We start from the raw sequence: 56042 nt of genomic DNA, 5'->3' as shown, positions 1-56042 counted from the left end.
GACATGGTGTATCTGAAGTAGCGCCTTAAGGCTACAAATCAAGAAGTAGCCTTTTCAGGCTACTGGGCGGCGATCAACTTTAATGCATTCATGACGAGCAGCCCTGTTCCTATGCTCAAGGTAAAGCTGAGTAGGGTGCCTAATAATACGTATTCGCTGATGGACCGTACTTTGGCATTCTGGATTTCATTGAAGCGAAGGATGCTTTTTGCGGTGAGAAGAAGGGAAAAAACTGCGAAATAGATACCTAGCATGATCAGGTTGCAGGCGATTTGTCGGGTACGGCTGGCGGAGGTTTTTGATGTGAAATAACCGGATATCCAGAAGTCCAGAAGCACATGCGCGAATAACAGGATTACCAGCAATCTTGACGCTTCAATCACTGCCCAGCTCCTTGATCCACCGGCTGGTGCTTGCCAGGTATTTGTCCAGTAAACGCGCTTGGGCGCGCTGCAGAGCTTTGTTGATGGTGACCCGGGACTTGCCTAGGCTGTGGGCGATGGTTTGTTGGTTGGTTTCCTCTATCAGGTGCAGCGCATAGGTCTGGGCTTCGACCACTGTCCATTCCTCCAGTACGGCTGCAACGAACTCTGTTACCAATCCTGCGCGCTCTTGGAATTCCTGGTGATTGCAGAACACGGCCAGCGTATTTTTTTTCATGCTATCGAGCCCTTGGCCGGAAAGGACGAAAGCTTCACCATAGGTTTGCGATTTGCGTGCCGAGCCAATGCCCACGGCGATGCGCGCATCCCAACGCTCGCCTTCGGGGCTGGCCTCGATCAAGGCGGCTCGCAAGGCGATGGCACAGTGGAAAGCTTGTTCGGGCTGGCTCATCAAAAGTTGAAAACCGTCACCTCTAAAAATGTCCGCTTTCGCTTGGTAGCGTTTTTCCTGCTGTCCCAACACCTTTTCCAGGCGTGCGATGTACGCAAGGGTATTCCCTGCGCTCTGCGAGTGAATCAGGTCACCGGTCAATACCGCTTCTGGCTTCATTGATTGAATGTGCTCAGTCGTTAGAATCTAAAAAGTAGCCTTTAAAAGCTACTTCTACAATAGTAGCCTTAAAAGGCAAATTTCTCTATCCGACGGGCCTCGCCCAGTACTCCAGGGCAAACTCGACAAAACTGCGCAGCTTCGGCAAACGGTAGCGATCCTGGGCGTACATCAGGCTCATCGGGCGATGAGGCAGTTGATAGTCCTGGAGCAGCGCCACCAGATGCCCTTCCTGCAGATCCTTTGCCACCAGCGCGTCGGGCAGCATTACCACACCCATGCCGGCGAGCGCGGCACGGTGCAGGCCCGAAGAGCTATTGATCAGCATCGGGCCGGTCACCGGGATTTTGACTTCGCCTTCCGGGCCGTTGATTGGCCAGTGCTCCTGGGCGAAGCGCCATTCATCGCCGGCGGAATAGGCAAACGACAGGCAATCATGGTGTCGCAAATCGTCGGGCTTGCGCGGTGTGCCTCGCCGAGCGAGGTAAACGGGAGACGCGCAGATGGTCAGGGTGTAGTCCACCAAGGGGCGGGCGATCAGCTTCGGATCGGGGAGCCCCAGTCGGATGGCGACATCGAAGCCATGGTCGAGCAGGTCGAGGCGCTGGTTGGTCAGTACCACATCGAGCTTGACCTGTGGGTAGCGCTGGCTGAACTCGGCCAGTGCTGGCGCCAGGCGCTCCGTGCCGAAGGTCAGCGGCGCGGTGATGCGCAAGGTGCCGGTGGGGTCGCCTTGGGTCTGTTCCGCCAGGCGCTCTGAGTCGGCGACCAGCCCGAGCACCTCCAGGCAACGTTGGTAATAGGCTGAGCCGAATTCCGTCAAGCGTTGACGACGAGTCGTACGATTGATCAGGCGCACGCCGAGGCGTTGTTCCAGCGCACGAAGATGATTGCCTACCATGGTGGTGGACATTTCGCACGCCAGGGCTGCCGCTGTCAGGCTGCCCGTCTCCACGACTTTTACGTAAACAGTCATTGCCTGGAACAAGTCCATTATCAAGCTCGGCTTATAAATGATTGAAGTGAAGCAGCGTTTATCCATCGAGGGTGGCTAACCATACTGGAAAAAACCACCCGATGGAGCTAGATGTCATGACCGCCGCTTGCCTGATGAGCACTTACCAACCTCTGGCACTGAGTTTCACCCATGGCCTGGGGACCCGCCTGTGGGACCAGGACGGCCGCGAGTACCTCGATGCGGTGGCGGGTGTGGCGGTGACCAACGTCGGGCACTCCCATCCCCGGCTGGTGGCGGCCATCAGTGAGCAGGCCGGCCTGTTGCTGCACACCTCCAACCTGTACAGCATCGACTGGCAACAACGGTTGGCCGGCAAACTCACGCAGTTGTCGGGAATGGACCGGGCATTTTTCAACAACTCCGGAGCCGAGGCCAACGAAACCGCACTGAAACTGGCGCGTCTGCACGGCTGGCACAAAGGCGTCGAGCAGCCGCTGGTGGTGGTCATGGACAACGCCTTCCATGGGCGCACGCTGGGCACGCTGTCCGCCAGCGACGGCCCATCGGTGCGGCTGGGATTCAATCGGTTGCCGGGGGATTTCATCAAGGTGCCGTTTGGCGATCTCGCGGCGTTGGAAAAAATCCAGCAGACCCATGGCGAGCGTATCGTCGCGATTCTGGTGGAGCCGATCCAAGGGGAAAGTGGCGTGCAAGTCGCGCCGCCGGGTTACCTGCGGGCGCTGCGGGACCTGTGCAGCCGGCGCGCCTGGTTGCTGATGCTCGACGAGATCCAGACCGGCATCGGCCGCACCGGCCAATGGTTTGCGTTCCAGCACGAAGGCATCGTGCCGGACGTCATGACTCTTGCCAAAGGCTTGGGCAATGGCGTCCCCATCGGTGCCTGCCTGGCCCGGGGCAAAGCCGCCGAGCTGTTCACCCCCGGCAGTCATGGGAGTACGTTTGGCGGCAATCCCCTGGCCTGCCGTGTGGGTTGCACGGTGCTGGACATCATCGAGGAGCAAGGCCTGGTGGTGAACGCCGGGCGTCAGGGCGCCCAGTTGCTCAGCCGGCTGCGGGCTGAGTTGGCGGATAACCCGAACGTGTTGGAGGTCCGAGGCCAAGGGTTGATGATCGGCATCGAACTCAAGCAACCGGTCCGTGACCTGACCCTTCGTGCTGCCCGGGACCATGGCCTGCTGATCAACGTCACCCGGGGCAAGACCATCCGCCTGTTGCCGCCGCTGACGATTGACGGGCGGGAAGTGGAGATGATCGCCAGGGGTGTGAGCCGCAGCCTTGCGCAGGAGTGAATGCCCAAGGTCTGGCGATGGCGGGTGTTGTTCAGTCAGGGCGAAACGCAGCGCAACGGGACGGAATTTTTAACGATTGCCGCGTTCCAACGCCCGCCAGAGTCGATTGCCTACACTTTGGCAACCAGACTGAAAATCCCAGGAGCATCTTCATGTTCACCTCGCGTCGCTTGATCGTTGTCGCTACCGCCGTGGCCCTGTTGTCCGGCTGTGCGTCGCCCAACCCCTATGACAATCAGGGCCAGGCCTCTACCGACTCGTCGGGCATGAGCAAAACCGCCAAGTACGGTGGCCTCGGTGCGCTGGCCGGGGCACTGGCCGGTGCGGCCATCGGTCACGATAACCGGGGCAAGGGTGCGTTGATCGGCGCTGCGGTGGTTGGCGCCTCGGCGGCCGGCTACGGCTACTACGCCGACCAGCAGGAAAAGAAGCTGCGTGCGAGCATGGCCAATACCGGCGTTGAGGTGCAGCGCCAGGGCGACCAGATCAAGCTGATCATGCCGGGCAACATCACCTTCGCCACCGACTCGGCGAACATCGCCTCCAGTTTCTACCAGCCGCTGAACAACCTGGCCAACTCCCTCAAGGAATTCAACCAGAACCAGATCGAAATCGTCGGCTACACCGACAGTACTGGCAGCCGTCAGCACAACATGGACCTGTCCCAGCGCCGTGCCCAGAGCGTGGCGACCTACCTGACGTCCCAGGGCGTGAGCGGTGCCAACCTCTCGGCCCGTGGCGCCGGCCCGGACAACCCGGTGGCGAGCAACAGCGACGTCAACGGCCGTGCGCAGAACCGTCGCGTCGAGGTCAACCTCAAGGCCATTCCGGGGCAGCAGTACCAGGCGCCGGAGCAGCAGGGGCAGACTTACCAGCAGTATCCTTGATCGCTGGGCTGTAAACGAAAGGGGGACCCCGAAAATGGGGTCCCTCTTTTTTTGCGACTGGCGTTTGGGCTTTTGTGGCGAGGGAGCTTGCTCCCTCGCCACGGAGGTGTTCACTTGAGTAATTAGGGGTCAGTTCGCCTCTTTCACCGCACTCAAGAACGCACACGTACGCTCCTGCTGCGGGTTTTCGAAAATCTGCGCCGGGGTGCCCTGTTCGTGAATCTGGCCCTTGTAGAAGAAGCACACCCGGTCTGCGAACTCCCGGGCAAAGCCCATCTGGTGAGTCACCATCAGCATCGTCAGGTTGTGTTCGGCGCCGAGTTTGCGGATAACGTTCAAGACTTCGCCGCACAGCTCCGGATCCAGCGCAGAGGTCACTTCGTCAAACAGCATCACCTTGGGCCGCATCGCCAGCGCCCGGGCAATCGCTACCCGCTGTTGCTGGCCGCCAGACAGCTGCGACGGGTAATGGTCTAGCTTGTTGCCCAGGCCCACCAGCTCCAGCAGGTCGGCGGCACGCTCGCGGGCTTCTTTCGGGTTCATGCCCAGCACTTGCACGGGCGCCTCGATGACGTTCTGCAGCGCGGTCATGTGGGGAAACAGGTTGAAGCTCTGGAATACCATGCCGATCTTGCCGCGCACCCGGCGGATGTGTCGGTCGTTAGCGGGCACCAGCACACCGTTGCGGTTGGGCATGTGGGTCAGCGAATCATCCTCGATGCGGATCTGGCCCTGGTCGATACCCTCCAGGGTCATCAACACCCGCAACAGCGTCGATTTGCCGGAACCACTGGGGCCGATGATCGCGACTTTTTCACCGGGCGCGACATCCAGGTTCAAATGGTCGAGCACTGTGAAGCTGCCGTAGCTTTTGGTCACGTCCTGGAAACTCACAATTGGCCGGGACGGTGTCGGGACGTTCATGGCCGGGGCCTCCTGCTGCGATGCCAGCGTGCTGCGCCGGGACAGATCGGTGGGCGTGGACAGAGGTAAAGTCATTAGCGTAGCTCCATGCGCGTTTCAAGGCGCCGTACCAGATAAGCCAAGGCGAGGCTCAGGGCGAGGAAGAACAGGCCGACCAGGGTGATCGGTTCCAGGTAGCGGAAGTGCTCGGAGCCGATATTCTTGGCCTGCTGCATGATTTCCACCACGGTGATCGCCGACAGCACCGGCGTGTCCTTGAGCATTGCCACCAGGTAGTTGCCCAGCGGCGGCACGATGGGGCGCAATGCCTGGGGCAGGATGATGTTGCGGTACGCGTCGTATGGCGCGATGTTCAATGCTGTCACCGCTTCCCATTGCGCCCGAGGCACCGCGTCGAGGCCGCTGCGATAGACCTCGGCAATGTAGCAGGCGTAGTGCAGGCCGATGCCCACGATGCCAACCTGCATGGCCGTCAGGCTCAGGCCGTAGTTGGGCAGCACGTAGTAGAGGAAGTACACCTGGATCAGCAACGGCGTGCTGCGGATGAATTCGATCACCGCCGTGGCCGGCCACGACAGCCAGAATCGGCGGCTGCGCCGGCCAATCGCAAGGAACAGCCCCAGCACGATTGCAATCACAAAGCCGATCAAGGTGATGCCCACTGTGTTGAGGGAGGCGCGCAGCAGGTCCGGGAGGATTTGCGCGGCGTAAGACCAGTCGAACAGTGTCATGACAGACCTCCACGCATCCGGCCCCGGCTCAGCCGCCGCTCGATGTTGCGCATGCCGAAGTTGATGGCCTGGGCGAGGATGAAATACATCACCAGCGCCAGGCTGAAGATCTCCAGGGTCTGGAACGTTGCCTGATCCAACTGGCGCGCCCGGAAACTCAGGTCCGACAAGGTGATCAGCGATACCAGCGACGTGTTCTTCAGCAACTCGATCAACAAATTGGTGCCGGGTGGAATGGCCGCCAGCAACGCCTGGGGCAGGATGATTCGCTTGAAGCGCGTGAAACCGCTGAAGTTCAGCGCCGTGCAGGCCTCGTATTGGCCCTTGGCGACTGAGCTGATGGCGCCGCGCATCACCTCGGCCCCGTACGCGCCAATGTGCAGGCCCAGGCCGACAATCGCCACGGCGTAGGGGCTCAGCTCGATGTTGAACGGCGGCAGCGGCAGCACGAAGAACAGCCAGAACAATTGCACCAGCAGCGACGTGCCTCGGAACACTTCGATGTAGGTGATGGAAAACCAGCGCAACGCGCGCCACGGCGACAGCCGTCCGAGGGCTGCGAGTACCGCCGCGACAATCGCCAGCAGCGAGCCGAAGAAAGTCACCTGGAGTGTGACCCAGGCCCCTTGAATCAATAACGGAAGTAATTCGCCCATGGTTCAACCCGATGTCCGATGAAGCAGGGAACAGGCATCACGCACCGCGCGTCATGCCCGTTTCGGCGTGCCATTAGGGCTGAGCGCAGAGCTCGGCCGCGGTCTTGCTGGTGACGTTGGATTTGTCGAAACCGAACGGCGCGACGGCCTTGAGGTGTTCTTCCGACCCGAGCCATTTTTTCAGCTCGGCGTTGACCGCGTCGCGCAGGTCCTTGTCTTCGGGACGGAAGGCCAGGGCGCCATAGCCGATGTGGGACGGGTCGTCCTTGAATTCAGTCATCGCCTCGACCTTGTCACCGCCCTTGGCGGCCAGGCCTTTCATGGTCAGTTGGGTGCCGACAGCGGCGTCGGCGCGACCGGCGCGCACGGCTTGCAATTGCGCGGTGGTGTCGGGCACCTGGAGAATCTGTTCATCCTTGACCCCGGAATCACGAGCGTACGCCAGGTTCACCGTGCCGGCCATGATTGCCAGCTTCACATCCGGTTGCTTGGCGATGTCTTCATAACTGTGAAGTTTTTTCGGGTTGCCCTTGGCCACCAGCAAGGCATCGGGCAGCTGGTATTGCGGATCGGTGAACAACACTTGCTTGCAGCGTGCCGGGGTGATGTACATGCCGGCGGCAATCACATCGAAGCGACCCGCGCGCAGCCCAGGGATCAGTGAGCCCCATTCGGTGAGCACGCCGTTGACCTGTTTGATGCCCATTTTGGCGAAGATGATCTTGGCAATCTCCGGCGATTCACCCGTGACGGTGCCGTCGGTTTCGGTGAAGGCAAACGGGGTTTCGTTGGCGTAGCCGATGCGGATGCTGCTGTCGCTTTTGATGGTGTCCAGCGTGGCGGCCTGGACGCTGCCGGCCAGGCCCAGTGCGGCACAGGTCAACAACATCCGACGCAAGGGGGCGCAGGTGCCGGGAAGAAAATTGCTCATCGATAAAATCTCCTGTTTCTTGTGGATCCGTCAGCGGACGGTTCTGTGTTAGGAGGCAGTGTGACAAGAGCAAAGCGTACGGCGGCGGATCCGGGCGAGGCCTGGAATCGGTAGCGGCGCCGGTACAGGTCGATCCGGCTTTTTGTCGGGGTAATGAACCCGCCTGGACGATGACCTTGGACCGAGCATACAAAAGCCCCGGCGCGGATTGTATTGCACTAGGACAATTGCTTTGGCGCGATGGCCGCGCAATGCTGTGCGCACCCGTCCTCACGCCGGTTGCAGCCGTTATGGATAAATGGAAGTCAGCCCTGGACCTCGCCCGCAGTGGTGAATCCAAATACAAGATCCTGGTGCAGGCGATCGCCGATGACATCGAACAGGGCGCCTTGGCCAACGACCAGCGCCTGCCGCCGCAACGGCAGGTAGCCGACGCCATGGGCATCAGCGTGCAGACCGTCACCAATGCCTACAAAGAATTGGAGCGCCAAGGGCTGGTACGTTGCGAAGTAGGGCGCGGCAGTTTCGTCTCGCGGCGCATGAGCGACCGGGTCGCCACTTACATACTCGACAGCCCCGAGCGGGCGCTGGTGGATTTCTCCATCACGCGCATTCTCCACACCCGCGAGCACGACCAGTTCTGGCGCGACACCTGCGCCGAGCTGAGCACCGAAGAAGACCAGCCCTGGATTCATGCGTTTCGTCCGATAGCCGGTTTTGAATCCCATCGCGAAGCGGCGGTGCAATGGATCGGGCGCCAAGGCCTGAAGGTCGATCGCAACGATGTGCTGATCACCAATGGCGCCGCCCATGGCATTTTTCTCGCCCTGGCATCCCTCGCCGGGCCCGACGATGTGGTGCTCTGCGAAGGGCTGACCGACCACGGCGTGATCGGCAACTCCCAGGTGCTGGGCTTTACCCTCAAGGGTCTGGACACTGACCGCCATGGCATCGATCCCGAACACTTCGAGGACATGTGCAGCAACGAGCGCATCACCGCCCTGGTGTGCACGCCAAACTTGAACAACCCCACCACCAGCCTGATGCCCGACGCCCGCCGCCGGGAAATCGCCGAGATCGCCCGACGGTTTGGCGTGCATATCATCGAAGACGATGTGTACGGTCCGCTGCTGGACGAACGCCGCGCGCCGCCCATCAGCCACTACCTGCCGGAGCTGTCGTTCTATTGCACGAGCATGACCAAGTCCGTGCTCACGGGGTTGCGGATCGGTTATCTGGTGGTGCCCAAGCGCCTGGCGCTGCGCACCGAAAGCATTCTGCGCGTCAACAGTTGGATGGCCACGCCGATGGTCTCGGAAATCGCCGCCCGCTGGATCCGCGACGGCCGCGCCGATTCGCTGCTGCATCTTCAACGGCGCCTGTTGGCCGGACGCCAGGCGATGGTCACCGAATACATGGGTGAGCATGTATTGGCCCAGCATCCTCATGCCTTGAATGCCTGGATCGGCATCCCGCCGCACTGGGAAGTGGACAGCCTGGTGCGGGCGTTGCGCCACAAGCACATCGCCGTCACGTCCCCCGATCCGTTCACCGTACGCGGCACCCCCAGGCCGCGCGCGGTGCGGGTGTGCGTCGGCGCCGAATGCAGCGATGAAGAAATGCGCCATGCGTTGATCGGCATGCGGGAGATCTTCAATCAATATCCGCAGATTCATGATTTTTGATGGGCAAGCGGTGGGCTTACCCCAAAGTTGCAGGTGCCTTTGTGGCGAGGGAGCTTGCTCCCGCTCGGCTGCGAAGCAGTCGTAAAAACAGTTAAACGTCTGCAGGTGCGTCTGGTTGAAAGGAGTTGGGTCTGCTGCGCAGACCAGCGGGAGCAAGCTCCCTCGCCACAGGGAGCGAGGTGTTCTTTGAGGATTGTGGTCATCTCTTTTGGTCGATAGTGAATGCAAACTAAATTGCCCTAGTACATTCATCACCACAATCCTGCCCTCTTAGACTGCGCCCAACACATCTGCTCGGGACGCGGTCATGACAGGGTTGCAGCTTCAGGACATTTACCTCGCTCGCCAGCGCATCGAGTCGCAGGTCAGGCGCACGCCCATGGAGCATTCCCCTAGCCTGTCGCGACTAATGGGCGTGCCCGTATACCTCAAGCTGGAATCCCTGCAGATCACCGGCAGCTTCAAGCTGCGTGGCGCGAGCAATGCGGTGGCGCAGCTCAGCGTCGAGCAGAAGGCGCGCGGCGTGGTCACGGCGTCGACTGGCAATCACGGCCGGGCGCTGGCGCACGCCGCGTCGCAACAAGGCGTGCGGGCGATTATCTGCCTGTCTCACCTGGTGCCATCCAACAAGGTGCAAGCGATCCGTGACCTCGGCGCCGAGGTCTGCATCGTCGGCCAGTCCCAGGACGATGCCCAGCGCGAAGCCGAGGGCATCGCGAACGAGCAGGGCGCGACCTTCCTGCCGCCCTTCGATCACCCGGCGATCATCGCCGGCCAAGGCACCCTCGGCCTGGAAATCCTGGAACAGCAACCGGACGTGGCCCAGGTCCTCGTTCCGTTGTCCGGCGGCGGTCTGTTCGCCGGCGTTGCCCTGGCCCTCAAAAGCGCCAATCCAGCGATTCAGATCCACGGCATCAGCATGGCCCGAGGCGCGGCGATGCACGCCAGCCTTGCCGCTGGGCAGCCCGTGGATGTCGAAGAACTGTCGACCCTGGCCGATTCCCTCGGCGGCGGTATCGGGCTGGACAACCGCTACACCTTCGCCATGACCCGGCAGTTGATCGATGACCTGCACCTGCTCTCGGAAGCGTCCATCGCCCATGCCATCCGCCACGCCTATCACCATGAACGCCTGGTGCTCGAAGGCGCCGCGGTGGTGGGCATCGCGGCGCTGCTCGACGGCCTGGTCGAGCCGCGTGGACCCATTGTCCTGGTGGTCAGCGGGCGCAACGTCGACACCGAACAACATGCCCGCGTCATCGCTGGCGCCAACGCCTGATCCCCTTTAACGGAGCCTGCCATGAGTGAAGTCACCCTATTGAGCGAAGCTGACCTGCGCAGCTGCGTGGCCCTCGACCTGGCCAGCGTCGACGCCGTCGAGCAGGCTTTTGTGCTGCTGGCCACCGCCGCCGTGGCGATGCCGCCGATCCTGCGGCTGGACATTCCCGAGCACAACGGCGAGGTGGATGTGAAGACCGCTTACCTGCCAGGCCTTGAACGCTTCGCCATCAAGGTCAGCCCGGGCTTTTTCGACAACCCCAAGCTCGGCCTGCCCAGCCTGAACGGCATGATGATGCTGCTTTCGGCGCGCACCGGCCTGCTGGAAGCGCTGCTGTTGGACAACGGTTACCTCACCGCCGTCCGTACGGCGGCGGCTGGGGCGGTGGCGGCGCGTTGTCTGTCCCGCGAGGACAGCCGCAGCGTGGCGCTGATCGGTGCGGGTGAACAGGCGGCATTGCAGCTTCAGGCGTTGCGGCTGGTGAGGCCCATCGACGAGGTGCGGATCTGGGCGCGTGATGCACAAAAAGCCCAGGCATTCGGCCTTGCGCTGGCGCGGGACACGGGGCTTGCCGTCACGCCGTGCGACGCCATTGACGCCGCCCTGGAAGGCGTGGACATCGCCATCACCTGCACCCCCAGTCGCGAGCCGTTGATCGAAGCCCGTCATTTGCATCCCGGCCTGCACATCACAGCGATGGGCTCGGACGCCGAACACAAAAACGAAATCTCGCCGCAAGCGTTGGCGGCCGTCGATTGCTATGTCGCCGATCGCCTGAGCCAGACCCGCGTGCTCGGCGAGCTGCACCACGCCTTGGCCGCCGGCACCGTTCGCGATGAGCTGGCGTTGACAGAGCTGGGACAAGTGCTGGCGGGGCAACGGCTGGGGCGCTCCGATGCCGCGCAAGTGACGCTGTGCGATCTCACCGGCACCGGCGCCCAGGACACCGCCATCGCCAACCTGGCGTTCGAGCGGGCGCGGGTGGCGGGCAAGGGCTTTGCGTTCGGTCGCTAGATCATTTTGTTCATGAGTCATTCAACAGAGGGCAGGTGGATGTCAGAGATAGTCGTCAATCTTCCGTTCCAGCGGGAGGAATACGCCCAGCGCCTGGCAAAGGTTCGCGCGGCCATGCAGGCCCAAGGTCTGGAGCTGTTGCTGGTCACCGATCCGTCGAACATGGCCTGGCTCACCGGCTATGACGGTTGGTCGTTCTATGTGCATCAGTGCGTGCTGCTGGCGCTGGACGGCGAGCCCGTGTGGTTCGGTCGCGGCCAGGATGCCAACGGTGCCAGGCGCACGGTGTTCATGCAGGCCGACAACATCGTCGGCTACCCGGACATCTACGTGCAGTCCCGCGAGCGCCACCCCATGGACTATCTGTCCCGCGAGGTGATCATCGCCCGTGGCTGGGGCGCCCTGAACATCGGCGTGGAGATGGACAACTACTACTTCAGCGCCGCCGCCTACCTGTCCCTGCAAAAGAATCTGCCCGACGCGACGCTGGTGGATGCGGCGGGGTTGGTGAACTGGCAGCGCGCCGTCAAGTCGCCCCAGGAAATCGCCTACATGCGCATCGCCGCGCGCATCGTCGAGAACATGCACGGGCGGATCCTGGAACGGATCGAGCCGGGCATGCGCAAGAACGAACTGGTGGCCGAGATCTACAGCAGCGGCATCCTCGGTGCCGACGGCCATGGCGGCGACTACCCGGCCATCGTGCCGCTGCTGCCCACCGGCGCCGACGCCAGCGCGCCGCACCTGACCTGGGACGATTCGCCGTTCGAAAAGGGCGCCGGCACCTTCTTTGAAATCGCCGGTTGCTACAAGCGTTACCACTGCCCGCTGTCGCGCACCATTTACCTGGGCAAGCCGCCGCAACATTTCCTCGACGGTGAAAAAGCCGTGGTCGAGGGCATCGCCGCCGGCCTGGACGCGGCCAAGCCGGGCAATACCACGGGCGACATCGCCGTGGCGTTTTTCAAGGTGCTGGAGAAGTTTGGCATCCACAAGGACAGCCGTTGCGGTTACCCCATCGGCATCAGTTATCCACCGGATTGGGGCGAGCGCACCATGAGCCTGCGTCCCGGCGACAACAGCGTGTTGCAACCGGGCATGACGTTTCACTTTATGCCCGGGCTGTGGATGGACGATTGGGGCCTGGAGATCACCGAGAGCATCCTGATCACCGAGACTGGCGTCGAGACGCTGTGCAATGTGCCTCGTCAATTGTTCGTGAAGGACTGACCCATGACTGAATTGCCGATCAACCCCATTAGCGCCACGGTGGATTTCACCCGCGAAGGCGTGCAACACGGCTTCCTCAAGCTGCCGTATTCCCGGGACGATTCGGCCTGGGGCGCGGTGATGATTCCCATCACCGTGATCCAGCGCGGCAGCGGCCCGACCGCGCTGCTCAGTGGTGGCAACCACGGCGATGAATACGAAGGCCCGGTGGCCCTGAGCAAACTGGCCCAGCAATTGACCGCCGATGAAATCAGCGGACGCGTGATCATCGTGCCGTTCATGAACACCCCGGCGTTCCATGCCGGGCGCCGGACTTCGCCGATCGACAAGGGCAACCTCAACCGCAGCTTTCCCGGTAGGCCAGACGGCACCGTCACGGAGAAAATCGCCGACTACTTCAACCGCACCTTGCTGCCCCTGGCCGACATTGTCCTGGACATTCATTCCGGTGGCCGGACCCTGGATTTCCTGCCATTCGCCGCCTGCCACGTCTTGCCGGACAAACAGCAACAGGCCCGCTGCGAGGCCGGGATGCTGGCCTTCAACGCGCCGTATTGCATGCACATGCTGGAGCTGGACGCAGGGTCGATGTACGACACCGCCGCCGAGTCTCAGGGCAAGGTGTTCGTCACCACCGAGCTGGGCGGCGGCGGTTCGTCCACCGCCCGCAGCGTGGCGATTGCCGAGCGTGGGGTGCGCAACGTGCTGATCCACGCCGGCATCCTGCGGGGCTCTATCGAGTTACAGCCGTCGTTGGTGCTCGACATGCCGGACGCCAGTTGTTTCATCGCCAGCGAGCACAACGGTTTGCTGGAGATGTGCCGCGACCTCGGTGAAAACGTGAGCAGAGGCGAGGTGGTGGCGCGCATCCATGACACCACCCGCAGCGGCGTCGCCCCGGTCGAATACCGCGCCGCCCGCAGCGGCCTGCTCGCGGCCCGGCATTTTCCCGGGCTGGTGCAGTGTGGCGATACGTTGGTGGTGATTGCGGATGTATTGGCGTAATGCACCTCAACTGACACACACACTGCGGCGAGGGAGCTTGCTCCCGCTCGGCTGCGAAGCAGTCGTCGCTTTTTGATCTGAGCGATTACGAAGCTGCTATTGGGGCCGCTGCGCGGCCCAGCGGGAGCAAGCTCCCTCGCCACAGGGACGGTGTGAAATTTGAATTGTCTGGAGAGCCCTGTCCAATGCACAAGCTCGATCGCTACGACTTGAAGATCCTGCAAATCCTCGCCGACGACGGACGGATCACCAAGTCGAGCCTGGCCGAAGCCATCAACCTGTCGGTGACGCCGGCCTGGGAGCGGGTGCGCAAGTTGGAAGCGGCGGGCCTGATCGTTGGCTATCGGGCGCAGATCGATTGGGGCGCGGTGTTCAAGCGTCAACAAGTGTTGGTGGAGATTTCCCTGGCCCGGCACACCGCCCAGGACATGCGTCGTTTCGAACAGCGCATGGTCGCCGCGCCCGAAGTGGCGTTTTGTTATGCCACCGGCGGCGGGGTGGATTACCTGGCAATGATCCAGGCGCCCGACGTCGATGCCTATCAACGTTTCGTCGACCAATTGCTGCTCGAAGACCTTGGCATCGAACGCTACTTCACCTACATCGTCACCAAGACCATCAAGACCGCCGGTGCGTTGCCGGCGGAGCTGGCATCGTCCTCCTGAGCACCGCAGAAACCACTTTACGCCCTGTTCTTTCCAGAAAAAACCCAAGGTCTGACGCTGCTCAAACACCCGAAAACTCAAGCGTCGCTGCCCTAGCATGGGTTTACGCACACGCTCTGGAGTGAACGCCATGCCTTACCAACATCCGCTGTTGTTCAAAGCGCTTTGCTACGTCGACGGCCATTGGGTCCACAGCGACAGCGGCCACAGCGTCGCCGTCCACAACCCGGCCAACCGCACGGTCGTCGGCCATGTGCCGATGCTCGACCCGCCGCAGATCGTCGCGGCGGTGGACGCGGCGCATCGCGCATTCCCAGCGTGGCGCGAACAGGGCCTGGATAGCCGTGGCGCGTTGCTGCGGCGCTGGGCGCAGTTGATCACCGAGCACCGCGAGGATCTGGCGCGCATCCTGAGCCTGGAGCAGGGCAAGCCGTTGGCCGAGTCCCGTGGCGAAATCGCCTATGCCGCCAGCTTTATCCCTTGGTTCGCCGAAGAAGCCCGACGCCTTTACGGCCAGAACATCCCCAGCCATATCCCCAACGCGCACCTGGGCACGATCAAGGAACCGGTGGGCGTCTGCGCGCTGCTCACGCCGTGGAACTTTCCCTCGGCAATGATCACCCGCAAGGCCGCCGCCGCGCTGGCTGCCGGTTGCACCGTGGTGATCAAACCGGCCCACGAAACCCCGTATTCAGCCCTGGCCCTGGCCCAACTGGCCGAAGAGGCCGGCTTTCCCGCCGGAGTTTTCAACGTGGTGTTGGGCGAGCCGCAAATGGTCATGGAGACCTTGGTCAAGGACCGCCGCGTACGCTCGGTGAGTTTTACCGGCTCGACCCGGGTCGGCAAACTGGTGCTGCAAGCGGCGGCCCATGATGTGAAGAAAGTCGCGTTGGAGCTGGGCGGCAACGCGCCGTTCATTGTCTGCGCCGATGCCGACCTGACGCTGGCGGTGAAAGTTGCCGTCGAGGCGAAATTCCAGACGTCGGGCCAGGATTGTTGCGCGGCCAACCGGATCATGGTGCAGCGCCCGGTCTACCAGGCATTTCTCACTCGCTTCGCCGCAGCGGTGCGCGCCTTGCGGGTCGGGCCGGCCATGGTCGATCAGCAGGAACAGGAAGTGGACGTCGGTCCTTTGATGCATCAGGCCGCGTTCGATGCGACCTCCGATCGTGTGGCCGACGCCCTGGCGTTGGGGGCTCAACGCCTGGTGGGTGGCGAGGCCCATGCCTTGGGCGGGTTGTTCTACCAGCCCACCGTGCTGGCCGATGTCACGCCGCAGATGCGCATCTACCGTGAAGAAAACTTCGCGCCGATCGCCGGGGTGCTGCCGTTCGACACCTTGGACGAAGCCATCGAAATGGCCAACGACACCGAGTACGGACTGGCCGCCTATATTTGCTCCAACCGCCTGGATGTCATTTACCCACTGATCCGCCGTCTCGACCACGCCATGGTTGCGGTCAACGGCGTCAAGTTCACCGGCCACCCGATCCCCTTCGGTGGCATGAAAGCCTCGGGCCTCGGTCGCGAGGGTGGCAGCGAGGGCTTCGAGCCCTTTGTCGAAACCAAATACTTTTGCCTGCACCATCAAGGCCAGTTCCCAGGAGAGTCCGCATGAGCCAAGAACTCAACACGCTGTTCGAACAAGACCGTGCGCATTTCATGCACCCGTCAACCCACGCCCATGACCATGCCAGCGGCGCGCTCAAGGGGCGGATCATCAAGAGCGCGTCGGGCATCCGCATTCGCGATCATGAAGGCCGCGAGTTCATCGATGCCTTTGCCGGCCTCTACTGCGTGAATATCGGCTACGGGCGTACCGAAGTGGCCGATGCCATCTACAAGCAGGCCAAGGAACTGGCCTATTACCACACCTATGTCGGCCATTCGAGCGAGGCGATCATCGAGCTGTCCAGCCGCATCATGGACTGGGCGCCGGAGGGGATGAAGAAGGTTTATTACGGCTTGTCCGGCTCCGATGCCAATGAAACCCAGATCAAACTGGTGCGTTACTACAACAACGTGCTGGGCCGGCCCCAAAAGAAGAAAATCATTTCCCGCGACCGTGGCTACCATGGCTCGGGCATCATGACCGGCAGCCTGACCGGGTTGCCCGCGTTTCACCAACATTTCGACCTGCCGGCGGAGGGGATCAAGCACACCGTTTGCCCGCATTGGTATCGCAAGGCACCGGCGGGGATGGACGAAGCGACGTTCGTGCGTTATTGCGCCGATGAACTGGAAAAAATGATCCTCGCCGAAGGCCCGGACACCGTGGCGGCACTCATCGGCGAACCGCTGATGGGCACTGGCGGCATCATTGTCCCGCCCGCCGGTTACTGGGAGGCGATCCAGGCCGTACTGAAAAAATACGACGTGCTGTTGATTGCCGACGAGGTGGTTTGCGCGTTCGGTCGCCTGGGTTCGAAGATGGGCAGCCAGCGCTACGGCATGAAGCCGGACCTGATCACTACGGCCAAGGGGCTGACCAGTGCTTATGCACCGTTGTCGGCGGTGATCATCGGCGATAAGGTCTGGAGCGTGATTGAAAAAGCCTCCCAGACCGAAGGCGCCATGGGCCATGGCTGGACGTACTCCGGGCATCCGATCTGCGCGGCGGCGGCGTTGGCCAACCTCGACATCCTCGAACGGGAAAACCTCACGGCCAACGCCGAGAATGTTGGCGGCTACTTGAACCGTCGGTTGCGTGAAACGCTGGAAGGTCATCCGCTGGTGGGGGAGGTTCGCGGCGACGGCATGCTGGCCGCAGTGGAGTTCATGGCCGACCGCGAACAGCGCACGGCGTTCGACCCGGCCCTCAAGGTTGGCCCCAAGGTATCGGCGGCCTGCCTGGAGCGCGGCATGATCGCCCGCGCCATGCCCCACGGCGACATCCTGGGTTTCGCCCCGCCATTGATCCTGACTCGCGAGGATGCGGACCTGATCGTCGACATCACCAAAGCGGCTATCGATCAGGTGGCCGAAGAAGTGTTGCCTTAACTGAGATGCCTCAGGGCACCAATCCCCGTGGCGAGGGAGCTTGCTCCCGCTGGGCTGCGCGGCAGCCCTATAGCAGCGAACTCGATTTTCCTGGCGCACCGAGTTGCCTGGTTTGGGGCCGCTTCGCGACCCAGCGGGAGCAAGCTCCCTCGCCACAGGGGAATCAAATGGCAGTGAGGAGATAGAACCCAAAAAAAGCCCGCCCGATCTGTGATCGGGCGGGCTTTTTGGTGTCGCTTGGGCTTACTTCTTCAAACCGTAATGCTCATCGAGCATCCCGGGCGAATTCGGGGCCTTTGGGGCGTAGTCCCGTGGCGGTTCCTGGATTCCTTTCGGTGGGGTCAGGCGTTCCCGTGGGCTCTGCGTCGCATCGGCTTGCAGGGCGGCGAGCAGGCGCTGGCGGGTCTGTTCGTCAAGGGCCAGGCGGTTGGCGCCCTCGGACAGATGATCCTGGACTTCCTGGTAGCTCTGGGTGAGTTTTTTCACCAGGGAGGCGGTGCTGTTGAAGTGAGTGACCACTTCATTCTGATAACTGTCGAAACGTTCCTGGATGTCGTCCAGCTGACGTTGGGTGCTGTTGGGCACCGCGTTGGGCAGCAGGCGGGCAATCAGGAAACCAATGGCGACACCGGCAACCAGGGCAAGAGTCGGCAACAGCCAAACTAAGAGCGAGTGTTCCACGAGTCCTTCCTCTATAAACGGCTTTGCTTTACGTTAACGGCTCGGACCTGCGCTGTATACCGCGAAGAACATCGCAATCATGCCAGGCACAGACTTTTAGCTAGACGAGTCGACCCTATTCGGGGTCACGGAGTTCTTTCCTTGCTTATGCGCGAAACCCCTGTAGTCATCGATGGCCCGGTGGGCCAACTGGAAGCCTTGTACCTGGACAGCGAGGCTCCCCGCGGCCTGGCGCTGATCTGCCACCCGAACCCGGTACAGGGCGGGACCATGCTCAACAAAGTGGTGTCGACCCTGCAACGCACCGCTCGGGATGCCGGCCTGGTTACGTTGCGTTTCAATTATCGTGGCGTCGGCGCCAGTGCCGGCAGTCATGACATGGGTACCGGCGAAGTGGATGACGCCCAGGCCGCAGCCGCCTGGCTGCTGGAAAAACACCCCGGCCTGCCGCTGACCCTGTTCGGTTTCTCTTTCGGCGGCTTCGTTGCCGCGACCCTCGGCGGGCGCCTGGAAGCCCAGGGTCAATCCCTCAAGCACCTGTTCATGGTTGCCCCGGCGGTGATGCGGCTGGACGAGCAATCGCCTTTGCCGAAGGGGGGAGAGTTGACCGTGATCCAGCCGGAAACCGACGAAGTGGTGGATCCGCAACTGGTTTACACCTGGTCCGAGGCGCTCGAACGCCCCCATGAGCTGCTGAAAGTGGCAGAATGCGGACACTTTTTCCATGGCAAGCTGACCGATCTCAAGGATCTGCTCTTGCCGCGCCTCTCGAATTGACAGCAGTCTGACAAGCGATAATCCATGACGACGCGTACCCGTATCCTGACTGGCATCACCACTACTGGCACCCCGCACCTGGGCAACTATGCCGGCGCCATCCGTCCGGCGATCCTCGCCAGCCGCGACAGCAATGCCGATTCGTTCTACTTCCTGGCTGACTATCACGCCCTGATCAAGTGCGATGACCCGATGCGCATCCAGCGCTCGCGCCTGGAAATCGCCGCCACCTGGCTGGCCGGTGGCCTGGATGTGGACCGCGTGACGTTTTATCGCCAGTCTGACATTCCCGAAATTCCGGAGCTGACCTGGCTGCTGACCTGCGTCGCCGCCAAGGGCCTGCTCAACCGTGCCCACGCCTATAAGGCGTCGGTGGACAAGAACGTCGAGGCCGGCGAAGACCCGGACGCCGGCATCACCATGGGGCTGTACAGCTACCCGGTGTTGATGGCGGCTGACATCCTGATGTTCAACGCTCACAAGGTGCCGGTCGGTCGCGACCAGATCCAGCACGTGGAAATGGCCCGCGACATCGGCCAGCGCTTCAACCACCTGTTCGGCAAGGGCAAGGAGTTCTTCACCATGCCCGAGGCACTGATCGAGGAAAGCGTCGCCACGTTGCCGGGGCTCGATGGCCGCAAGATGTCCAAGAGCTATGACAACACCATCCCGTTGTTCAGCAGCGCCAAGGGCATGAAGGATGCGATCTCGCGGATCGTCACTGACTCCCGCGCGCCAGGCGAAGCCAAGGACCCGGACAACTCGCACCTGTTCACTCTGTTCCAGGCCTTCTCCACCCCGGCGCAGTCCGCCGAATTCCGTAGCGAACTGCTGCAGGGCCTGGGTTGGGGCGAAGCCAAGAATCGTCTGTTCCAGTTGCTCGACAGCGAGCTTGGCGAAGCGCGCGAGCGTTATCACCAGTTCATCGAGCGCCCATCGGACCTCGAAGACATCCTGCAACTGGGCGCGAGCAAGGCCCGGGCCGTGGCGACACCGTTCCTCAACGAGCTGCGGGAGGCCGTCGGCCTGCGCTCCTTCGTCAGCCAGGTCCAAGTGGCGACCCAGACCAAAAAGAAAGCAGCCAAGGCAGCGCGTTTCGTCAGCTTCCGCGACGAGGACGGGAGTTTCCGCTTCCGCCTGCTTTCCGCCGATGGCGAGCAACTGTTGCTCTCCAACAACTTTGCCGACGGCAAGACAGCGGGGCAGGTGACCAAGCAGTTGCAGTCCGGCCAACCCTTGGACGTACGCAGTGACGACTTGGGTTTCGGTGTCTGGCTCGACGGTGCATGCGTGGCCCAGAGCCCGGCGTTCGCCGACAGCGCCGCTCGGGATGCGGCCATCGACGCGTTGCGCGTGGCACTGACGCCTGCCCAGGACTAAGCGAAGACGTCACCCGACCATCGGCCCGAATAAGGGCCGATTGCCATTCTTCTGGGCCATCGCTACAGTGACGGCCCGTTTTTGTTGCCTTGCTAACGAATATGACGCCCCTAGAACGATATCAAGCTGATCTGAAACGCCCGGAATTCTTTCACGACGCAGCCCAGGAAACGGCCGTGCGGCACTTGCAGCGCCTGTACGACGACCTGATCGCCGCGTCGAACAACAAGCCGGGCTTGTTGGGCAAACTGTTCGGCAAGAAAGACCAGGCGCCGGTCAAGGGCCTGTATTTCTGGGGCGGCGTCGGCCGTGGCAAGACTTACCTGGTGGACACCTTCTTCGAAGCGCTGCCGTTCAAGGAAAAGACGCGGACGCACTTCCACCGCTTCATGAAGCGCGTGCACGAAGAAATGAAAACCCTGGGCGGCGAAAAGAACCCGCTGACCATCATCGCCAAGCGCTTCGCCGCCGAAACCCGGGTGATCTGCTTCGATGAATTCTTCGTCTCCGACATCACCGATGCCATGATCCTGGGCACGCTGATGGAAGAGCTGTTCAAGAACGGCGTGACCCTGGTCGCCACCTCGAACATCGTGCCCGATGGCCTCTACAAGGACGGCCTGCAACGGGCGCGTTTCCTGCCGGCCATCAAGCTGATCAAAGAACACACCGAAGTCGTCAACGTCGACAGCGGCGTGGACTATCGCCTGCGTCACCTCGAGCAAGCGGAGCTGTTCCATTTCCCGCTGGATGCCGCCGCCGAAGAGAGCCTGCGCAAGAGCTTCCGCGCCCTCACGCCGGAATGCACCCAGGCGGTCGAGAACGATGTGCTGATCATCGAGAATCGCGAAATCCGCGCCATCCGCACCTGTGACGACGTGGCCTGGTTCGACTTCCGCGAATTGTGCGACGGCCCTCGTAGCCAGAACGATTACATCGAGCTGGGCAAGATCTTCCACGCTGTGTTGCTCAGCGGCGTCGAGCAGATGAGCGTCACCACTGATGACATCGCTCGGCGTTTCATCAACATGGTTGACGAGTTCTACGACCGCAACGTGAAGCTGATCATCTCGGCGGAAGTCGAACTCAAGGACCTGTACACGGGCGGGCGCCTGACGTTCGAGTTCCAGCGGACCCTGAGTCGCTTGCTGGAGATGCAGTCCCACGAATTCCTGTCGCGGGCGCATAAGCCTTAAGAGATCGGAAAATCAAAAAAGGCCTGCGATTGCAGGCCTTTTTATTTGCTGGTTCCCCACTTCACCCCTGTGGGAGCGAGCTTGCTCGCGATGGCGATGTGTCAGTCAACATCCATGCTGCTGATCCACCGCCATCGCGAGCAAGCTCGCTCCCACAATGGATTTTTGCCCGGTACTTGGCCTACGCCGCCTGCTGAAACTGCTGCCGATACTGGTTCGGCGACAGGTCGGTGTGTTGCCGGAACAGTCGCGCAAAAAAGCTCGCGTCGTCGTAACCCACTTCATAACTGATGGTCTTGATGCTCTTTCGACTGCCGGACAGCAGGCCCTTGGCGGTTTCGATCCGCAACCGTTGCAGGTAATGCAGGGGCTTGTCGCCCGTGGCGGTCTGGAAGCGACGCATGAAATTGCGGATGCTCATGCCGTGCTCGCGGGCGACGTCCTCGAAGCGGAACTTGTCGGCGAAGTGCTCTTCGAGCCACTGCTGGATCTGCAGGATGATCACATCCTGATGCAGCTTCTGCCCGCCGAAGCCGATCCGTCCTGGTGAATAGCTACGTTGCACTTCATAGAGAATGTCCCGCGCCACGGCTTGGGCAACGTTGGCGCCGCAGAAGCGCTCAATCAAATAGATATACAGATCACATGCCGACGTGGTGCCACCTGCGCAGAACAAGTTGTCCGCGTCGGTCAAATGCTTGTCCTGGTTCAAGTGGACCTGGGGGAAACGTTCCTTGAAGGCATTGAAAAAGCGCCAATAAGTGGTGGCCTCCTTACCGTCGAGAAGCCCAGCCTCGGCCAGCCAGAAGACCCCGGTGGCTTCGCCGCAGAGCACCGCGCCGCGCGCGTGTTGTTCGCGCAGCCACGGCAGGACTTGTGGGTAACGTTGGCTGAGGGTTGCGAAATCATCCCAGAAGGCCGGCAGGATGATGACGTCGGTGTTTTCCAGGCCGCCGTCCACCGGCATGATCACATCGCTGAAGCTGTTCACCGGTTGGCCATCGGGGCTGACCAGGCGGGTTTCAAACGCCGGCGTCAGGCCGTGGCCCAATTGTTTGCCATAGCGCAGGCTGGCCAGGTGGAAAAAATCCTTGGCTTGCATGAGGGTGGAAGCGAAAACCCGGTCGATGGCCAGGATGCTGACGCGCCGCAAGGGCGTGGAGACGTGCATGGACATAATTCATCTTTATTTTTATAGGGGATAGTGGTCATCAAACGGCTGGATCGTCTTATTTTTTGGCGCAAGTGTCCAGTGTCCCGTTGTGCGCGGCAGGCTTAGGCTCTGTCGGATAAGCCATCCAACAATAACCAAAGGTGCGCCATGATCCCCAGAACCCTGTTCAGTCCCGAGCACGAATTGTTTCGCGACAGCGTACGAACTTTCCTAGAAAAAGAAGCCGTGCCGTACCACAGCCAGTGGGAAAAACAGGGGCATATCGATCGCGAACTCTGGAACAAGGCAGGGGAGGCGGGGATGTTGTGCTCGCACCTTCCGGAGGCCTACGGTGGGCTGGAAGCGGATTTTCTCTACAGCGCGGTGGTGATCGAGGAAATCGGTCGCCTGGGGCTGACCGGGATCGGTTTCTCGTTGCACTCCGATATCGTTGCGCCGTACATCCTTCATTACGGCAGCGAGGCGTTGAAGCATAAATATCTGCCGAAACTGGTATCCGGCGAAATGGTGACCGCCATTGCCATGACCGAGCCGGGCGCGGGCTCCGACTTGCAAGGGGTGAAGACCACCGCGGTGTTGGACGGCGATGAATACGTCATCAACGGCTCCAAGACATTCATCACCAACGGCTTCCTTGCGGACCTGGTCATCGTCGTCGCCAAGACCGACCCGAAGGCTGGCGCCAAGGGCACCAGCCTGTTCCTGGTGGAAGCGGGGACGCCCGGCTTCGAGAAAGGCAAGCGCCTGGAAAAAGTCGGAATGAAAGCCCAGGACACGTCCGAATTATTCTTCCAGGACGTGCGGGTGCCGAAGGAGAACCTGTTGGGGCAGGCGGGTATGGGGTTCGCCTACCTGATGCAGGAACTGCCGCAGGAGCGCCTGACCGTCGCCATTGGTGGCCTCGCCTCGGCCGAAGCGGCGCTGCAATGGACACTGGACTACACCCGCGACCGCAAGGCATTCGGCAAGTCCATTGCCGACTTTCAGAACACCCGCTTCAAACTCGCCGAAATGGCCACCGAAATCCAGATTGGCCGGGTCTTTGTCGACCGTTGCCTGGAGCTTCACCTGCAAGGCAAGCTCGACGTGCCGACGGCGGCGATGGCCAAGTACTGGGGCACCGATCTGCAATGCAAAGTGCTGGACGAATGCGTACAGCTGCATGGCGGTTACGGTTTCATGTGGGAATACCCGGTTGCCCGGGCATGGGCGGATTCGCGAGTGCAGCGGATCTATGCCGGGACCAATGAAATCATGAAGGAGATCATTGCGCGGTCGCTTTGATAAGAGGGTGGCCTTGAGTCCGCTATCGCGAGCAGGCTCGCTCCCACAGGTGTTGTGTCGCTCGCGATCTAGCGGTCGAACATAAAGCCAGTGTGGGAGCGAGCCTGCTCGCGATGGGGCCTATGAGTCAATCATGGCGCCGGGTTCGGCTGATCCTTGTGAATCGCCTCGATCCCCGCCAGCACTTCATCCGACAGCTTCAAGTCGAAGCTGGCGATGTTGCTGTCCAGTTGCTCCAGCGTGGTGGCGCCGATGATGTTGCTGGTGACGAATGGCTGTTGGGTGACGAACGCCAGCGCCATCTGCGCCGGGTCCAGGCCGTGCTCACGGGCCAGGGCCACATAGCGGCTGCACGCGGCTTCCGACTGCGGATTGAAGTAACGCATGAAGCGGCTGTACAGCGTCAGGCGGCCTTTGGCGGGGCGCGCGCCGTTTTCATATTTCCCCGACAGGAAGCCGAACGCCAGCGGTGAATAAGCGAGCAGGCCGCACTGTTCGCGGATGGCAACCTCGGCCAGGCCGATTTCAAAGCTGCGGTTGAGCAGGTTGTACGGGTTCTGGATCGACACGGCGCGCGGCCAGCCACGGGCCTCGGCCAAAGCGAGGAATTTCATGGTGCCCCACGGCGTCTCGTTGGACAGGCCGATGTGGCGGATCTTGCCGGCCCGGACCTGCTCGTCGAGGGCTTCGAGGGTTTCCTCCAGGGGCGTGAAGTCTTCGTCGGCCTTGTGGGTGTAGCCCAGTTGGCCAAAGAAATTGGTGCTGCGTTCCGGCCAGTGGAGTTGGTAAAGGTCGATCCAGTCGGTCTGCAGGCGCTTGAGGCTGGCGTCCAGTGCTTCGACGATGTGGCGGCGGTTGTGCTTGAGGTTCTTGTCGCGAATGTAGTCGATGGTGTTGCCTGGGCCGGCGATCTTGCTCGCCAGGATCCAGTCGGCGCGGTCGCCACGGCTCTTGAAGTAGTTGCCGATGTAGCGCTCGGTAGTCGCGTAGGTGTCGGCCTTGGGCGGCACGGGGTACATTTCGGCAGTGTCGATGAAATTGATGCCGGCACCCTTGGCGCGTTCGATTTGGGCGAATGCCTCGGCCTCGCTGTTCTGCTCACCCCAGGTCATGGTGCCGAGGCACAGGGCGCTGACATTCAGATCGGTACGGCCTAGCTTGCGATAGTCCATCGGGGACTCCTTGGGCAAAACAATCATAAAAGCAGGTTGAAATATTTTTCGCAATCTGCATAATTGCGCACCTCTTTCTGCAGTGGAAGTGATGCGCCGCCGCCGAAGAATCTTGCCGTTGAACGGACGCGCCGACCCGAGCCCCCGAAAGCGTCTGTATCCGGCTGCCTTTGACTTGTCAAAGTACGCACTATTCAGTAAGATCCGCCGTCTAATTTACAGGGCGGCCCCTGAGGCTATAAAGAATGAAAACTTTTACTGCTAAACCGGAAACAGTAAAGCGCGACTGGTTTGTCGTCGACGCTGCTGGTCAGACCCTGGGTCGTCTGGCCACCGAAATCGCGAGCCGTCTGCGTGGCAAGCACAAGCCTGAGTACACCCCTCACGTTGACACCGGCGACTACATCGTCGTAATCAACGCCGAGCAAGTACGTGTTACTGGCGCTAAAACCACTGACAAAATGTACTACTCCCACTCCGGTTTTCCTGGCGGCATCAAGTCGATCAACTTTGAAAAGCTGATCGCCAAAGCCCCTGAGCGCGTGATCGAGACCGCGGTTAAAGGCATGCTGCCTAAGAACCCGCTGGGTCGCGACATGTATCGTAAGCTGAAGGTTTATGCGGGCGCTGCTCACCCTCATACTGCTCAGCAGCCCCAAGAACTGAAGTTTTAACGGAATAGTTCATTATGTCGGCGACTCAAAATTACGGCACTGGCCGTCGCAAGACTGCAACCGCACGCGTTTTCCTGCGTCCGGGCACTGGTAACATCTCCATCAACAACCGCTCCCTGGATAACTTCTTCGGCCGCGAAACTGCCCGCATGGTAGTTCGTCAGCCGCTGGAACTGACCGAGACCGTCGAAAAATTCGACATCTACGTCACCGTTATCGGTGGTGGTGTAAGTGGCCAGGCTGGCGCAATCCGCCACGGCATCACTCGCGCCCTGATGGATTACGACGAAACTCTGCGCAGCGCCCTGCGTAAAGCTGGCTTCGTAACTCGCGATGCTCGCGAAGTTGAACGTAAGAAAGTCGGTCTGCGTAAAGCGCGTAAGCGTCCGCAGTACTCGAAGCGTTAATTCGCTTCCGCGTTCAAAAGGCGCCCAGTTCCTCACGGAGCTGGGCGTTTTTTTATGTGCGAAATAAATGCTCTGTGACAACTTGCCACATTCGTAGAGCCCCTATACTACAAGGCTTGGCGGTTTAGCCGCTTGGTAATTACCTTGTCAGAATTGGGGGTTTTCATTACCATTCGGCAAAATTTTTATAAGTTCAGATTTTTACTTAGTAGACGCCTGATTTAACAGGCCACAAAGCTGATGGGAGAGGACTGAATGAGCAATGACGGCGTGAATGCAGGCCGGCGTCGCTTCCTGGTAGCAGCCACATCCGTGGTGGGTGCTGCAGGAGCGGTGGGGGCTGCGGTCCCGTTCGTGGGGTCATGGTTTCCCAGCGCCAAGGCGAAAGCCGCAGGTGCACCGGTGAAAGTGAATGTCAGCAAGATCGAGCCAGGCCAGCAGATGATTGCTGAATGGCGCGGTCAGCCGGTGTTCATCGTCCGCCGTACAGAGGAAATCCTGGGGAATCTGAAAAAGATCGAGGGCCAGCTCTCCGATCCCTCCTCCAAGAACTCGGTCCAACCGGAATACGTCAACCCTGAAACGCGCTCGATCAAGCCGGAAGTCCTGCTGCTGATCGGGATCTGCACGCACCTGGGTTGCTCGCCAACGTTCCGTCCCGAAGTGGCCCCTGCCGACCTGGGTAAAGACTGGGTCGGTGGTTATTTCTGCCCATGCCACGGCTCCCACTATGACCTGGCCGGTCGCGTCTACAAATCGCAGCCCGCACCCCTGAACCTGCCAGTTCCCCCGCATTCCTATGAGTCGGACGACATCATTGTCGTTGGCGTCGATACGGAGAAAGCGTGATGAGCAAATTAATGGACTGGTTTGATGCGCGCTTTCCCGCGACCAAAATGTGGGAAGACCATCTCAGCAAGTATTACGCTCCGAAGAACTTCAATTTCTTCTACTTCTTTGGCTCCTTGGCGTTGCTCGTCCTGGTCAACCAGATCGTCACCGGCGTCTGGCTGACGATGAGCTACACCCCCTCGGCAGAAGAAGCGTTCGCCTCCGTTGAATACATCATGCGCGACGTCGAGTACGGCTCGATCCTGCGCCTGCTGCACTCCACCGGCGCTTCGGCGTTCTTTATCGTGGTCTACCTGCATATGTTCCGTGGCCTGCTTTACGGTTCATACCAGAAGCCGCGCGAACTGGTGTGGGTCTTCGGCATGCTGATCTACCTGGCGCTGATGGCCGAAGCCTTCATGGGCTACCTGCTGCCGTGGGGCCAGATGTCCTACTGGGGTGCCCAGGTGATCATCTCGCTGTTCGGTGCGATCCCGGTCATCGGCGATGACCTGACCCAGTGGATCCGCGGTGACTACCTGATCTCGGGCATCACCTTGAACCGCTTCTTCGCTTTGCATGTGGTTGCCCTGCCGATCGTGATCCTCGGCCTGGTAGTGCTGCACATCCTGGCGCTGCACGAAGTGGGCTCGAACAACCCGGACGGCGTGGACATCAAGAAGCACAAGGACGAAAACGGCGTACCGCTGGATGGCATCGCCTTCCACCCGTACTACACCGTGAAAGACATCGTCGGCGTGGTGGTCTTCCTGTTCATCTTCTGCTCCATCGTGTTCTTCTTCCCGGAAATGGGCGGTTACTTCCTCGAGAAGCCGAACTTCGAACAGGCCAACGCCTTCAAGACCCCCGAGCACATTGCTCCGGTCTGGTACTTCACGCCGTTCTACGCAATTTTGCGGGCTGTTCCTGACAAGCTGCTGGGCGTCATCGCCATGGGCGCCGCCATTGCCGTGCTGTTCGTCCTGCCGTGGCTGGACCGCAGCCCCGTCAAGTCGATGCGTTACAAAGGCTGGCTGAGCAAGATCTGGCTCTGGGTGTTCTGCATTTCGTTCGTGATCCTGGGCGTGCTGGGCGTACTGGCGCCGACACCGGGCCGGACGCTGTTGTCGCAGGTCTGCACATTCCTGTACTTCGCCTACTTCATTCTGATGCCTTTCTACACCAGGCTCGAGAAGACCAAACCGGTTCCGGAAAGGGTGACTGGCTGATGAAAAAACTATTTGCTGTACTGATTCTTGCTGCCATGCCAGCACTGTCCTTTGCGGCTGAACACGGTGGTCCGGAACTGGAAAAAGTCGACATCGACGTTTCCGACAAGGCGGCCATGCAGGACGGCGCTCGTACGTTCGCCAACTATTGCATGGGCTGCCACAGCGCCAAGTTCCAGCGTTACGAGCGCGTGGCCGATGACTTGGGCATCCCCCACGAGCTGATGCTCGAAAAGCTTGTGTTCACTGGCGCCAAGCTGGGCGATCACATGAATATCGGCATGCAGCCTGCGGACGCCAAGTCATGGTTTGGCGCCGCGCCGCCGGACTTGACCCTGGTGGCCCGCGTGCGGGGTACCGATTGGCTCTACGGCTACCTGCGCTCGTTCTACGAAGATCCTGCGCGCCCATTGGGCTGGAACAACAAGGTCTTCCCGAACGTCGGGATGCCGAACGTACTGGTCGGCTTGCAAGGTCGCCAAGTGGTAGGCTGCAAGCAGGTCCAGATCGTCGAGGACGGCAAGAAGCAATATGATCCGCTGACCGGCACGGCTTTGACTCATGAGGCCTGCGACCAGCTGACCATCGTGCCAAACTCTGGCACTCTGACGCCTGAGCAGTTTGATGAGAAGGTCAAGAACCTGGTGACCTTCCTGGCCTACTCGGCCAACCCGGTGAAGCTGGAGCATCAGCGCATCGGTACGTATGTATTGCTGTACCTGGCGTTCTTCTTCGTATTCGCTTATCTGCTCAAGCGTGAATACTGGAAAGACGTGCATTGATAAAGCTGTAAGCCGTTGCTGTCAATCGTGCGCGCCCAAGGGCGTCTCTGAAGGTGTAACGAGCCTGGTCGGCCAGGTGGTTACGGGAGACGTCCTCTGGGCGCGCTCGTTTTTCCGTTTTTCGATAATTTCAACAAGCGAGGAGGATCGCCATGGGCGTGACCAATCGGTTGGCCTGTTACTCCGACCCCGCCGACCACTATTCCCACCGGGTACGCATCGTACTGGCCGAGAAGGGTGTCAGCGCCGAGATCATCTACGTTGAAGCGGGACGTCAGCCGCCGAAGCTGATCGAGGTAAACCCTTACGGCAGCCTGCCAACGCTGGTCGATCGTGACCTGGCCTTGTGGGAGTCGACCGTGGTGATGGAATACCTGGATGAGCGTTATCCGCATCCGCCTTTGCTGCCGGTATACCCCGTCGCGCGTGCCAACAGTCGCTTGCTCATCCATCGCATCCAGCGTGACTGGTGCGGGTTGGTGGATCTGATCCTGGATCAGCGAACCAAGGAACCGGCACGGGTCGTGGCGCGTAAAGAACTGCGCGAAAGCCTGACGGGCGTGTCGCCGCTGTTTGTCGACAAGCCGTTTTTCCTCAGTGAGGAACAAAGTCTGGTGGATTGCTGCCTATTGCCCATACTCTGGCGTTTGCCGATCCTGGGTATCGAACTGCCGCGGCCCGCCAAGCCGCTGCTTGATTATATGGAGCGCCAATTTGCGCGTGAGGCTTTCCAGGCGAGTCTGTCTGCTGCCGAACGTGACATGCGCTAAGGCTTAGGGAGCCGCTATGAACTCCAGTCGACCTTATTTGGTCCGCGCGCTCTATGAGTGGATTGTGGACAACGATTGCACCCCGCACATGCTGGTCAATGCCGAGTATCCCTCGGTCCAGGTGCCGCAGGGTTTTGCCAATGACGGGCAGATTGTATTGAACGTATCGCCGGCCGCTGTGCGTCATCTGCACATGGATAATGATGCGGTCAGCTTCGAAGGGCGTTTTGGCGGGGTACCGCATACGCTTTATGTGCCGATTGCTTCGATCCTGGGGATTTATGCTCGGGAGAACGGGCAGGGCATGGTGTTCGAGTTGGAAGTGCCGTTGGATGGCGAAGAAGAGTTCGAGGCGGATGATGATATGCCGCCACCCGATGACGAACCGCCGCGGCCTAGTGGGCGTCCGAGCTTGAAGGTGGTGAAATAACTGGCGGAAGCTGTCTGCCGGCTGTTTGAACGAATGCCTGTATCGCTGGATACGGGCATTTTTTTTGGTTGTGGTCCCTATCCGTTTTTGCGTTGAGGTCATGCACGCTGAAGATTGTCCTCGAACGATGCACAAAAAAAACGGCGCTTTCCCTCCAAGGAAAAGCGCCGTTCTTGTAACTTACTTGTTCAGTCGATGTACTCGAACAACTTAACGATCTTCTGCACCCCAGACACACCCTGAACCAGGTTGGTCGCCTGCGCAGCCTCCTGCTTGGTCAGCAGCCCCAGCAGATAGACAATCCCGTTCTCGGTCACGACCTTGATGCGCGACCCTGGAATGCTGGCGTCGGTCAGCATCTGCGTCTTGATCTTGGTCGTCAGCCAGGCATCGTTCTGGCGCGCCAGCAGGGAAGAGGGCTGCAAGACCTGCAATTCGTTATGCACGGTCTTGACCCGCTGCACGGCGCTGGCCTCCTGCTCGGCCTTGGCCTTGAGGTCGGCCCGTGGCGTCTGGCCGGCCAGCAGCACGACGCCGTTGAAGCTGGTGACGACGATGTGCGAATTGTTGTCCAGGTCCGGGTCGGCCTTGGCGATGTTCACGCCGACTTTGGTTTCGATCAGGGAGTCATCGATCTTGCTGCCGAACGTGCGGGTGCCGCGGTCATCTTCGATCGGCTTTTCCCGGCTGGCGTTAACCACCGATGTGCAGCCGCTGATGCCGAGGCACAGGGTCAGGGCCAGAAGGCCTAGGCGATTAGGGGTCATTCTTCACTCCCGAACAGTTGGCTGTCGATCAAGTCGCAAAGGCAATGGATCGCCAGCAGGTGGACTTCCTGAATACGTGCGGTGACATTGGCCGGTACGCGAATCTCGACGTCTTCGGGCAAGAGCAAGGATGCCATGCCGCCGCCGTCGCGACCGGTCAATGCTACGACAATCATTTCGCGATCATGTGCGGCCTGGATCGCTTGAATAATATTGGCCGAGTTGCCGCTGGTGGAGATCGCCAGAAGCACATCGCCGGGTTGGCCGAGGGCGCGGATCTGCTTGGAGAACACTTCGTTGTAGCTGTAATCGTTGGCGATCGAGGTGATCGTCGAGCTGTCGGTCGTCAATGCGATTGCCGGCAGGCTCGGGCGTTCGCGTTCGAAGCGGTTGAGCAGCTCCGATGAGAAGTGCTGGGCATCGCCGGCCGAACCGCCGTTGCCACACGAGAGCATCTTGCCTTCGTTGAGCAAGGCGTTGACCATCACTTGGCTGGCTTGCTCGATGTGCGGTGCAAGTACGTCCATCGCCTGTTGCTTGGTGTCGATACTGGCCTGAAAAAGCTGGCGGATTCGCGATTGCATGTCCATCTGTGTGACCTTAAGTAGCGCGGCTTATCGGCACAAGCATGTGCGGCGCGCAAAGCAAAGAGCAAAAAAGTTGAATGAAGGTGTCCGGCCAGGCTGGGCGTTCAACTGTCGAAGGCGTTCTGCAGCCAGTTCAACTGGTCGGCGTTGCTGTCGATGGCGACCACGTCGAAGCGGCAGGGGTAATCGGCCCAGCGAGACTCGCGTTGCAGAAAGTACTGCGCGGCGAAAATCAGTTTCTGGCGCTTGCGCTCGTCGATGCTCTCGATCGCGCCGCCCCATTGGGTATTTTTTCTGTAGCGGACTTCGACGAATACTACTGTATCGCCGTCAAGCATGACCAGATCCAGCTCGCCGCGTTTACACAACCAGTTCTGTGCCAGCAGGCGCAGACCTTGTTGTTGCAGATGCGCGAGGGCTTGGCCCTCGGCATCCTTTCCGCTTTGCAAGTGTGATCGGTCAAGCATCAGCGCTGAGTGTCCGGCAGGCGCTGCACCTGGCCATTGATGAACTGGGCCCACGGCAATTGACGTTGCACGCGCTGGGTTGGCGAGATCGCCAGGCTGCCTGACAGGCCTTCGATGCGGCTGTCCGGAAGTGCCTTGAGCTGGCCCAGGCGTGGAGCGAGGCGATAGGCGTCGGCACCCATCGCATACAGTCGGCCCAGGCTGCCACCGGCCTGCGGCCATTGTGCAGTGACCTGCTGACGCAGTGGGTCGTTAGCGTCGAGCAGCCATGGCGTTTCACAGAAACGCACGCCATTCATGTCGTTGTACTGGTTCTGGTCGCCGCTGACGCTGAATACCGAAGACGTCGCATAGACCGGCACGTCGCCGGCGTACTGGAAGTTCAGGGTCGGCTTGATCTGCTGGGCCTGCTGCGGAGTCGATGCCAGGAAAATGAACTCGATGTCCTGGCGACGCGAAGGCTGGGCCGCTACTGCGGTGCCCACCGTGCTTTGCAGGCTCTTGGCGCGACCTTCGCTCTGGCGCAACTGGAACATGTCGGCGATCTGCTGGGCCAGTTGCACAGGCTGGTCGACACGCTCGATCGCAACGATGGTGCCGCCATTGGCCTGCCAGTCCTGGCTGAAGGCTTTCAATACCCGATCGCCCCATTCGCCTTTCGGCACCATGGCGGCGGCGCGATGCAGGCCGTCGGCGCGAGCACGACGGGATACTTCGCGGGCTTCATCTTCCGGGGCCAAGCCGAACTGGAAGAGTTGGGGTGGGCCCTGTTCGCCCTCGCTGTAGTTCAATGCCAGGGTGGTAATCGGCAATTGCGGGCGAAGGCTGATCTGCTTGACCAGCGGTTTTTCCAGCGGGCCGACCACCAGTTGTACGCCGTCGGCCTGGGCCTTGCGGTAGAACTCGTCCATGGAAGTCAGGCTGGCGCTGTCATAGACCTGAATGCTTGGCGGCTTCTGTCCAGCCTGTTGGGCCTGGTAGTGCGCAGCCATGAACCCTTCGCGCAAGGCTTTGGCAACCGAGGCCAGCGGGCCGTTCTGTGGCAGCAGCAAGGCGATCTTGCTCAGCGGCTGGCTTGCCAGCTCCTTGAGCTTGACCAGTGGCGTCGGCAGTTGAAGCGCGGCTGGGTGTTTCGGGTTTTGTTCGCGCCAGCTGTCGATGGCGGCCTGTTGTTGCTCCAGGGTGCCGGCGGTTTTCACCGCCTTGGCCAGGCTCAACCAGCCACCGAGGTCGTCGGTGTTGGTCGGTTGCAGTTGATCGGTAGGCAGCGAAGCGATCAGCGACCAGATCGCCTCGTGGTTTTTCGCCGCGGCTTCGCCTTCCAGCAACGGCGCGATAAAGATCCGCTCCTTGGCGGCCGCCAGGGTCTGGCCATCGGCTTCAAGGGCCCGAGCACGCACGGTGCCGGTGCGCACTTGCTGTTCCACCGGCATTTCGCCCAGGTGCTGCAGGCTTGGATGGCCCAGGGACGTCAGCGCTGCCTTGGGCTGGTTGCGGGTCATCGCCAGTTCGGCTGACAGCGTGCTGGCGAAAATCTGCTGGCCGGGCTTGAGTTGCTCCAGCGGCACTTGTTGCAGGATCTGTGCGGACTGGCCGGCATTGCCCTGGCGGTAGGCCAGGTCCGCGGCGCTCAGGCGCAGCAGGGCGGCTTTTTCCGGGTTTTTGCTTTGGGTGGCCTGTTCGAGCAATTGCTCGATACTGGCATCCGGGGTCCGTGGGAGTTCGCCAAGGCTGGACGAAGGCGAACTGGCGCAAGCCGCCAGGAGGGCAGCGAGGCAGAGGGCGGAGAGCAGCCGCAGGCAAGCGATCATGTAAGTGTTCCTGATACGAGATCAAATTAGCGTCGAATTGTACCCAAGCAGCGGCTGGGGCGCGATGTTAGTGGTGTGAATCGATCAATTTAGGTATTTCAAAGAGTGCGGCGCAGCATAAATTTGAGGGTGTCGATTCCCCGTGGCGAGGGAGCTTGCTCCCGCTGGGCCGCGCAGCGGCCCCAAAACCATTCAACACGGTACATCAGAATGTGGCTGTCAGATTTTTACGGCTGCTGCGCAGCCGAGCGGGAGCAAGCTCCCTCGCCACAAGTGCTAATGTGACCGGCCGAGAATGGCGGCACACGCTACAATGGCGGTTTTTACCCTCATGAGGTGTGCGTTTTGACTGCTCCAGGTGCTTCGAATTCCGCTGCTGGCTCGCTTTTCGTGGTGGCGACGCCTATTGGCAACCTGGACGATATCAGCGCCCGTGCGCTGAAGATCCTGAAGGACGTCGCCCTTATCGCCGCTGAAGATACCCGTCACTCCCAGCGCTTGCTGCAGCATTTCGGCATTTCCACGCCGCTGGCGGCGTGTCATGAACATAACGAGCGGGACGAGGGCAGTCGTTTTATCACCCGGCTGCTGGCGGGCGATAACGTGGCGCTGATTTCCGATGCCGGCACGCCGCTGATTTCCGATCCGGGTTATCACCTGGTGCGCCAGGCTCGTGCTGCTGGCATCAATGTGGTGCCAGTACCCGGGGCGTGTGCGTTGATCGCGGCGCTGTCGGCGGCCGGCTTGCCGTCGGATCGATTTATCTTCGAGGGCTTTCTGCCAGCCAAGGCGGTGGGACGACGAGCGCGCCTGGAAGCTATAAAGGAAGAGCCGCGCACATTGATCTTTTATGAAGCGCCGCACCGTATCCTTGAATGCCTCCAGGATATGGAGCTGGTGTTTGGTCCCGAGCGTCAGGCGTTGCTGGCGCGGGAACTGACGAAAACCTTCGAGACGCTCAAGGGGCTGCCCTTGGCGCAATTGCGAGGTTTCGTCGAAAGCGACAGCAACCAACAGCGCGGTGAATGCGTTGTACTGGTGGCCGGGTGGACGCCGCCGGAAAGCGAAGACGCCGTGAGTGGCGAAGCGATGCGCGTCCTGGATCTGCTGTTGGAGGAAATGCCATTGAAACGTGCGGCGGCTCTCGCCGCGCAGATCACCGGCGAGCGCAAGAATGTGCTGTATCAGGTCGCGCTGCAAAAGCAGAAGGACCAATGAAACCGCCATGCCCGGCTGGTTGCGGGCTTTTAGCGCTTGTTCTTGAGGCGCTGTACCGTTAACCTTCGCGGCGGAGAGTCGATCGGACAGTCGCTGCCCTCTATGAAAATTAGGGGGGGGAGGAAAGTCCGGGCTCCATAGGGCGAAGTGCCAGGTAATGCCTGGGAGGCGTGAGCCTACGGAAAGTGCCACAGAAAATAACCGCCTAAGCGTTTCGGCGCCGGTAAGGGTGAAAAGGTGCGGTAAGAGCGCACCGCACGGCTGGCAACAGTTCGTGGCTAGGTAAACCCCACTTGGAGCAAGACCAAATAGGGTCCCAAGGCGTGGCCCGCGCTGGGACCGGGTAGGTTGCTAAAGATGTCCAGTGATGGCCATCGTAGACGAATGACTGTTCAAGACAGAACCCGGCTTACAGATCGACTCTCCACCTTTTTCCCTCCCTGCCGGAATCGCTGGCAGACGCAGTTCCTAATACCAAAAAAATCTTACTCTTAACAAATCACTTTAACTTGTGCGCGCAGTTCCCTGTACTGCCTCAGGTTGGAGCGAAATTTCCTACGTCAGATTCTTGTTGCCCCTACTGAAACGCTCCTAAATCTCCGATCTATAAGGCTTTTCCTTCATTCCGCGCCTTGACGGTGCGGTGGGCGCATTCCTATAGTGTGCGCAAGTGGCGGAAAGTGGCATGAAGTGGGTTTTTTTGAAGGTAAAACGCCAAAAAGTGGAGAAACGCTGACGTGTTTCGCGGAGCTAACGCAATCAGTCTCGATGCAAAAGGCCGGCTCGCCATGCCCAGCCGGTATCGTGACGAGCTCGTTTCGCGAAGTTCGGGGCAGTTGATCGTCACGATCGACGCCGTTGACCCATGTTTGTGCGTCTACCCGCTGGATGAGTGGGAAATCATCGAAACCAAACTGCGCGCACTGCCTTCGCTACGTGAAGAAAACCGTCGTTTGCAGCGCTTGTTGATCGGTAATGCCGTTGATCTTGAGCTCGACGGCAGTGGTCGTTTCCTGGTCCCGCCGCGCCTGCGCGAATACGCCAAGCTGGACAAGCGCGCGATGCTGGTGGGCCAGCTGAACAAGTTCCAACTGTGGGACGAAGATGCCTGGAATGCGGTTTCTGCCGCCGACCTTGCTGCTATTCAACAACCGGGCGCCATGCCTGATGAACTGCGTGATTTGATCCTGTGACTATTGATAGCGGCTTTAACCACATCACCGTACTGCTTGACGAAGCCGTCGAGGCTCTCGCCGTACGTCCTGATGGGTGCTATCTGGATGGCACGTTCGGGCGTGGCGGGCACAGCCGATTGATCCTCAGCCAGTTGGGGCCTGATGGTCGGTTGCTGGGGTTCGACAAGGATCCTCAAGCGATTGCCACCGGGCAAGCGCTGGCGGCCGAAGACGGCCGCTTTGTCGTTGTGCAGCGCAGCTTTGCCGAGTTGGGTTCGGAAGTCGCCCAGCGTGGTTTGGCTGGCAAGATCAGCGGCGTGCTGCTGGACCTCGGCGTGTCCTCGCCGCAACTGGACGACCCGGAACGTGGCTTCAGTTTCCTCAATGACGGCCCGCTGGACATGCGCATGGACCCGTCCCGCGGCATCAGTGCCGCTGAGTTCGTCAACACCGCGCCCGTCGAAGAAATCGCCCGTGTCTTCAAGGAATACGGCGAGGAACGCTTTTCCGGCCGCATGGCGCGAGCCGTGGTCGAGCGTCGCGAGACCAAGCCATTCGAGCGCACCGGTGACCTGGCCGAAGTGCTGAAGGTTGCCAACCCTGCGTGGGAGAAGGGCAAGAATCCAGCGACTCGCGCCTTCCAGGGCCTGCGTATCCATGTCAATAATGAGTTGGGTGATCTTGAGGCTGGCCTCGAGGCCGCCCTTGAGGCGCTGGAGATCGGTGGCCGGTTGGTGGTGATCAGCTTCCACTCCCTGGAAGACCGCATCGTCAAGTTGTTCATGCGCAAACTCACCAAAGGCGAAGCCGACAACCTGCCGCGCAACCTGCCGGTGCGTTTCGAGGCTTTCGTACCGAAAATCAAGATCCATGGCAAAGCGCAGTTCGCCTCCGAGGCCGAACTCAAGGCCAACCCGCGTGCCCGTAGTGCTGTCATGCGTGTCGCGGAGAAGCTGCGGTGAGCAAGCTCTTCGCCAAGCCCCTGCCGGGCGGCAGCTTTTTCATGCTGCTGCTGTTCATCGGCGTGCTCGTCTCGGCCATCGCCGTGTCTTACAGCGCGCACTGGAACCGCCAGTTGCTCAACACCCTTTATAACGAACTGAGCGTGCGCGACAAGGCGCAGGCTGAGTGGGGCCGGCTGATCCTGGAGCAGAGCACCTGGACCGCCCATAGCCGTATCGAGGTATTGGCCACCGAACAATTGAAGATGCGCATCCCCGGCGCCGCCGAAGTGCAGATGGTGGCGCCATGATGAAGCTCGAAGGGGCACTGTTCCCGTGGCGGTTCCGTCTGGTCCTGGGCTTGCTCGGGATCATGGTCGCAGCGATCGCGTGGCGCATCATCGACCTGCAAGTCGTCGACCGCGACTTCCTCAAGGAGCAGGGCGATGCCCGCAGCGTGCGTCATATTCCGATCCCGGCCCACCGTGGCCTGATCACTGACCGCAACGGTGAACCCCTGGCCGTGAGCACCCCGGTGACAACCCTGTGGGCCAACGCCAAGGAAATGCAGCAGGCCAAGGAAAAGTGGCCGGCGTTGGCCGCCGCCCTCGGCCAGGATCCCAAGGCTTTGGCCGAGCGCCTTGAAGCCCAGGCCAATAAAGAATTCATCTACCTGGTGCGCGGGTTGACGCCCGAGCAAGGCCAGAGTGTGCTCGACCTGAAAGTACCTGGTGTCTATGGCATCGAAGAGTTCCGGCGTTTCTACCCGGCCGGAGAAGTCACCGCCCACATGGTCGGGTTTACCGACATCGATGACCGGGGCCGAGAAGGTGTCGAACTGGCCTATGACGAATGGCTGGCCGGGGTTGCCGGCAAGCGCCAGGTCATCAAGGATCGGCGCGGCAGGCTGATCAAGGATGTCCAAGTCACTAAAAACGCCAAGGCCGGTAAGCCCTTGGCGTTGTCCATTGACCTGCGCCTGCAATACCTGGCCAACCGCGAGCTGCGCAATGCCATCGTCGAGAACGGCGCCAAGGCCGGCAGCCTGGTGATCATGGACGTCAAGACCGGCGAGATCCTCGCCATGGTCAACCAGCCGACCTACAACCCGAACAACCGCCGTAACCTGCAACCGGCGATGATGCGTAACCGCGCAATGATCGACGTCTTCGAGCCGGGTTCGACCATGAAGGCCGTGTCCATGGCCGCCGCCCTGGAAACCGGGCGCTGGAAACCGGGTGACACCGTCGAGGTGTATCCGGGGACGTTGCAGATCGGCAAATACACCATTCGCGACGTGTCCAAGACTGAAGGCCCGGTGCTCGACCTGACCGGCATCCTGATCAATTCCAGTAACGTGGGCATGAGCAAGATCGCCTTCGATATCGGTGGCGAGGCGATCTATCGCCTGGCCCAGAAAATCGGCCTCGGCCAGGACACCGGCCTGGGCTTCCCGGGCGAGCGCGTCGGCAACCTGCCCAACTACCGTGAATGGCGCAAGGCCGAAACCGCCACGTTGTCCTATGGCTATGGTGTTTCGGTGACGGCGATCCAGCTTGTCCACGCCTTCTCGGCGCTGGCCAACAATGGGCGGATCGCACCGCTGACCCTGGTCAAGACCGACAAGGCGCCGCAAACCACCCAAGTGATTCCGGAAGACGTCGCCAAGACGATGCAAGGCATGCTGCAACAGGTGATCGAGGCGCCGCGTGGTGTCTATCGTGCCCAAGTGCCCGCCTACCATGTTGCCGGCAAGTCGGGTACGGCGCGCAAGACGTCCGTGGGTACCAAGGGCTATGCCGAGAATTCCTACCGTTCGCTGTTCGCCGGCTTCGGTCCGATGAGCGACCCGCGCTACGCCATCGTGGTGGTTATCGACGAACCGAGCAAGGCAGGCTACTTCGGTGGCCTGGTCTCTGCGCCGGTGTTCAGCAAAGTGATGTCCGGCACCCTGCGCCTGATGAACATTACTCCGGATAATCTGCCGCCGACCCAGCAGGCGAGTACCGCCCCGGTCGTTCCCTTGAAAGCCGACGGAGGGCGTGGCTGATGTCCCTGAGCCTGAACAAGATTTTTGCCCATGCCGGTCATGACCTGCTGATTCGCGAGCTGGCGCTGGACAGTCGCGACGTGCGTGCCGGGGACCTGTTCCTGGCGGTGCCGGGCGCCCGTGTTGATGGCCGCGACCATATCGCTGATGCCTTGAAACGCGGTGCGGCTGCCGTGGCCTATGAAGTGAACGGCGCGACCGTGCTGCCGATCACCGATGTCCCGCTGATTCCGGTCAAGGGCCTGGTGGCGCAGTTGTCGGATATCGCCGGGCGTTTTTATGGCGAGCCGAGCCGTCACCTGAACCTGATCGGCGTGACCGGCACCAACGGCAAGACCAGCGTGACGCAACTGGTGGCACAGGCGCTCGACTTGCTCGGGCAGCATTGTGGCATCGTGGGGACGCTGGGCAACGGTTTCCACGGGGCGCTGAAGAGCGGGCTGCACACCACGCCAAACCCGATCGCCGTGCAGGCGACCCTGGCCGACCTGAAGAAGGCTGGCGCCAAGGCCGTCGCGATGGAGGTTTCCTCCCATGGCCTCGATCAAGGTCGCGTCACCGCGTTGGCCTTCGACGTTGCCGTGCTCACCAACCTGTCCCGCGATCACCTGGACTACCACGGCACGATGCAGGCCTACGGCGAGGCCAAGGCCAAGCTGTTTGCCTGGAACAACCTGAAATGCCGGGTTATCAATGTCGATGACGAATTCGGCCGCCAGCTGGCCGCCGAGAGTCGCGAGTCGCGGTTGATCACCTACAGCCTCGAAGATGCAGGCGCCTACCTTTATGTACGCCAGGCACAGTTCGACGACGAAGGCGTTCGTGCCACGTTGGTCACGCCCCAGGGCGAACACCATCTGCGCAGCACGTTGCTGGGCCGCTTCAACCTGAGCAATGTATTGGCCGCCATCGGGGCCTTGCTCGGGCTGGACTACGCGCTGGATGAAGTTCTCAAGGTATTGCCAAAACTCGAGGGCCCGGCCGGGCGCATGCAGCGCTTGGGCGGAGGCACCCAGCCACTGGTGGTGGTCGATTACGCCCATACGCCAGACGCGCTGGAGAAAGTCCTCACGGCGCTGCGTCCTCACGCCAAGGGTCGGCTGCTGTGCCTGTTCGGCTGTGGCGGCGACCGTGACCGTGGCAAACGTCCGCTGATGGCGCAAGTCGTGGAGCGGCTGGCCGATGGAGTACTCGTCACTGACGATAACCCGCGCAGCGAAGACCCCTCGCGGATCTTCGACGATATTCGCGCCGGTTTCTCGGGGCAGGATAACGTCACTTTCGTGGCCGGACGCGGCCAGGCCATTGCGCAATTGATTGCCAGTGCTTCGGCGGATGACGTCATCGTTCTGGCCGGCAAGGGCCACGAGGACTATCAGGAAATCAACGGCGAACGCCATGCGTTCTCCGACCTGGTGGAAGCCGATCACGCCCTGACCGCATGGGAGGTGGCCCATGCTTAAGGCCCTGAAACTCAGCGAGCTGACCAACGCCTTGAATGCGCGCCTGATCGCGGCGGACGCCACGTTCAACGGCGTCAGCATCGACAGCCGGGCGATTGCGCCGGGCCAATTGTTTGTCGCCCTGGCCGGGCCGCGTTTCGACGGCCACGATTATCTGAACGAAGTGGCTGGCAAAGGCGCGGTCGCGGCGTTGGTCGAGCGCGAAGTCACCAACAGCACACTGCCGCAACTGCTGGTCAGCGACACCCGCCAGGCCCTGGGCCAGCTCGGCGCGTTGAATCGCGCGACGTTCACCAACCCGGTCGCAGCCATCACCGGCTCCAGCGGCAAGACCACGGTCAAGGAAATGCTCGCCAGCATCCTGCGCACGCGCGGCCCGGTATTGGCGACCCGTGGCAACCTGAACAACGACCTCGGTGTACCGCTGACGCTGCTTGAGCTGGCGCCGGAGCACAGCGCCGCCGTCATTGAACTCGGTGCTTCGCGGCTCGGCGAGATTGCCTACACCGTCGGCATGACCAAGCCCCACGTGGCGGTGCTCAACAACGCCGGGACCGCCCACGTGGGTGAGTTCGGCGGCCCGGAAAAGATCGTCGAAGCCAAGGGCGAGATCATCGAGGGGTTGGCTGCCGATGGCGTCGCCGTGCTGAATCTCGACGACAAGGCCTTCGAAATCTGGAAAACCCGGGCGGGCGAGCGCAAGGTGCTGACCTTTGCCTTGAGCAACCTTGCCGCGAACTTCTACGCCAGCGACCTGGACCGCGATGCTCGCGGATGCCCGGCCTTCAACCTCCACAGCCCCGACGGGGCCGAGCGCGTGCAGTTGAACCTGCTCGGCACCCATAACGTTGCCAACGCCCTGGCCGCCGCCGCCGCCGCCCATGCCCTGGGTGTTTCGTTGCCAGGCATCGCCGCGGGATTGAACGCGGTGCAACCGGTCAAGGGACGCACCGTCGCCCAACTGGCGAGCAACGGCATGCGCGTCATCGATGACACCTACAACGCTAACCCGACGTCGATGTGCGCGGCCGTGGACATCCTTGCCGGTTTCTCCGGCCGCACCGTGCTGGTGCTCGGCGATATCGGCGAATTGGGTGAGTGGGCGCAGCAAGGCCACCATGATGTCGGCGCGTATGCCCGCGGCAAGGTCGATGCGTTGTACGCCGTTGGCCCGATGATGGCCCATGCGGTATCGGCGTTTGGCGAGCATGCACAGCATTTCACCACCCAGGCCGAGTTGATCCAGGCCCTGGGTGCCGAGCAAGACCCGAACACCACCTTATTGATCAAGGGCTCACGCAGTGCGGCGATGGAAAACATCGTTGCGGCTTTGTGTGGCACCCGTATGGAGAAACATTAATGCTGCTGCTGCTAGCGGAGTACCTGCAACAGTTCCACAAAGGCTTCGCGGTCTTCCAGTACCTGACCCTGCGCGGGATCCTGGGTGTGCTGACCGCGCTGTCGTTGTCGCTGTTCCTGGGCCCGTGGATGATCCGCACCTTGCAGAACCTGCAGATCGGCCAGTCGGTCCGCAACGACGGTCCGCAATCGCACCTGTCCAAGTCCGGTACCCCGACCATGGGCGGCGCGTTGATTCTCTCGTCCATCGGCATCAGCACCTTGCTCTGGGCCGACCTGGCGAACCGCTATGTCTGGGTCGTGTTGCTGGTGACCCTGTTCTTCGGCGCCATCGGCTGGGTAGACGACTACCGCAAGGTCATCGAGAAGAATTCCCGTGGGCTGCCAAGCCGATGGAAATATTTCTGGCAGTCGGTGTTCGGTCTCGGCGCGGCGATCTTCCTTTATATGACTGCCGCTTCGCCGGTGGAAACCACCCTGATCCTGCCAATGCTCAAGGACTACAGCATCCCGCTGGGCGCTGGCTTCATCGTGCTGACCTACCTGGTCATCGTTGGATCGAGCAACGCGGTCAACCTCACCGATGGCCTCGACGGCCTGGCGATCATGCCGACGGTCATGGTTGGCGGCGCGCTGGGGATCTTCTGCTACCTGTCGGGCAACGTGAAATTCGCCGAATACCTGCTGATCCCTTATGTACCGGGCGCGGGCGAGCTGATCGTGTTCTGCGGCGCGCTGATCGGTGCCGGCCTCGGTTTCCTTTGGTTCAACACCTACCCGGCGCAAGTCTTCATGGGTGACGTCGGCGCGTTGGCGCTGGGCGCGGCCCTGGGCACCATTGCCGTCATCGTTCGCCAGGAAATCGTCCTGTTCATCATGGGCGGTGTGTTCGTGATGGAGACCCTGTCAGTCGTCATTCAGGTTGCTTCCTTTAAATTGACCGGCCGCCGGGTATTCCGCATGGCGCCGATCCACCACCACTTTGAACTCAAGGGCTGGCCCGAGCCGCGCGTGATCGTCCGTTTCTGGATCATCACCGTGATTCTGGTGCTGATCGGCCTTGCCACCCTGAAGCTGAGGTAGAACGAGTGTCCCTGATCGCTTCTGACCACTTCCGCATCGTTGTCGGCCTCGGCAAGAGCGGCATGTCCCTGGTTCGCTTCCTGGCGAACCGGGGCGTGTCGTTTGCCGTGGCCGATACGCGGGAAAATCCGCCTGAGCTGGCCACGCTGCGCCGTGACTATCCGCAGGTGGACGTGCGTTGTGGCGAGCTGGACGTCGAGTTCCTGTGCCGCGCCGATGAGCTCTACGTGAGCCCCGGCCTGGCCCTGGCGACTCCGGCGCTGCAGGCTGCGGCTGCCCGAGGCGTGAAACTGTCCGGCGACATCGAGCTGTTCGCCCGCAACGCGAAGGCGCCGATTGTCGCCATCACCGGCTCCAACGCGAAAAGCACCGTGACCACTCTGGTCGGTGAAATGGCCGCGGCGGCCGGCAAGCGCGTCGCCGTGGGCGGCAACCTGGGGACCCCGGCCCTGGACCTGCTCGGCGATGACATCGAGCTGTATGTCATGGAACTGTCGAGCTTCCAGCTTGAGACCACCGACCATCTCGGCGCCGAAGTGGCGACGGTGCTCAACATCAGCGAAGACCACATGGACCGCTACAGCGGCCTGCCGGCGTATCACCTGGCCAAGCACCGGGTTTTCCGTGGCGCCCGCCAGGTCGTGTTCAACCGCCAGGACGCGTTGACCCGTCCGCTGATGGGTGAAGGGCTGCCGTGCTGGACCTTCGGCTTGGGTGTTCCGGATTTCAAAGGCTTCGGCTTGCGTGAAGAGAACGGCGAAAAATACCTCGCTTTCCAATTCCAGAACCTGATGCCAGTGCGTGAGTTGAAAATCCGCGGCGCCCACAACCAGGCCAATGCCCTTGCGGCGCTGGCCCTGGGCCACGCGGTCGGTCTGCCGTTCGACGCCATGCTCTCGGCCTTGCGCCAGTTCGCAGGGCTGGAACACCGCTGCCAATGGGTGCGCGATCTGGATGGCGTGGCCTGGTACAACGATTCCAAGGCCACCAATGTCGGTGCCGCGCTGGCGGCCATCGAAGGCCTGGGCGCGGACATCGACGGCAAGCTCGTGCTGATCGCCGGTGGTGACGGCAAGGGCGCCGATTTCAAGGACCTGCGCGGCCCCGTGGCCGCCAATTGCCGTGCCGTGGTGCTAATGGGCCGCGACCGCGAACTGATCGCCCAGGCGTTGGGCGATGCGGTGCCGCTGGTTCGTGTCGCTTCGCTGGATGAGGCGGTGCAGCAGTGCCGCGCCCTCGCGCAAGCGGGCGATGCCGTCCTGTTGTCGCCGGCCTGCGCCAGTTTCGACATGTTCAAGAACTACGAAGAGCGCGGGCGCCTGTTCGCCCAGGCCGTGGAGGACTTGGCATGAGCTTGCTGAACATCATCAAGCCGTACCCGTCGCCGCTGATCACCGGCCGTGGCATCGACCTTGATTTCCCGATGCTCGCCGGTTGCCTGGCATTGCTCGGCCTGGGCCTGGTGATGATCACCTCTGCGTCGTCGGAAGTGGCTGCCGTTCAGTCGGGCAACACGCTTTATCACATGATCCGCCATCTGATTTACCTGGTGATCGGCCTGGGTGCCTGCATCGTGACCATGATGGTGCCGATCGCCACTTGGCAACGCCTGGGCTGGATGATGCTGTTGGGGGCCTTCGGCCTGCTGGTCATGGTGTTGGTGCCGGGCATCGGCCGCGAGGTCAACGGCTCGATGCGCTGGATCGGCTTCAGTTTTTTCAACGTCCAGCCTTCGGAAATCGCCAAGGTCTTCGTGGTGATTTTCCTTGCCGGTTACCTGGTGCGTCGCCAGAAGGAAGTGCGCGAAAGCTGGATGGGCTTCTTCAAGCCATTCATCGTGTTGCTGCCCATGGCGGGCCTGTTGCTGATGGAGCCGGACTTCGGCGCCACGGTAGTGATGATGGGCGCGGCTGCGGCGATGCTGTTTCTCGGTGGGGTCGGGCTGTTCCGCTTCATCCTGATGGTGGCGCTGGCCGTGGCGGCGGTGACCGTGCTGGTGCAGGCACAACCGTATCGAATGGCGCGCCTGATCACGTTTACCGATCCGTGGGCCGACCAGTTCGGTTCCGGCTATCAATTGACCCAGGCCTTGATCGCCTTCGGCCGTGGCGAGTGGCTGGGCGTGGGCTTGGGCAACAGTGTGCAGAAGCAGTTCTATCTGCCGGAAGCGCATACCGACTTCGTGTTTTCGGTACTGGCCGAAGAACTCGGCGTCGTGGGCTCCTTGTGCACCGTTGCACTGTTCGTGTTCGTCTGCGTGCGCGGCATGTACATCGGCTTGTGGGCCGAGAAGGCCAAGCAGTTCTTCGCCGCGTATGTGGCGTATGGCCTGTCGTTCCTGTGGATCGGCCAGTTCCTGATCAACATCGGCGTGAACGTCGGCCTGTTGCCGACCAAGGGCCTGACGCTGCCGTTCCTCAGTTATGGCGGCAGCTCCCTGGTGATCTGCTGTGCCTGTCTCGGCCTGTTGCTGCGCATCGAATGGGAGAGCCGAACCCACTTGGGCAGCGAAGAGATGGAATTCCAGGAGAGCGACTTCGCCGAGGAGCCGACTCATGGGCGCTAACGTGCTGATCATGGCGGGCGGTACCGGCGGGCATGTGTTCCCGGCGCTGGCCTGTGCCCGGGAGTTCCAGGCGCGCGGCTACACCGTGCATTGGCTGGGTACGCCACGGGGCATCGAGAATGAGTTGGTGCCCGCCGCTGGCCTGGAGCTGCACCGGATCAATGCCAGCGGCCTGCGGGGCAAAGGCAAGCTATCGCTGCTCAAGGCGCCGCTGATGCTGCTCAAGTCGGTCTGGCAGGCGCGGGCGATCATTCGTCGGCTGCGGCCGGTGTGCGTGGTCGGTTTTGGTGGCTATGTGACCGGGCCCGGCGGTGTTGCGGCAAAACTGGCCGGTGTGCCGGTGATCGTCCACGAGCAGAACGCCGTGGCCGGTACCGCCAATCGGTTATTGGTGCCGTTGGCCGCCCGGGTGTGTGAAGCCTTCCCGGACACCTTTACCCTGTCGGGCAGCCGTCGCACCACGGGTAATCCCGTGCGTACGGAGCTGTTCCTCGCTGCACCGCGCCCGGCCCTGGCCGGACGCAAGGCGCGTTTGCTGGTCCTGGGCGGAAGCCTGGGGGCCGAACCGTTGAACAAGCTGCTGCCCGAAGCCCTGTCGCAGGTTGCCCCCGAACTGCGGCCGGAAGTGTTTCACCAGGCCGGCAAAAACCACGATGAAGTGACTGCCGAACGCTATCGCGCCGCTGGCGTCGAGGCGCAAGTGCAGCCCTTCATCAAAGACATGGCCCAGGCCTATGGCTGGGCCGACCTGGTGGTCTGTCGCGCAGGCGCGCTGACCATCAGTGAACTGGCTGCCGCCGGTCTGCCCTCGATGCTGGTGCCTTTGCCCCATGCCATCGACGATCACCAGACTCGCAACGCCGATTATTTGGCCCGTGAAGGCGCTGCCTTCCTGATGCCGCAAAGAACGACTGGCGCCGCGGATCTTGCCGCGCGCCTGACAGAGGTCTTGATGCAGCCGCAAACACTCGAAGACATGGCTCGCGCCGCGCGCCGCCTGGCCAAACCCGATGCCACGGCCCAAGTGGTCGACACCTGCCTGGAGGTGGCCCATGGTTGAGAATCGCAAAGCCATGCCACAACCGGAAATGCGCCGCATCCGTCGCATCCACTTCGTCGGTATCGGCGGCGTGGGCATGTGCGGGATCGCCGAGGTGTTGCTGAACCTGGGTTACCAGGTCTCGGGTTCCGACCTGAAGGCTTCCCCGGTCACCGAACGCCTGGAATCGTTCGGTGCGCAGATCTTTATCGGCCACCGTGCCGAGAACGCCGCCAATGCCGACGTGCTGGTGGTGTCCAGCGCCGTGAACACCTCCAACCCGGAGGTTGCCACCGCCCTGGAACGTCGTATTCCCGTGGTGCCACGGGCCGAGATGCTGGCCGAGCTGATGCGTTATCGCCACGGCATCGCCGTCGCCGGCACCCACGGCAAGACCACCACCACCAGCCTGATCGCCTCGGTGTTCGCCGCCGGTGGCCTGGACCCGACCTTTGTGATCGGTGGTCGTCTGAATGCCGCGGGCACCAATGCCCAGCTGGGCACCAGCCGCTACCTTATCGCCGAAGCCGACGAGAGCGACGCGAGCTTCCTGCACCTGCAACCGCTGGTGGCCGTGGTGACCAACATCGACGCCGACCACATGGCGACCTACGACGGCGACTTCAACAAACTGAAGAAAACCTTCGTCGAGTTCCTCCACAACCTGCCGTTCTATGGTTTGGCCGTGGTGTGCCTGGACGACCCGGTGGTTCGTGAAATCCTGCCACTGATCAAGCGCCCAACCGTGACCTACGGCTTTGGGGAAGAAGCCGATGTGCGCGCCATCAATGTGCGCCAGAAGGGCATGCAGACCTTCTTCACCGTGTTGCGTCCTGACCGCGAGCCGTTGGACGTCTCGGTGAACATGCCCGGCAACCACAACGTGCTCAATGCCTTGGCCACCATCTGCATAGCCACCGACGAAGGCGTCAGCGACGAAGCCATCGTCCAGGGCTTGTCGGGCTTCCAGGGCGTGGGCCGACGTTTTCAGGTCTACGGCGAGCTGCCGGTGGACGGCGGTAACGTGATGCTGGTGGACGATTACGGCCACCACCCGACCGAAGTCGCGGCGGTGATCAAGGCCGTGCGCGGTGGCTGGCCGGAGCGGCGTCTGGTGATGGTCTATCAACCGCACCGGTACAGCCGCACCCGCGACCTGTACGACGATTTTGTCCAGGTCCTGGCCGATGCCAACGTGCTGCTGTTGATGGAAGTCTATCCGGCGGGCGAAGAGCCGATCCCCGGCGCCGACAGCCGCCAGCTGTGCCACAGCATCCGCCAGCGTGGCCAGTTGGACCCGATCTACATCGACCGTGGCGTGGACCTCGCGCCGCTGGTCAAGCCATTGCTGCGCGCTGGGGACATCCTGCTGTGCCAGGGCGCGGGTGACATCGGTGGCCTGGCCCCGAAATTGTTGAATAGTCCGTTATTCGCCGGAGCCATCGTGGCCTCCAGCGAGGGGAAACTGAAATGACTGCTGCATACGCCAACCTGGCCTCGACCCTTGACCCGAAAGCCTTCGGCCGCGTCGCCGTGCTGTTCGGCGGCAAGAGTGCCGAGCGCGAGGTGTCCCTCAAGTCCGGTAACGCCGTGTTGCAAGCCTTGCAGAGCGCTGGCGTCGACGCCTTCGGCATCGACGTGGGCGACGATTTCCTGCAGCGCCTGCTGAGCGAAAAAATCGACCGTGCGTTCATCATTCTCCACGGTCGCGGCGGCGAAGACGGCAGCATGCAAGGGCTGCTCGAATGCCTGGGCATTCCCTACACCGGCAGCGGCATCCTCGCGTCGGCCCTGGCGATGGACAAGCTGCGCACCAAGCAGGTCTGGCACAGCCTCGGCATTCCGACGCCGCGTCACGCCGTGCTCGCCAGCGAGGCCGATTGTATTTCGGCGGCCACGGAACTGGGCTTTCCTTTGATCGTCAAACCGGCCCATGAAGGTTCCAGTATTGGCATGGCGAAAGTGAATTCGCTGCCTGAGTTGACCGCAGCCTGGAAGGACGCCAGTTCCTACGATTCGCAAGTGTTGGTCGAGCAATGGATCACCGGTCCGGAGTTCACCATCGCCACCCTGCGTGATCAGGTGTTGCCCCCGATTGCCCTGGGCACGCCCCACACGTTCTACGACTACGACGCCAAATACATCGCCAATGACACCCAGTACCGCATTCCCTGCGGGCTGGATGCCGCCAAGGAAAAAGAACTGATGGACCTCACGGCCAAGGCCTGTGAGGCGCTGGGCATCGCCGGTTGGGGCCGGGCGGACGTGATGCAGGACGCCGATGGGCAGTTCTGGTTCCTGGAAGTCAACACCGCCCCCGGCATGACCGATCACAGCCTGGTGCCGATGGCGGCGCGTGCCGCCGGCCTGGATTTCCAGCAACTGGTGCTGGCGATCCTGGCTGCCAGTGTCGGCCATCAAGAGCCAAGAGGTTAAGCCATGCAAGGCGCATCGCTTCGTCATCAGCCATCCGCACCCGGTCGCAAGCCGGTGCCGCGGGGTGCCAGCCGAATGGTGGCCAAAGAGCCGATGTCGGCGCGCTTGCCGAAAGCCAATTTTGGTTTTCTCAAGAGCCTGTTCTGGCCGGTGCTGCTGGTGGCGTTGGGGTTCGGCACGTATGAAGGCGCGCAACGGTTGCTGCCTTATGCCGACCGGCCGATTGCCCGGATCAATGTCCAGGGCGACCTGAGCTACATCAGCCAGCAGGCGGTGCAGCAGCGGATTGCCCCGTTCGTCGCGTCGAGCTTCTTCACCATCGACCTGGCGGGCATGCGCACGGAACTGGAGCAGATGCCCTGGATCGCCCACGCCGAAGTCCGGCGAGTGTGGCCGGACCAGGTGTCGATCCGCCTGGAAGAGCAATTGCCGGTGGCCCGTTGGGGTGACGAGTCGCTGTTGAACAACCAGGGCCAGGCGTTTACGCCACGGGAATTGGCCAATTATGAACATTTGCCCCAACTGTTCGGTCCACAGCGGGCCCAGCAACAAGTGATGCAGCAATACCAGGTGTTGAGCCAGATGTTGCGGCCATTGGGCTTCTCCATCGCGCGCCTGGAATTGCGTGAACGCGGCAGCTGGTTCCTGACCACTGGCGCGGGCAGCTCGGGGCCGGGCATCGAGCTGCTGCTCGGGCGCGGCAACCTGGTGGAAAAGATGCGCCGCTTCATCGCCATCTATGACAAGACGCTCAAAGAACAGATTACGAACATTGCGCGCATCGATCTGCGCTACGCCAACGGCCTCGCTGTTGGCTGGCGGGAACCTGTAGCGCCGACGACGGCCGAACCCGCCGTCGCGAAGAATTAAGAAGAGGCAGGACCCATGGCAAACGTGCAAAGCGGGAAAATGATCGTCGGTCTGGATATCGGCACTTCCAAGGTGGTTGCGCTGGTAGGCGAGGTCGCGGACGACGGCACGCTGGTCATCGTCGGAATCGGTACACACCCGTCCCGCGGCTTGAAAAAAGGCGTGGTGGTGAACATCGAGTCCACCGTGCAATCGATCCAGCGCGCCATCGAAGAAGCGCAGCTGATGGCCGGTTGCCGGATCCACTCGGCGTTCGTCGGCGTGGCGGGCAATCACATCCGCAGCCTGAACTCCCACGGCATCGTGGCGATTCGTGATCGCGAAGTCAGCTCCGCCGACCTCGAGCGCGTACTCGACGCGGCCCAGGCCGTAGCGATTCCGGCCGACCAGCGCGTGCTGCACACCCTGCCGCAGGACTACGTGATCGATAACCAGGAAGGCGTGCGCGAGCCCCTGGGCATGTCGGGCGTGCGCCTGGAAGCCAAGGTCCACGTGGTGACCTGTGCGGTGAACGCCGCGCAGAACATCGAGAAATGCGTGCGCCGCTGCGGCCTGGAAATCGACGACATCATCCTCGAGCAGCTGGCCTCGGCGTACTCGGTGCTGACCGACGACGAGAAAGAGCTGGGCGTATGCCTGGTGGACATCGGCGGCGGCACCACCGACATCGCGATCTTCACCGAAGGCGCGATTCGCCACACGGCCGTGATCCCGATTGCAGGCGATCAGGTGACCAACGACATCGCGATGGCGCTGCGCACCCCGACCCAGTACGCCGAGGAAATCAAGATCCGCTACGCCTGCGCCCTGGCGAAACTGGCCGGTGCCGGTGAAACCATCAAGGTGCCGAGCGTCGGCGACCGTCCGCCGCGCGAACTGTCGCGCCAGGCGCTGGCCGAAGTGGTCGAGCCGCGTTACGACGAGTTGTTCACGCTGATCCAGGCCGAACTGCGTCGCAGTGGCTACGAAGACCTGATCCCGGCGGGCATCGTGCTGACCGGCGGTACGTCGAAGATGGAAGGCGCGGTCGAGCTGGCCGAAGAGATTTTCCACATGCCGGTGCGCCTGGGCGTGCCGCATGGCGTCAAGGGGCTGGACGACGTGGTCCGCAACCCGATCTATTCCACCGGCGTGGGCCTGTTGATGTACGGCCTGCAGAAGCAATCCGACGGGATCTCGTTCTCAGGGATTGGCAGCCGCGATAGCTACAGCAGCGACGAGCCCAAGGCTCCGCTGTTCGAGCGGCTCCAGGCCTGGGTGAAAGGCAATTTCTAAAGATTCAAGCTTCAGGCGCCGGGTTTCAGGCTCGGCGTTGCAAGACGGCAATAAAACGCAGTAGGCGAAAAAACTAGAGAATGAAAGGAGAGGGAACATGTTCGAACTCGTAGACAACATCCCCGCTAGCCCGGTTATCAAAGTAATCGGTGTCGGCGGTGGCGGCGGCAACGCTGTCAACCACATGGTCAAGAGCAACATCGAAGGCGTCGAATTCATCTGCGCCAACACCGATGCTCAAGCGCTGAAAAACATCGGCGCGCGGACCATCCTTCAACTGGGCACCGGCGTGACCAAGGGCCTGGGTGCCGGCGCGAATCCCGAGGTTGGCCGTCAGGCTGCCCTGGAAGACCGCGAGCGCATCGCTGAAGTCCTGGCCGGCACCAACATGGTGTTCATCACCACGGGCATGGGCGGTGGTACCGGTACCGGTGCAGCGCCGATCATTGCCGAAGTGGCCAAGGAAATGGGCATCCTCACCGTTGCGGTGGTGACCCGTCCGTTCCCGTTCGAAGGCCGCAAGCGCATGCAGATCGCCGATGAAGGCATCCGCGCGCTGAGTGAAAGCGTCGACTCGTTGATCACCATCCCCAACGAGAAGCTGCTGACCATCCTGGGTAAAGACGCAAGCCTGCTGTCGGCTTTCGCCAAGGCTGACGATGTACTGGCCGGTGCCGTTCGCGGTATCTCCGACATCATCAAGCGTCCAGGCATGATCAACGTCGACTTTGCCGACGTGCGCACCGTGATGTCCGAAATGGGCATGGCAATGATGGGCACTGGCTGCGCCAGCGGTCCGAACCGTGCTCGCGAAGCCACCGAAGCGGCCATCCGCAACCCGCTGCTGGAAGATGTAAACCTGCAGGGCGCCCGCGGCATCCTGGTGAACATCACCGCCGGTCCGGACTTGTCTTTGGGCGAGTACTCCGACGTGGGTAGCATCATCGAGGCATTCGCTTCCGACCACGCGATGGTCAAGGTCGGCACCGTGATCGATCCGGACATGCGTGACGAGCTGCACGTGACCGTGGTTGCCACTGGCCTGGGCGCGAAAATCGAGAAGCCGATGAAGGTGATCGACAACACCGTGCAGACTGCCATGGCTTCGCAGCCACAGCAGCCAGCCGCCGCTCGTCAGGAAACGCCTGCGGTGAACTACCGTGACCTGGACCGTCCGACCGTCATGCGCAACCAGGCCCAGGCCGGTGCTGCGACTGCCGCGAAGATGAATCCGCAAGATGATCTGGATTACCTGGACATCCCGGCTTTCCTGCGTCGTCAGGCCGATTGATGGAATGTATCAGGGGTATACGGGTGATTGGTGTTCAGCAAAGGTCTGGTCTGCTATCATCGCCAGCCTTTGTTGATACCAGTTCGCAATTTGCGCTGAAGCGGCCCATGCCATGATTAAACAACGCACCCTGAAGAATATTATCCGTGCCACAGGTGTCGGCCTGCACTCCGGCGAGAAGGTCTACCTGACCCTCAAGCCCGCGCCTGTCGACACCGGCATCGTGTTTTGTCGTGCCGACCTCGACCCTGTGGTGCAGATTCCTGCTCGCGCGGAAAACGTCGGTGAAACCACTATGTCGACCACATTGGTCAACGGTGACGTCAAAGTGGACACGGTGGAGCATTTGCTCTCGGCCATGGCTGGCCTGGGCATCGATAACGCCTACGTCGAGCTCTCCGCGTCCGAAGTCCCGATCATGGATGGCAGTGCCGGACCCTTCGTATTCCTGATTCAATCGGCTGGCCTGGAAGAGCAGGACGCGGCCAAGAAATTCATCCGCATCCTGCGGGAAGTGACAGTGGAAGACGGCGACAAGCGCGCCACTTTCGTCCCTTTCGAAGGGTTCAAGGTGAGCTTCGAGATCGATTTCGATCACCCGGTTTTCCGTGACCGCACCCAGAGTGCAAGCGTGGATTTTTCCAGCACTTCGTTCGTAAAAGAAGTCAGCCGCGCCCGTACCTTCGGTTTCATGAGTGACATCGAGTACCTGCGCAAGCACAACCTCGCACTCGGCGGCAGCGTTGAAAATGCGATCGTGGTCGACTCCGATGGCGTGTTGAACGAAGACGGCCTTCGTTATGAAGACGAATTCGTCAAGCACAAGATCCTCGACGCAATCGGCGACCTCTACCTGCTGGGCAATAGCCTGATTGGTGAGTTCAAGGGCTTCAAGTCCGGCCACGCACTGAACAACCAGCTGCTGCGCAAGTTGATTGAGCAGAAAGATGCTTGGGAAGTCGTGACGTTCGAAGACGCCAGCACCGCACCCATCTCTTACATGCGTCCTGTCGCGGCCGTGTAAGCAAAAAACCTCTCTAGTTTTTTAAGGGCTGCCTTCGGGTGGCCCTTTTTTATGGCGGCAATGAACCCCGTGTGGGTCATTTCCTAAGGGATTGCGATATTCCCCTATAGGACGCTTCCCAAACGTCGCCGAACCCGTTGTTACTCGATGGAACAACCCTCTGAAGTAAGTCACGCTGAATGCCCTTGAAAACCAATCCCGCGCAAGACGCGGGCACCAAGGGAAGTCATGCCAGCAGACCGATCTGAACAGCACCAACTCGATTTCAATCAAAGCGACGCCGACACGGTTTTTGCCCCGTCACGTTCCCTCTTGGAACAAGCGGCTGCAAACGCCTGGGGGGATCGGCAACATGCTTGATCAACGGCCCACCTTCTTCGACCACAGCCGCCACACCCTGAGCGTCTGCGACCTCACAGCCCATCTCGACGTCCTGGCCTTCACCGGCGAGGAGCACCTGAGCCGGCCCTACCACTACCGCATCGAATTCACCTGCACCGAGCGCGACCTGGTGGTCACCGACCTGCTCAACCGGGATGCTTACTTCAGTCTTTACCCGCTGCCGCCACCGCCGACGCCCAAGGGCTTCGCGCCGCCGGAGATCAAGCCGCTGCGCACGTTCAATGGCGCGATCACGGCGTTCAAGCGCCTGTCCGGCTCCAACGACGAAGCCCGCTACGAAATCACGTTGCAACCGCGTTTCGCGCTGCTGGCGCGGGGCAAGCAGTTTCGGATCTACCAGCACCAGTCGGTGCCGCAGATCGTCGAACACATCCTGCGCACGCGCCATGATTTCCGGGGCCAGCATTTCTATTTCAATGTAGTGCGCGACTACCCCCGGCGTGAACAGGTCATGCAATACGACGAAAGCGACCTGGCCTTCATCGAGCGCCTGCTGGCTGATGTCGGCATCTGGTACCGGGTCGTCAGCGATGACCGCCTGAGCATCGACGTGGTGGAGTTTCACGACGATCAGCGGCACTACCAGCGCGGCGTCAAGTTGCCGTGTCGCCCGCCGTCCGGCTTGTGCGCCAGCGAGCAGGACGCGGTCTGGCACCTGCAAACCGCCCACCAGGTGGTGGAAAAAAACATCAACTTTCGCGCCTACCACCATCGCGAGGCCTACGCGTTCCTCGACGGCGAGGTCGACCATACCCGCCGCGCAAAGGGCACCTACGGCGAGGCCTATCACTACGGCGAACCCTACACGGTGCTGGGCGAGCGCTACGCCCTGGACGAGGACCTGCAAAGCGAAAGTGGTTTTTTCTACGCGCGCCTGCGCCATGAACTCTACCTCAACGACCAGACCCGCCTCAGCGGCACCACCAGCAGCGCCACCCTGGCCCCGGCCCAGATGCTCGAAATCACCGGCGGCGCGCCCCAGGCCTTCGAGTTTGGCGCGGTGATCGTCAGCCTGCGCACCGAAGCGGCCCGGGACCGCAGCTTCATCGCCACCTTCCAAGCGATTCCTTACTCGGAAACCGTGTGCTTTCGCCCACCGCTGCCGCCCAAGCCGCGCATCAGCGGCACCATTCCCGCCCGCGTCAGTCACCCGGAAGTCAACCCGCCGTACGCTGACCTCGACTTCGAGGGCCGCTACAAGGTGCGCTTCCTGTTCGACCGCGACACCTGGCAAGCCGGCCGCGAAAGCGCCTGGCTGCGCCTGGCCCGACCCTACGGCGGCGACACCCACGGCCTGCATTTCCCGCTGCAGGCCGGCACCGAAGTGGCGGTGGCCTTCGAGCACGGCGACCCCGACCGCCCCTACATCGCCCACGCCCTGCACGACGACCGGCACCCGGACCCCGTCACCGCCCGCAACGAGCGCCGCAACGTGCTGCGCACCCCGAGCAACAACAAACTGCGCATGGACGACACCCGCGGGCAGGAGCACATCAAGCTCAGCACCGAGCACAGCGGCAAGAGCCAGTTGAACCTGGGGCATCTGGTGGATGCCGAGCAGACGAAGCGGGGGGAAGGGTTTGAGTTGCGCACCGATGGACATGGCGCCCTTCGTGCGGGCAAGGGGGTGTTTATCAGTGCTGATGAGCAAACCCAGGCCAAGGGCGACGTCCTCACCATGAACCCGGCCACCGCCCAGGTCGAAGGTGCCAGACAGCAGATGGCCGAATGGCAGGACATCGCCCAGGCCCACCACAGCCGCAAACCCGACCTGCGCGGCTTGGAACAACTCCAGGCCGACGCAAAAGACCTTTCGGCTGCCGCCATCCTGCTCAGCGCCCCCCAGGGCATCGGCGCCGTCACCCCGGCCAGCCTGCTGCTCAAGAGCGGCGACGCGCTGTACCTGCAAAGCCACAACGAAATCAACCTCGCCGCCGCCAAGCGGCTGTCGGCCCACGCCAACCAGGGCATCTCGCTGCTGGCCCAACAGGAAGGCCTGCGCCTGGTCTCCGGCAAAGGACCCCTGGACATCGAATCCCACGGCGATGGGCTGGGCATGAAAGCCCAGCAGGACATCACCGTGCAGTCGGTGCAGGGGCATGTGCAGGTGACGGCGAAGAATGGCCTCACCCTGGCGTGTGGGGGTGGGTTCATTCGGATTAC

At 61.5% G+C, this 56042-nt stretch carries 53 protein-coding genes and 1 other RNA gene; 40 read left to right on the top strand and 14 right to left on the bottom strand.

The window, feature by feature from the left end:
* Positions 1–59: 59 nt before the first annotated feature.
* The 3 genes from ACLK1G_RS10965 to ACLK1G_RS10955 all read right to left on the bottom strand — a co-directional run bounded on the left by ACLK1G_RS10965 (position 60) and on the right by ACLK1G_RS10955 (position 1987).
* Entirely contained in the window at positions 60–383 is a 324-nt protein-coding gene (locus ACLK1G_RS10965; protein ID WP_420765455.1) for a hypothetical protein, read from the bottom strand.
* Positions 376–993, bottom strand: coding sequence for a hypothetical protein (locus ACLK1G_RS10960; RefSeq protein ID WP_420765454.1), 618 nt, complete (start codon positions 991–993; stop codon positions 376–378). Before ACLK1G_RS10960 ends, ACLK1G_RS10965 begins: the two co-directional genes overlap by 8 nt.
* An 85-nt stretch (positions 994–1078) precedes the next feature.
* Entirely contained in the window at positions 1079–1987 is a 909-nt protein-coding gene (locus ACLK1G_RS10955) for a LysR family transcriptional regulator (protein WP_420765453.1), read from the bottom strand.
* Between the two features lie 98 nt (positions 1988–2085).
* Between ACLK1G_RS10955 and ACLK1G_RS10950 the strand changes: the two genes are divergently transcribed.
* Positions 2086–3261 (top strand): aspartate aminotransferase family protein, encoded by a 1176-nt coding sequence (locus tag ACLK1G_RS10950; RefSeq protein WP_420765452.1) that lies wholly within the window; start codon positions 2086–2088, stop codon positions 3259–3261.
* A gap of 152 nt (positions 3262–3413) precedes the next feature.
* Positions 3414–4148: a YiaD family glycine zipper/OmpA-like lipoprotein gene (locus tag ACLK1G_RS10945; RefSeq protein WP_420765451.1), complete on the top strand. Its 735-nt coding sequence runs from the start codon at positions 3414–3416 to the stop codon at positions 4146–4148.
* A 129-nt stretch (positions 4149–4277) separates the two neighbouring features.
* Here the strand turns inward: ACLK1G_RS10945 and ehuA are convergent, their stop codons facing one another.
* The 4 genes from ehuA to ehuB form a co-directional block, all read right to left on the bottom strand.
* Positions 4278–5147 carry an ectoine/hydroxyectoine ABC transporter ATP-binding protein EhuA gene (gene ehuA, locus ACLK1G_RS10940; RefSeq protein ID WP_420765450.1) on the bottom strand — a complete coding sequence of 290 codons (870 nt, stop codon included), beginning with the start codon at positions 5145–5147 and terminating at the stop codon, positions 4278–4280.
* The gene (gene ehuD / locus ACLK1G_RS10935; RefSeq protein WP_420765449.1) at positions 5147–5803 is read right to left on the bottom strand and encodes an ectoine/hydroxyectoine ABC transporter permease subunit EhuD; all 657 of its coding nucleotides are present in this window, start codon (positions 5801–5803) and stop codon (positions 5147–5149) included. The genes ehuA and ehuD overlap by 1 nt, the downstream gene beginning before the upstream one ends.
* On the bottom strand, positions 5800–6459 hold the full coding sequence (gene ehuC / locus ACLK1G_RS10930) for an ectoine/hydroxyectoine ABC transporter permease subunit EhuC (protein WP_045156852.1): 660 nt from the start codon (positions 6457–6459) through the stop codon (positions 5800–5802). Before ehuC ends, ehuD begins: the two co-directional genes overlap by 4 nt.
* Positions 6460–6532: 73 nt before the next feature.
* Positions 6533–7390: an ectoine/hydroxyectoine ABC transporter substrate-binding protein EhuB gene (ehuB, locus tag ACLK1G_RS10925; RefSeq protein ID WP_420765448.1), complete on the bottom strand. Its 858-nt coding sequence runs from the start codon at positions 7388–7390 to the stop codon at positions 6533–6535.
* Between the two features lie 290 nt (positions 7391–7680).
* On the opposite strand from ehuB, the gene ehuR reads away from it, so the two are divergent.
* The 8 genes from ehuR to ACLK1G_RS10885 all read left to right on the top strand — a co-directional run bounded on the left by ehuR (position 7681) and on the right by ACLK1G_RS10885 (position 17268).
* Entirely contained in the window at positions 7681–9075 is a 1395-nt protein-coding gene (gene ehuR / locus ACLK1G_RS10920) for a MocR-like ectoine utilization transcription factor EhuR (RefSeq protein WP_420765447.1), read from the top strand.
* Between the two features lie 307 nt (positions 9076–9382).
* Positions 9383–10354: a hydroxyectoine utilization dehydratase EutB gene (gene eutB, locus ACLK1G_RS10915; protein ID WP_420765446.1), complete on the top strand. Its 972-nt coding sequence runs from the start codon at positions 9383–9385 to the stop codon at positions 10352–10354.
* Between the two features lie 21 nt (positions 10355–10375).
* Positions 10376–11368 carry an ectoine utilization protein EutC gene (gene eutC / locus ACLK1G_RS10910; protein WP_420765445.1) on the top strand — a complete coding sequence of 331 codons (993 nt, stop codon included), beginning with the start codon at positions 10376–10378 and terminating at the stop codon, positions 11366–11368.
* Positions 11369–11407: 39 nt separating this feature from the next.
* Positions 11408–12598, top strand: coding sequence for an ectoine hydrolase DoeA (doeA, locus tag ACLK1G_RS10905; RefSeq protein ID WP_420765444.1), 1191 nt, complete (start codon positions 11408–11410; stop codon positions 12596–12598).
* A 3-nt stretch (positions 12599–12601) separates the two neighbouring features.
* The gene (doeB, locus tag ACLK1G_RS10900) at positions 12602–13603 is read left to right on the top strand and encodes a N(2)-acetyl-L-2,4-diaminobutanoate deacetylase DoeB (protein ID WP_420765443.1); all 1002 of its coding nucleotides are present in this window, start codon (positions 12602–12604) and stop codon (positions 13601–13603) included.
* A 185-nt stretch (positions 13604–13788) separates the two neighbouring features.
* Positions 13789–14268: an Lrp/AsnC family transcriptional regulator gene (locus tag ACLK1G_RS10895; protein WP_420765442.1), complete on the top strand. Its 480-nt coding sequence runs from the start codon at positions 13789–13791 to the stop codon at positions 14266–14268.
* A 130-nt stretch (positions 14269–14398) separates the two neighbouring features.
* Positions 14399–15886: an NAD-dependent succinate-semialdehyde dehydrogenase gene (locus ACLK1G_RS10890; RefSeq protein WP_420765441.1), complete on the top strand. Its 1488-nt coding sequence runs from the start codon at positions 14399–14401 to the stop codon at positions 15884–15886.
* Positions 15883–17268 carry an aspartate aminotransferase family protein gene (locus ACLK1G_RS10885; RefSeq protein WP_420765440.1) on the top strand — a complete coding sequence of 462 codons (1386 nt, stop codon included), beginning with the start codon at positions 15883–15885 and terminating at the stop codon, positions 17266–17268. Before ACLK1G_RS10890 ends, ACLK1G_RS10885 begins: the two co-directional genes overlap by 4 nt.
* Before the next feature lie 243 nt (positions 17269–17511).
* Here ACLK1G_RS10885 and ACLK1G_RS10880 read toward each other — a convergent pair whose 3' ends face one another.
* Positions 17512–17949, bottom strand: coding sequence for a Z-ring associated ZapG family protein (locus ACLK1G_RS10880; protein WP_420765439.1), 438 nt, complete (start codon positions 17947–17949; stop codon positions 17512–17514).
* 147 nt (positions 17950–18096) lie between these two features.
* Here ACLK1G_RS10880 and ACLK1G_RS10875 point away from each other — a divergent pair, with 147 nt between their 5' ends.
* From ACLK1G_RS10875 to zapE, 3 genes are all read left to right on the top strand, one after another.
* Positions 18097–18726, top strand: a complete 630-nt coding sequence (locus tag ACLK1G_RS10875) for an alpha/beta hydrolase (protein WP_420765438.1) — start codon at positions 18097–18099, stop codon at positions 18724–18726.
* Positions 18727–18750: 24 nt separating this feature from the next.
* Complete coding sequence (locus ACLK1G_RS10870; protein ID WP_420765437.1) at positions 18751–20106, top strand: tryptophan--tRNA ligase; 1356 nt, start codon at positions 18751–18753, stop codon at positions 20104–20106.
* A 101-nt stretch (positions 20107–20207) separates the two neighbouring features.
* Entirely contained in the window at positions 20208–21302 is a 1095-nt protein-coding gene (zapE, locus tag ACLK1G_RS10865) for a cell division protein ZapE (RefSeq protein ID WP_420765436.1), read from the top strand.
* A 181-nt stretch (positions 21303–21483) separates the two neighbouring features.
* Here zapE and ACLK1G_RS10860 read toward each other — a convergent pair whose 3' ends face one another.
* Positions 21484–22380, bottom strand: a complete 897-nt coding sequence (locus tag ACLK1G_RS10860; protein WP_420765651.1) for a GlxA family transcriptional regulator — start codon at positions 22378–22380, stop codon at positions 21484–21486.
* 243 nt (positions 22381–22623) lie between these two features.
* Here ACLK1G_RS10860 and ACLK1G_RS10855 point away from each other — a divergent pair, with 243 nt between their 5' ends.
* On the top strand, positions 22624–23760 hold the full coding sequence (locus ACLK1G_RS10855) for an acyl-CoA dehydrogenase family protein (RefSeq protein ID WP_420765435.1): 1137 nt from the start codon (positions 22624–22626) through the stop codon (positions 23758–23760).
* 131 nt (positions 23761–23891) lie between these two features.
* Here ACLK1G_RS10855 and ACLK1G_RS10850 read toward each other — a convergent pair whose 3' ends face one another.
* Entirely contained in the window at positions 23892–24932 is a 1041-nt protein-coding gene (locus ACLK1G_RS10850; RefSeq protein WP_420765434.1) for an NADP(H)-dependent aldo-keto reductase, read from the bottom strand.
* Positions 24933–25177: 245 nt separating this feature from the next.
* Here ACLK1G_RS10850 and rplM point away from each other — a divergent pair, with 245 nt between their 5' ends.
* The 7 genes from rplM (at position 25178) to ACLK1G_RS10815 (ending at position 30055) form a co-directional block, all read left to right on the top strand.
* On the top strand, positions 25178–25606 hold the full coding sequence (gene rplM, locus ACLK1G_RS10845) for a 50S ribosomal protein L13 (RefSeq protein ID WP_003205365.1): 429 nt from the start codon (positions 25178–25180) through the stop codon (positions 25604–25606).
* Positions 25607–25620: 14 nt separating this feature from the next.
* Positions 25621–26013: a 30S ribosomal protein S9 gene (gene rpsI / locus ACLK1G_RS10840; RefSeq protein ID WP_003228056.1), complete on the top strand. Its 393-nt coding sequence runs from the start codon at positions 25621–25623 to the stop codon at positions 26011–26013.
* Positions 26014–26268: 255 nt separating this feature from the next.
* Complete coding sequence (gene petA, locus ACLK1G_RS10835; RefSeq protein ID WP_305496657.1) at positions 26269–26862, top strand: ubiquinol-cytochrome c reductase iron-sulfur subunit; 594 nt, start codon at positions 26269–26271, stop codon at positions 26860–26862.
* Positions 26862–28073 carry a cytochrome b gene (locus tag ACLK1G_RS10830; protein ID WP_305496655.1) on the top strand — a complete coding sequence of 404 codons (1212 nt, stop codon included), beginning with the start codon at positions 26862–26864 and terminating at the stop codon, positions 28071–28073. The genes petA and ACLK1G_RS10830 overlap by 1 nt, the downstream gene beginning before the upstream one ends.
* On the top strand, positions 28073–28855 hold the full coding sequence (locus tag ACLK1G_RS10825; protein WP_420765433.1) for a cytochrome c1: 783 nt from the start codon (positions 28073–28075) through the stop codon (positions 28853–28855). Before ACLK1G_RS10830 ends, ACLK1G_RS10825 begins: the two co-directional genes overlap by 1 nt.
* 152 nt (positions 28856–29007) lie before the next feature.
* The gene (locus ACLK1G_RS10820) at positions 29008–29625 is read left to right on the top strand and encodes a glutathione S-transferase N-terminal domain-containing protein (RefSeq protein WP_420765432.1); all 618 of its coding nucleotides are present in this window, start codon (positions 29008–29010) and stop codon (positions 29623–29625) included.
* Between the two features lie 16 nt (positions 29626–29641).
* Positions 29642–30055 (top strand): ClpXP protease specificity-enhancing factor, encoded by a 414-nt coding sequence (locus ACLK1G_RS10815; RefSeq protein ID WP_039591562.1) that lies wholly within the window; start codon positions 29642–29644, stop codon positions 30053–30055.
* A 188-nt stretch (positions 30056–30243) separates the two neighbouring features.
* Here ACLK1G_RS10815 and ACLK1G_RS10810 read toward each other — a convergent pair whose 3' ends face one another.
* From ACLK1G_RS10810 to ACLK1G_RS10795, 4 genes are all read right to left on the bottom strand, one after another.
* On the bottom strand, positions 30244–30822 hold the full coding sequence (locus ACLK1G_RS10810) for a BON domain-containing protein (RefSeq protein WP_030139689.1): 579 nt from the start codon (positions 30820–30822) through the stop codon (positions 30244–30246).
* A complete protein-coding gene (locus tag ACLK1G_RS10805; RefSeq protein WP_007928463.1) occupies positions 30819–31412 on the bottom strand; it encodes a phosphoheptose isomerase in 594 nt (197 codons plus the stop codon). Before ACLK1G_RS10805 ends, ACLK1G_RS10810 begins: the two co-directional genes overlap by 4 nt.
* Positions 31413–31513: 101 nt before the next feature.
* Positions 31514–31876, bottom strand: coding sequence for a YraN family protein (locus tag ACLK1G_RS10800; RefSeq protein WP_420765431.1), 363 nt, complete (start codon positions 31874–31876; stop codon positions 31514–31516).
* Positions 31876–33687: a penicillin-binding protein activator gene (locus ACLK1G_RS10795; protein WP_420765430.1), complete on the bottom strand. Its 1812-nt coding sequence runs from the start codon at positions 33685–33687 to the stop codon at positions 31876–31878. Before ACLK1G_RS10795 ends, ACLK1G_RS10800 begins: the two co-directional genes overlap by 1 nt.
* 345 nt (positions 33688–34032) lie before the next feature.
* On the opposite strand from ACLK1G_RS10795, the gene rsmI reads away from it, so the two are divergent.
* From rsmI to ACLK1G_RS10700, 19 genes are all read left to right on the top strand, one after another.
* Complete coding sequence (rsmI, locus tag ACLK1G_RS10790) at positions 34033–34905, top strand: 16S rRNA (cytidine(1402)-2'-O)-methyltransferase (protein ID WP_420765429.1); 873 nt, start codon at positions 34033–34035, stop codon at positions 34903–34905.
* A gap of 74 nt (positions 34906–34979) precedes the next feature.
* An RNA gene (gene rnpB / locus ACLK1G_RS10785) (RNase P RNA component class A) lies at positions 34980–35333 on the top strand.
* A 309-nt stretch (positions 35334–35642) separates the two neighbouring features.
* Positions 35643–36098: a division/cell wall cluster transcriptional repressor MraZ gene (gene mraZ / locus ACLK1G_RS10780; protein WP_003205355.1), complete on the top strand. Its 456-nt coding sequence runs from the start codon at positions 35643–35645 to the stop codon at positions 36096–36098.
* Positions 36095–37042, top strand: a complete 948-nt coding sequence (gene rsmH, locus ACLK1G_RS10775) for a 16S rRNA (cytosine(1402)-N(4))-methyltransferase RsmH (protein ID WP_420765428.1) — start codon at positions 36095–36097, stop codon at positions 37040–37042. Before mraZ ends, rsmH begins: the two co-directional genes overlap by 4 nt.
* Complete coding sequence (gene ftsL / locus ACLK1G_RS10770; protein WP_003178214.1) at positions 37039–37332, top strand: cell division protein FtsL; 294 nt, start codon at positions 37039–37041, stop codon at positions 37330–37332. The genes rsmH and ftsL overlap by 4 nt, the downstream gene beginning before the upstream one ends.
* Positions 37332–39071: a peptidoglycan D,D-transpeptidase FtsI family protein gene (locus ACLK1G_RS10765; RefSeq protein WP_420765650.1), complete on the top strand. Its 1740-nt coding sequence runs from the start codon at positions 37332–37334 to the stop codon at positions 39069–39071. The genes ftsL and ACLK1G_RS10765 overlap by 1 nt, the downstream gene beginning before the upstream one ends.
* A complete protein-coding gene (locus tag ACLK1G_RS10760) occupies positions 39071–40534 on the top strand; it encodes a UDP-N-acetylmuramoyl-L-alanyl-D-glutamate--2,6-diaminopimelate ligase (protein ID WP_420765427.1) in 1464 nt (487 codons plus the stop codon). The genes ACLK1G_RS10765 and ACLK1G_RS10760 overlap by 1 nt, the downstream gene beginning before the upstream one ends.
* On the top strand, positions 40527–41894 hold the full coding sequence (locus tag ACLK1G_RS10755; RefSeq protein ID WP_420765426.1) for a UDP-N-acetylmuramoyl-tripeptide--D-alanyl-D-alanine ligase: 1368 nt from the start codon (positions 40527–40529) through the stop codon (positions 41892–41894). Before ACLK1G_RS10760 ends, ACLK1G_RS10755 begins: the two co-directional genes overlap by 8 nt.
* Positions 41894–42976, top strand: coding sequence for a phospho-N-acetylmuramoyl-pentapeptide-transferase (gene mraY / locus ACLK1G_RS10750; protein ID WP_053124966.1), 1083 nt, complete (start codon positions 41894–41896; stop codon positions 42974–42976). Before ACLK1G_RS10755 ends, mraY begins: the two co-directional genes overlap by 1 nt.
* 5 nt (positions 42977–42981) lie before the next feature.
* Positions 42982–44328, top strand: coding sequence for a UDP-N-acetylmuramoyl-L-alanine--D-glutamate ligase (gene murD, locus ACLK1G_RS10745; protein ID WP_420765425.1), 1347 nt, complete (start codon positions 42982–42984; stop codon positions 44326–44328).
* The gene (gene ftsW / locus ACLK1G_RS10740) at positions 44325–45542 is read left to right on the top strand and encodes a putative lipid II flippase FtsW (RefSeq protein WP_420765424.1); all 1218 of its coding nucleotides are present in this window, start codon (positions 44325–44327) and stop codon (positions 45540–45542) included. The genes murD and ftsW overlap by 4 nt, the downstream gene beginning before the upstream one ends.
* The gene (gene murG / locus ACLK1G_RS10735) at positions 45532–46602 is read left to right on the top strand and encodes an undecaprenyldiphospho-muramoylpentapeptide beta-N-acetylglucosaminyltransferase (protein WP_420765423.1); all 1071 of its coding nucleotides are present in this window, start codon (positions 45532–45534) and stop codon (positions 46600–46602) included. The genes ftsW and murG overlap by 11 nt, the downstream gene beginning before the upstream one ends.
* The gene (gene murC, locus ACLK1G_RS10730) at positions 46595–48055 is read left to right on the top strand and encodes a UDP-N-acetylmuramate--L-alanine ligase (protein WP_420765422.1); all 1461 of its coding nucleotides are present in this window, start codon (positions 46595–46597) and stop codon (positions 48053–48055) included. The genes murG and murC overlap by 8 nt, the downstream gene beginning before the upstream one ends.
* Positions 48052–49017, top strand: a complete 966-nt coding sequence (locus tag ACLK1G_RS10725) for a D-alanine--D-alanine ligase (RefSeq protein ID WP_420765421.1) — start codon at positions 48052–48054, stop codon at positions 49015–49017. Before murC ends, ACLK1G_RS10725 begins: the two co-directional genes overlap by 4 nt.
* 3 nt (positions 49018–49020) lie before the next feature.
* Entirely contained in the window at positions 49021–49887 is an 867-nt protein-coding gene (locus ACLK1G_RS10720; RefSeq protein ID WP_042729561.1) for a cell division protein FtsQ/DivIB, read from the top strand.
* Positions 49888–49902: 15 nt separating this feature from the next.
* Positions 49903–51162, top strand: coding sequence for a cell division protein FtsA (gene ftsA / locus ACLK1G_RS10715; protein ID WP_003205342.1), 1260 nt, complete (start codon positions 49903–49905; stop codon positions 51160–51162).
* Between the two features lie 97 nt (positions 51163–51259).
* Positions 51260–52453 (top strand): cell division protein FtsZ, encoded by a 1194-nt coding sequence (gene ftsZ / locus ACLK1G_RS10710; protein ID WP_420765420.1) that lies wholly within the window; start codon positions 51260–51262, stop codon positions 52451–52453.
* Between the two features lie 112 nt (positions 52454–52565).
* A complete protein-coding gene (gene lpxC / locus ACLK1G_RS10705; RefSeq protein WP_095106092.1) occupies positions 52566–53477 on the top strand; it encodes a UDP-3-O-acyl-N-acetylglucosamine deacetylase in 912 nt (303 codons plus the stop codon).
* Between the two features lie 352 nt (positions 53478–53829).
* The coding region (locus ACLK1G_RS10700; protein WP_420765419.1) for a type VI secretion system Vgr family protein at positions 53830–56042 on the top strand (2213 nt) is incomplete at its 3' end.

Source organism: Pseudomonas algeriensis, assembly GCF_048847255.1.
GTDB lineage: Bacteria > Pseudomonadota > Gammaproteobacteria > Pseudomonadales > Pseudomonadaceae > Aquipseudomonas.
The sequence above is the reverse complement of the archived record's forward strand: the minus strand, read 5'-3'. Positions and strand labels throughout refer to the sequence as shown.

Excerpts from the sequence above, each read along its gene's own strand:
- ACLK1G_RS10960 (WP_420765454.1), bottom strand. The coding sequence starts at position 993 with ATGAAGCCAGAAGCGGTATTGACCGGTGACCTGATTCACTCGCAGAGC.
- ACLK1G_RS10955 (WP_420765453.1), bottom strand. The coding sequence starts at position 1,987 with ATGGACTTGTTCCAGGCAATGACTGTTTACGTAAAAGTCGTGGAGACG.
- ACLK1G_RS10950 (WP_420765452.1), top strand. The coding sequence starts at position 2,086 with ATGACCGCCGCTTGCCTGATGAGCACTTACCAACCTCTGGCACTGAGT.
- ACLK1G_RS10945 (WP_420765451.1), top strand. The coding sequence starts at position 3,414 with ATGTTCACCTCGCGTCGCTTGATCGTTGTCGCTACCGCCGTGGCCCTG.
- ehuA (WP_420765450.1), bottom strand. The coding sequence starts at position 5,147 with ATGACTTTACCTCTGTCCACGCCCACCGATCTGTCCCGGCGCAGCACG.
- ehuD (WP_420765449.1), bottom strand. The coding sequence starts at position 5,803 with ATGACACTGTTCGACTGGTCTTACGCCGCGCAAATCCTCCCGGACCTG.
- ehuC (WP_045156852.1), bottom strand. The coding sequence starts at position 6,459 with ATGGGCGAATTACTTCCGTTATTGATTCAAGGGGCCTGGGTCACACTC.
- ehuB (WP_420765448.1), bottom strand. The coding sequence starts at position 7,390 with ATGAGCAATTTTCTTCCCGGCACCTGCGCCCCCTTGCGTCGGATGTTG.
- ehuR (WP_420765447.1), top strand. The coding sequence starts at position 7,681 with ATGGATAAATGGAAGTCAGCCCTGGACCTCGCCCGCAGTGGTGAATCC.
- eutB (WP_420765446.1), top strand. The coding sequence starts at position 9,383 with ATGACAGGGTTGCAGCTTCAGGACATTTACCTCGCTCGCCAGCGCATC.
- eutC (WP_420765445.1), top strand. The coding sequence starts at position 10,376 with ATGAGTGAAGTCACCCTATTGAGCGAAGCTGACCTGCGCAGCTGCGTG.
- doeA (WP_420765444.1), top strand. The coding sequence starts at position 11,408 with ATGTCAGAGATAGTCGTCAATCTTCCGTTCCAGCGGGAGGAATACGCC.
- doeB (WP_420765443.1), top strand. The coding sequence starts at position 12,602 with ATGACTGAATTGCCGATCAACCCCATTAGCGCCACGGTGGATTTCACC.
- ACLK1G_RS10895 (WP_420765442.1), top strand. The coding sequence starts at position 13,789 with ATGCACAAGCTCGATCGCTACGACTTGAAGATCCTGCAAATCCTCGCC.
- ACLK1G_RS10890 (WP_420765441.1), top strand. The coding sequence starts at position 14,399 with ATGCCTTACCAACATCCGCTGTTGTTCAAAGCGCTTTGCTACGTCGAC.
- ACLK1G_RS10885 (WP_420765440.1), top strand. The coding sequence starts at position 15,883 with ATGAGCCAAGAACTCAACACGCTGTTCGAACAAGACCGTGCGCATTTC.
- ACLK1G_RS10875 (WP_420765438.1), top strand. The coding sequence starts at position 18,097 with ATGCGCGAAACCCCTGTAGTCATCGATGGCCCGGTGGGCCAACTGGAA.
- ACLK1G_RS10870 (WP_420765437.1), top strand. The coding sequence starts at position 18,751 with ATGACGACGCGTACCCGTATCCTGACTGGCATCACCACTACTGGCACC.
- zapE (WP_420765436.1), top strand. The coding sequence starts at position 20,208 with ATGACGCCCCTAGAACGATATCAAGCTGATCTGAAACGCCCGGAATTC.
- ACLK1G_RS10855 (WP_420765435.1), top strand. The coding sequence starts at position 22,624 with ATGATCCCCAGAACCCTGTTCAGTCCCGAGCACGAATTGTTTCGCGAC.
- ACLK1G_RS10850 (WP_420765434.1), bottom strand. The coding sequence starts at position 24,932 with ATGGACTATCGCAAGCTAGGCCGTACCGATCTGAATGTCAGCGCCCTG.
- rplM (WP_003205365.1), top strand. The coding sequence starts at position 25,178 with ATGAAAACTTTTACTGCTAAACCGGAAACAGTAAAGCGCGACTGGTTT.
- rpsI (WP_003228056.1), top strand. The coding sequence starts at position 25,621 with ATGTCGGCGACTCAAAATTACGGCACTGGCCGTCGCAAGACTGCAACC.
- petA (WP_305496657.1), top strand. The coding sequence starts at position 26,269 with ATGAGCAATGACGGCGTGAATGCAGGCCGGCGTCGCTTCCTGGTAGCA.
- ACLK1G_RS10830 (WP_305496655.1), top strand. The coding sequence starts at position 26,862 with ATGAGCAAATTAATGGACTGGTTTGATGCGCGCTTTCCCGCGACCAAA.
- ACLK1G_RS10825 (WP_420765433.1), top strand. The coding sequence starts at position 28,073 with ATGAAAAAACTATTTGCTGTACTGATTCTTGCTGCCATGCCAGCACTG.
- ACLK1G_RS10820 (WP_420765432.1), top strand. The coding sequence starts at position 29,008 with ATGGGCGTGACCAATCGGTTGGCCTGTTACTCCGACCCCGCCGACCAC.
- ACLK1G_RS10815 (WP_039591562.1), top strand. The coding sequence starts at position 29,642 with ATGAACTCCAGTCGACCTTATTTGGTCCGCGCGCTCTATGAGTGGATT.
- ACLK1G_RS10810 (WP_030139689.1), bottom strand. The coding sequence starts at position 30,822 with ATGACCCCTAATCGCCTAGGCCTTCTGGCCCTGACCCTGTGCCTCGGC.
- ACLK1G_RS10805 (WP_007928463.1), bottom strand. The coding sequence starts at position 31,412 with ATGGACATGCAATCGCGAATCCGCCAGCTTTTTCAGGCCAGTATCGAC.
- ACLK1G_RS10800 (WP_420765431.1), bottom strand. The coding sequence starts at position 31,876 with ATGCTTGACCGATCACACTTGCAAAGCGGAAAGGATGCCGAGGGCCAA.
- ACLK1G_RS10795 (WP_420765430.1), bottom strand. The coding sequence starts at position 33,687 with ATGATCGCTTGCCTGCGGCTGCTCTCCGCCCTCTGCCTCGCTGCCCTC.
- ACLK1G_RS10765 (WP_420765650.1), top strand. The coding sequence starts at position 37,332 with ATGAAGCTCGAAGGGGCACTGTTCCCGTGGCGGTTCCGTCTGGTCCTG.
- ACLK1G_RS10760 (WP_420765427.1), top strand. The coding sequence starts at position 39,071 with ATGTCCCTGAGCCTGAACAAGATTTTTGCCCATGCCGGTCATGACCTG.
- ACLK1G_RS10755 (WP_420765426.1), top strand. The coding sequence starts at position 40,527 with ATGCTTAAGGCCCTGAAACTCAGCGAGCTGACCAACGCCTTGAATGCG.
- mraY (WP_053124966.1), top strand. The coding sequence starts at position 41,894 with ATGCTGCTGCTGCTAGCGGAGTACCTGCAACAGTTCCACAAAGGCTTC.
- ftsW (WP_420765424.1), top strand. The coding sequence starts at position 44,325 with ATGAGCTTGCTGAACATCATCAAGCCGTACCCGTCGCCGCTGATCACC.
- murG (WP_420765423.1), top strand. The coding sequence starts at position 45,532 with ATGGGCGCTAACGTGCTGATCATGGCGGGCGGTACCGGCGGGCATGTG.
- murC (WP_420765422.1), top strand. The coding sequence starts at position 46,595 with ATGGTTGAGAATCGCAAAGCCATGCCACAACCGGAAATGCGCCGCATC.
- ACLK1G_RS10725 (WP_420765421.1), top strand. The coding sequence starts at position 48,052 with ATGACTGCTGCATACGCCAACCTGGCCTCGACCCTTGACCCGAAAGCC.
- ACLK1G_RS10720 (WP_042729561.1), top strand. The coding sequence starts at position 49,021 with ATGCAAGGCGCATCGCTTCGTCATCAGCCATCCGCACCCGGTCGCAAG.
- ftsA (WP_003205342.1), top strand. The coding sequence starts at position 49,903 with ATGGCAAACGTGCAAAGCGGGAAAATGATCGTCGGTCTGGATATCGGC.
- ftsZ (WP_420765420.1), top strand. The coding sequence starts at position 51,260 with ATGTTCGAACTCGTAGACAACATCCCCGCTAGCCCGGTTATCAAAGTA.
- lpxC (WP_095106092.1), top strand. The coding sequence starts at position 52,566 with ATGATTAAACAACGCACCCTGAAGAATATTATCCGTGCCACAGGTGTC.